This window comes from Paenibacillus haidiansis, from assembly GCF_036553665.1.
GTDB classification, from domain to species: Bacteria; Bacillota; Bacilli; order Paenibacillales; family Paenibacillaceae; genus Fontibacillus; species Fontibacillus haidiansis.
In genome coordinates this window covers 342,428-400,098 of sequence record NZ_JAZHPZ010000001.1, presented here as the reverse complement: position 1 = coordinate 400,098, position 57,671 = coordinate 342,428, and the positions used below count along the sequence as shown (strand labels likewise).

At 55.7% G+C, this 57,671-nt stretch carries 52 protein-coding genes; 44 read left to right on the top strand and 8 right to left on the bottom strand.

Features of this window, described 5'->3' with window-relative positions:
* Positions 1–60: 60 nt before the first annotated feature.
* On the bottom strand, positions 61–660 hold the full coding sequence (gene rpsD, locus V3851_RS01935) for a 30S ribosomal protein S4 (protein WP_331844798.1): 600 nt from the start codon (positions 658–660) through the stop codon (positions 61–63).
* A 438-nt stretch (positions 661–1,098) separates the two neighbouring features.
* Between rpsD and V3851_RS01930 the strand changes: the two genes are divergently transcribed.
* The 5 genes from V3851_RS01930 (at position 1,099) to V3851_RS01910 (ending at position 6,132) form a co-directional block, all read left to right on the top strand.
* On the top strand, positions 1,099–3,081 hold the full coding sequence (locus tag V3851_RS01930; protein WP_331844797.1) for a sensor domain-containing diguanylate cyclase: 1,983 nt from the start codon (positions 1,099–1,101) through the stop codon (positions 3,079–3,081).
* 156 nt (positions 3,082–3,237) lie between these two features.
* Complete coding sequence (locus V3851_RS01925) at positions 3,238–4,074, top strand: hypothetical protein (protein ID WP_331844796.1); 837 nt, start codon at positions 3,238–3,240, stop codon at positions 4,072–4,074.
* Positions 4,075–4,230: 156 nt separating this feature from the next.
* Positions 4,231–5,346, top strand: a complete 1,116-nt coding sequence (locus V3851_RS01920) for an aminopeptidase (RefSeq protein ID WP_331844795.1) — start codon at positions 4,231–4,233, stop codon at positions 5,344–5,346.
* An 80-nt stretch (positions 5,347–5,426) separates the two neighbouring features.
* Positions 5,427–5,672, top strand: coding sequence for an HPr family phosphocarrier protein (locus V3851_RS01915; protein WP_331844794.1), 246 nt, complete (start codon positions 5,427–5,429; stop codon positions 5,670–5,672).
* A gap of 169 nt (positions 5,673–5,841) precedes the next feature.
* Positions 5,842–6,132 (top strand): Fpa/YlaN family protein, encoded by a 291-nt coding sequence (locus V3851_RS01910; RefSeq protein ID WP_331844793.1) that lies wholly within the window; start codon positions 5,842–5,844, stop codon positions 6,130–6,132.
* Between the two features lie 118 nt (positions 6,133–6,250).
* Here the strand turns inward: V3851_RS01910 and cax are convergent, their stop codons facing one another.
* Positions 6,251–7,321, bottom strand: coding sequence for a calcium/proton exchanger (gene cax / locus V3851_RS01905; protein ID WP_331844792.1), 1,071 nt, complete (start codon positions 7,319–7,321; stop codon positions 6,251–6,253).
* Between the two features lie 132 nt (positions 7,322–7,453).
* Between cax and V3851_RS01900 the strand changes: the two genes are divergently transcribed.
* Positions 7,454–7,816 carry an Asp23/Gls24 family envelope stress response protein gene (locus V3851_RS01900; RefSeq protein WP_331844791.1) on the top strand — a complete coding sequence of 121 codons (363 nt, stop codon included), beginning with the start codon at positions 7,454–7,456 and terminating at the stop codon, positions 7,814–7,816.
* Positions 7,817–7,898: 82 nt separating this feature from the next.
* Here the strand turns inward: V3851_RS01900 and ftsW are convergent, their stop codons facing one another.
* Together ftsW and V3851_RS01890 are read right to left on the bottom strand one after the other, a co-directional pair.
* Positions 7,899–9,146 (bottom strand): putative lipid II flippase FtsW, encoded by a 1,248-nt coding sequence (ftsW, locus tag V3851_RS01895; RefSeq protein ID WP_331844790.1) that lies wholly within the window; start codon positions 9,144–9,146, stop codon positions 7,899–7,901.
* 11 nt (positions 9,147–9,157) lie between these two features.
* Entirely contained in the window at positions 9,158–9,499 is a 342-nt protein-coding gene (locus V3851_RS01890) for a YugN family protein (RefSeq protein ID WP_331844789.1), read from the bottom strand.
* 203 nt (positions 9,500–9,702) lie between these two features.
* On the opposite strand from V3851_RS01890, the gene V3851_RS01885 reads away from it, so the two are divergent.
* The 9 genes from V3851_RS01885 (at position 9,703) to V3851_RS01845 (ending at position 18,347) form a co-directional block, all read left to right on the top strand.
* Entirely contained in the window at positions 9,703–10,884 is a 1,182-nt protein-coding gene (locus V3851_RS01885; RefSeq protein WP_331844788.1) for a M20 family metallopeptidase, read from the top strand.
* A 75-nt stretch (positions 10,885–10,959) separates the two neighbouring features.
* Positions 10,960–11,385, top strand: a complete 426-nt coding sequence (locus V3851_RS01880) for a CBS domain-containing protein (RefSeq protein ID WP_331844787.1) — start codon at positions 10,960–10,962, stop codon at positions 11,383–11,385.
* A 115-nt stretch (positions 11,386–11,500) separates the two neighbouring features.
* On the top strand, positions 11,501–13,207 hold the full coding sequence (locus V3851_RS01875) for a DNA repair helicase XPB (protein WP_331844786.1): 1,707 nt from the start codon (positions 11,501–11,503) through the stop codon (positions 13,205–13,207).
* Positions 13,204–15,021 (top strand): helicase-associated domain-containing protein, encoded by a 1,818-nt coding sequence (locus V3851_RS01870; RefSeq protein WP_331844785.1) that lies wholly within the window; start codon positions 13,204–13,206, stop codon positions 15,019–15,021. Before V3851_RS01875 ends, V3851_RS01870 begins: the two co-directional genes overlap by 4 nt.
* Before the next feature lie 101 nt (positions 15,022–15,122).
* Entirely contained in the window at positions 15,123–15,563 is a 441-nt protein-coding gene (locus tag V3851_RS01865; protein WP_331845244.1) for a YlbF/YmcA family competence regulator, read from the top strand.
* A gap of 41 nt (positions 15,564–15,604) precedes the next feature.
* Positions 15,605–15,868 (top strand): YlbG family protein, encoded by a 264-nt coding sequence (locus V3851_RS01860; RefSeq protein WP_331844784.1) that lies wholly within the window; start codon positions 15,605–15,607, stop codon positions 15,866–15,868.
* A 182-nt stretch (positions 15,869–16,050) separates the two neighbouring features.
* Positions 16,051–16,488, top strand: coding sequence for a hypothetical protein (locus V3851_RS01855; protein ID WP_331844783.1), 438 nt, complete (start codon positions 16,051–16,053; stop codon positions 16,486–16,488).
* Between the two features lie 93 nt (positions 16,489–16,581).
* Complete coding sequence (locus V3851_RS01850; protein WP_331844782.1) at positions 16,582–17,484, top strand: selenium metabolism-associated LysR family transcriptional regulator; 903 nt, start codon at positions 16,582–16,584, stop codon at positions 17,482–17,484.
* Positions 17,481–18,347, top strand: coding sequence for a PHP domain-containing protein (locus V3851_RS01845; RefSeq protein WP_414859242.1), 867 nt, complete (start codon positions 17,481–17,483; stop codon positions 18,345–18,347). Before V3851_RS01850 ends, V3851_RS01845 begins: the two co-directional genes overlap by 4 nt.
* An 18-nt stretch (positions 18,348–18,365) precedes the next feature.
* Here V3851_RS01845 and V3851_RS01840 read toward each other — a convergent pair whose 3' ends face one another.
* Complete coding sequence (locus V3851_RS01840; protein WP_331844780.1) at positions 18,366–20,126, bottom strand: Rqc2 family fibronectin-binding protein; 1,761 nt, start codon at positions 20,124–20,126, stop codon at positions 18,366–18,368.
* Positions 20,127–20,392: 266 nt separating this feature from the next.
* Between V3851_RS01840 and V3851_RS01835 the strand changes: the two genes are divergently transcribed.
* The 18 genes from V3851_RS01835 to spoVM all read left to right on the top strand — a co-directional run bounded on the left by V3851_RS01835 (position 20,393) and on the right by spoVM (position 41,408).
* Positions 20,393–23,191: a calcium-translocating P-type ATPase, SERCA-type gene (locus V3851_RS01835; RefSeq protein ID WP_331844779.1), complete on the top strand. Its 2,799-nt coding sequence runs from the start codon at positions 20,393–20,395 to the stop codon at positions 23,189–23,191.
* A gap of 99 nt (positions 23,192–23,290) precedes the next feature.
* Positions 23,291–24,127: a diaminopimelate epimerase gene (gene dapF / locus V3851_RS01830; RefSeq protein WP_331844778.1), complete on the top strand. Its 837-nt coding sequence runs from the start codon at positions 23,291–23,293 to the stop codon at positions 24,125–24,127.
* 176 nt (positions 24,128–24,303) lie between these two features.
* On the top strand, positions 24,304–26,193 hold the full coding sequence (locus V3851_RS01825; RefSeq protein ID WP_331845243.1) for a bifunctional homocysteine S-methyltransferase/methylenetetrahydrofolate reductase: 1,890 nt from the start codon (positions 24,304–24,306) through the stop codon (positions 26,191–26,193).
* 35 nt (positions 26,194–26,228) lie between these two features.
* Positions 26,229–27,116: a YicC/YloC family endoribonuclease gene (locus V3851_RS01820; protein WP_331844777.1), complete on the top strand. Its 888-nt coding sequence runs from the start codon at positions 26,229–26,231 to the stop codon at positions 27,114–27,116.
* Positions 27,117–27,168: 52 nt separating this feature from the next.
* Positions 27,169–27,429 carry an extracellular matrix/biofilm regulator RemA gene (remA, locus tag V3851_RS01815; protein ID WP_331844776.1) on the top strand — a complete coding sequence of 87 codons (261 nt, stop codon included), beginning with the start codon at positions 27,169–27,171 and terminating at the stop codon, positions 27,427–27,429.
* 13 nt (positions 27,430–27,442) lie between these two features.
* The gene (gmk, locus tag V3851_RS01810) at positions 27,443–28,036 is read left to right on the top strand and encodes a guanylate kinase (protein WP_331844775.1); all 594 of its coding nucleotides are present in this window, start codon (positions 27,443–27,445) and stop codon (positions 28,034–28,036) included.
* A 24-nt stretch (positions 28,037–28,060) separates the two neighbouring features.
* Complete coding sequence (rpoZ, locus tag V3851_RS01805) at positions 28,061–28,288, top strand: DNA-directed RNA polymerase subunit omega (protein WP_331844774.1); 228 nt, start codon at positions 28,061–28,063, stop codon at positions 28,286–28,288.
* A 158-nt stretch (positions 28,289–28,446) separates the two neighbouring features.
* A complete protein-coding gene (gene coaBC, locus V3851_RS01800; RefSeq protein WP_331844773.1) occupies positions 28,447–29,667 on the top strand; it encodes a bifunctional phosphopantothenoylcysteine decarboxylase/phosphopantothenate--cysteine ligase CoaBC in 1,221 nt (406 codons plus the stop codon).
* Entirely contained in the window at positions 29,664–32,204 is a 2,541-nt protein-coding gene (gene priA, locus V3851_RS01795) for a primosomal protein N' (RefSeq protein WP_331844772.1), read from the top strand. Before coaBC ends, priA begins: the two co-directional genes overlap by 4 nt.
* A gap of 265 nt (positions 32,205–32,469) precedes the next feature.
* A complete protein-coding gene (gene def, locus V3851_RS01790) occupies positions 32,470–32,952 on the top strand; it encodes a peptide deformylase (protein WP_331844771.1) in 483 nt (160 codons plus the stop codon).
* Positions 32,953–32,960: 8 nt separating this feature from the next.
* Complete coding sequence (fmt, locus tag V3851_RS01785; protein ID WP_331844770.1) at positions 32,961–33,908, top strand: methionyl-tRNA formyltransferase; 948 nt, start codon at positions 32,961–32,963, stop codon at positions 33,906–33,908.
* Positions 33,905–35,320 carry a 16S rRNA (cytosine(967)-C(5))-methyltransferase RsmB gene (rsmB, locus tag V3851_RS01780; RefSeq protein WP_331844769.1) on the top strand — a complete coding sequence of 472 codons (1,416 nt, stop codon included), beginning with the start codon at positions 33,905–33,907 and terminating at the stop codon, positions 35,318–35,320. The genes fmt and rsmB overlap by 4 nt, the downstream gene beginning before the upstream one ends.
* Positions 35,321–35,542: 222 nt before the next feature.
* Positions 35,543–36,589 carry a dual-specificity RNA methyltransferase RlmN gene (gene rlmN / locus V3851_RS01775; RefSeq protein WP_331844768.1) on the top strand — a complete coding sequence of 349 codons (1,047 nt, stop codon included), beginning with the start codon at positions 35,543–35,545 and terminating at the stop codon, positions 36,587–36,589.
* Positions 36,590–36,595: 6 nt separating this feature from the next.
* Positions 36,596–37,369, top strand: coding sequence for a Stp1/IreP family PP2C-type Ser/Thr phosphatase (locus V3851_RS01770; RefSeq protein ID WP_331844767.1), 774 nt, complete (start codon positions 36,596–36,598; stop codon positions 37,367–37,369).
* Positions 37,366–39,537, top strand: a complete 2,172-nt coding sequence (gene pknB / locus V3851_RS01765) for a Stk1 family PASTA domain-containing Ser/Thr kinase (RefSeq protein ID WP_331844766.1) — start codon at positions 37,366–37,368, stop codon at positions 39,535–39,537. The genes V3851_RS01770 and pknB overlap by 4 nt, the downstream gene beginning before the upstream one ends.
* Before the next feature lie 33 nt (positions 39,538–39,570).
* Positions 39,571–40,479 carry a ribosome small subunit-dependent GTPase A gene (gene rsgA, locus V3851_RS01760; protein ID WP_331844765.1) on the top strand — a complete coding sequence of 303 codons (909 nt, stop codon included), beginning with the start codon at positions 39,571–39,573 and terminating at the stop codon, positions 40,477–40,479.
* Positions 40,480–40,483: 4 nt separating this feature from the next.
* Entirely contained in the window at positions 40,484–41,146 is a 663-nt protein-coding gene (rpe, locus tag V3851_RS01755; protein ID WP_331844764.1) for a ribulose-phosphate 3-epimerase, read from the top strand.
* 181 nt (positions 41,147–41,327) lie between these two features.
* Complete coding sequence (spoVM, locus tag V3851_RS01750) at positions 41,328–41,408, top strand: stage V sporulation protein SpoVM (RefSeq protein ID WP_036621610.1); 81 nt, start codon at positions 41,328–41,330, stop codon at positions 41,406–41,408.
* A 91-nt stretch (positions 41,409–41,499) separates the two neighbouring features.
* On the opposite strand, the gene rpmB is transcribed toward spoVM, so the two are convergent.
* Positions 41,500–41,688 carry a 50S ribosomal protein L28 gene (rpmB, locus tag V3851_RS01745; RefSeq protein WP_044479170.1) on the bottom strand — a complete coding sequence of 63 codons (189 nt, stop codon included), beginning with the start codon at positions 41,686–41,688 and terminating at the stop codon, positions 41,500–41,502.
* 237 nt (positions 41,689–41,925) lie between these two features.
* Between rpmB and V3851_RS01740 the strand changes: the two genes are divergently transcribed.
* The 4 genes from V3851_RS01740 to recG all read left to right on the top strand — a co-directional run bounded on the left by V3851_RS01740 (position 41,926) and on the right by recG (position 47,088).
* The gene (locus V3851_RS01740) at positions 41,926–42,285 is read left to right on the top strand and encodes an Asp23/Gls24 family envelope stress response protein (protein ID WP_331844763.1); all 360 of its coding nucleotides are present in this window, start codon (positions 41,926–41,928) and stop codon (positions 42,283–42,285) included.
* Positions 42,286–42,299: 14 nt separating this feature from the next.
* Complete coding sequence (locus V3851_RS01735; protein WP_331844762.1) at positions 42,300–44,072, top strand: DAK2 domain-containing protein; 1,773 nt, start codon at positions 42,300–42,302, stop codon at positions 44,070–44,072.
* Between the two features lie 27 nt (positions 44,073–44,099).
* On the top strand, positions 44,100–44,969 hold the full coding sequence (locus tag V3851_RS01730; RefSeq protein WP_331844761.1) for a DegV family protein: 870 nt from the start codon (positions 44,100–44,102) through the stop codon (positions 44,967–44,969).
* 73 nt (positions 44,970–45,042) lie between these two features.
* Positions 45,043–47,088, top strand: a complete 2,046-nt coding sequence (recG, locus tag V3851_RS01725; RefSeq protein WP_414859256.1) for an ATP-dependent DNA helicase RecG — start codon at positions 45,043–45,045, stop codon at positions 47,086–47,088.
* 521 nt (positions 47,089–47,609) lie between these two features.
* Here the strand turns inward: recG and V3851_RS01720 are convergent.
* On the bottom strand, positions 47,610–47,909 hold the full coding sequence (locus V3851_RS01720; RefSeq protein ID WP_331844759.1) for a hypothetical protein: 300 nt from the start codon (positions 47,907–47,909) through the stop codon (positions 47,610–47,612).
* A 168-nt stretch (positions 47,910–48,077) separates the two neighbouring features.
* On the opposite strand from V3851_RS01720, the gene V3851_RS01715 reads away from it, so the two are divergent.
* The 6 genes from V3851_RS01715 (at position 48,078) to V3851_RS01690 (ending at position 54,722) form a co-directional block, all read left to right on the top strand.
* Positions 48,078–50,390 (top strand): endo-1,4-beta-xylanase, encoded by a 2,313-nt coding sequence (locus V3851_RS01715; protein ID WP_331844758.1) that lies wholly within the window; start codon positions 48,078–48,080, stop codon positions 50,388–50,390.
* A 200-nt stretch (positions 50,391–50,590) separates the two neighbouring features.
* Entirely contained in the window at positions 50,591–50,881 is a 291-nt protein-coding gene (locus V3851_RS01710) for a stage VI sporulation protein F (RefSeq protein WP_331844757.1), read from the top strand.
* A gap of 240 nt (positions 50,882–51,121) precedes the next feature.
* Positions 51,122–51,739 (top strand): TetR/AcrR family transcriptional regulator, encoded by a 618-nt coding sequence (locus V3851_RS01705; protein WP_331844756.1) that lies wholly within the window; start codon positions 51,122–51,124, stop codon positions 51,737–51,739.
* 44 nt (positions 51,740–51,783) lie between these two features.
* Positions 51,784–52,530, top strand: a complete 747-nt coding sequence (gene map / locus V3851_RS01700; protein ID WP_331844755.1) for a type I methionyl aminopeptidase — start codon at positions 51,784–51,786, stop codon at positions 52,528–52,530.
* A gap of 459 nt (positions 52,531–52,989) precedes the next feature.
* Positions 52,990–54,243: a DNA polymerase IV gene (locus V3851_RS01695; protein WP_331844754.1), complete on the top strand. Its 1,254-nt coding sequence runs from the start codon at positions 52,990–52,992 to the stop codon at positions 54,241–54,243.
* A complete protein-coding gene (locus V3851_RS01690; protein WP_331844753.1) occupies positions 54,240–54,722 on the top strand; it encodes a hypothetical protein in 483 nt (160 codons plus the stop codon). The genes V3851_RS01695 and V3851_RS01690 overlap by 4 nt, the downstream gene beginning before the upstream one ends.
* A gap of 616 nt (positions 54,723–55,338) precedes the next feature.
* On the opposite strand, the gene V3851_RS01685 is transcribed toward V3851_RS01690, so the two are convergent.
* Positions 55,339–55,518, bottom strand: a complete 180-nt coding sequence (locus tag V3851_RS01685) for a hypothetical protein (protein ID WP_331845272.1) — start codon at positions 55,516–55,518, stop codon at positions 55,339–55,341.
* Here V3851_RS01685 and V3851_RS01680 point away from each other — a divergent pair.
* On the top strand, positions 55,436–57,664 hold the full coding sequence (locus V3851_RS01680; RefSeq protein ID WP_331845242.1) for a hypothetical protein: 2,229 nt from the start codon (positions 55,436–55,438) through the stop codon (positions 57,662–57,664). The two genes, V3851_RS01685 and V3851_RS01680, sit on opposite strands and share 83 nt — an antisense overlap.
* Positions 57,665–57,671: the final 7 nt, after the last annotated feature.

Sequence of the window (57,671 nt, the reverse complement as noted above, 5' to 3'; positions counted from 1 at the left end):
GAACCGGCGCATATAAAAACCGGCCAAACCCCAAAAGGTTTGACCGGTTTCTTGACATTTTTAACGGTTGTAGAATTCGACGATTTGTTTCTCGTCAATGTCTTGGGACAACTCGGAACGTTCAGGCAGGCGGATGTACTTGCCTTCCATTGCGTTGTCGTTGTACTCCAGGTAAGCCGGAAGATGCGTGCGGTTTTCCAAAGCTTCTTTAATGGAAGAAAGACCGCGGCTTCTTTCGCGAAGGCCGATCACATCGCCAATGCTAACACGGAAGGAAGCGATGTCCACTTTCTTGCCGTTCACAGTTACGTGACCGTGGGATACCAATTGACGGGCACCCGCGCGGGAGTTGGCGAAACCAAGACGGTATACCAGGTTGTCCAGGCGGCTTTCAAGCAATGCCATGAAGTTTTCGCCGGCGATACCAGGCATTTTTTGCGCTTTGGTAAACAAAGTGCGGAATTGCTTTTCGCCCAAGCCGTACATGTGGCGCAATTTTTGTTTCTCCAAAAGCTGTGCGCCGTAGTTGGATACTTTTCTCCGTTGGTTAGCACCATGTTGTCCCGGAGGGAAAGGGCGCTTCAAATCTTTGCCGGTGCCGCTCAAGGAAATGCCAAGGCGACGGCTGAGTTTAAATTTAGGACCAGTGTAACGTGCCATTGTATAGGTAGACTCCTTTTAAATTAAATTTTGCGTAGGGTTCTACTTGCGCGGGTTTTGTTTGGATGGGCGGAGGATAGATAAAATCCGCTCTCTGACAAGAAAGTTCAGCCGCTGTCTTGTCAGCAACAAAAGCCGAGAGGGTGCTCGCATGCGTTACGCCCTGTTTAAGACTCTATCCAGTCTTCATCAACAATATATATTATATGAACCATGGCAATAAAGTCAAGTGGAGGATTTTGTTTTATAAGTTGGAATTTTGTCGATAGGGCTTTTGTCCTAAATTTTTAATGCAAAACCACAAGGAAGATAGTAAAATAACGTATAAATAAGGAACGGCAACATAGTTTATATTAATTGCAAAAAACTTTGGAAGAGTCAAATGGCTTCGTTTACATTATGTCACCGCGGCCGGGTGCGGTGAAAAGGAGCTTTTTCATGACAAAACAATCCAGAGATGACCTGATGCAGCCGCTCAATGGGATTACCTACCTCGCTTCGCCGCCGGAGAACGAAGGAGAAGCGAGGAGTGAATGGACCCACTGGCTCGGGCTGCTCGACATCACCTCCCATGACTACCCTTATATATCTTCCCTGCTTCAATCCGCATACGACGATTGGTATGATGAAATGCAGGCTCATCCGGCAGCTTACCGGGCGGTGTGGTTTACTGCCGACCACCGGGGGGAGCTTTTGGATCGGCGTCAAGGACAACCGCAGAACGAACAGGCCGCCGCGTTGAAGGCGGTCCGGGACTGTTTGGTTCGCCGGGATTGGGTGGTTTCAAAGACCGAGGGTGGGTATTCCATCGCGGTTCCGGTATGGACCCGGCGTACCCGCGAGCTGATCGCGGTGCTCGGCTGTTCGATCGCAAACCTCACGGAGGATGGGATAGCCGGGGCCCGAGCTTGGACCGAGATGTCCGCGCTGCATTTTCGGACTTGCTTCTACAAGCGGTTCGAGGATATTTTCGTGACGGACATGCTGCGGGTCAACAAGCAAGCCAAGCGCGAAGAACATCGCCGGAGGATCTTGTTTCAAGTCGTCCAGAAGCTGCATACCCAGATCGATGTCGATTCGGTGTTGACCGAAGTTTTCGAACGGATTGCGGGAATGTATCCTGCGGCGACGGTCGAACTGCTGATGTCCCAGGATCACCTCAGCCGGGATCCCCGGGTGAAATCGCTTCAGCTTCAGGGAGACAGGGACCCGATGTGCGTGAGCGCGTTTATGGAAGGCCGGATGCTACGGGCCGAGAAACGGGGAGCGGACGGAGAATGCCTCGAGATCGCCGCCCCGTTGGTGGGCAAACAGGGGGTTTACGGCGTTTTCCATCTGCTGATTCCCCTCGGCGAGATCGATGAGGTGGATTTGCAGCTCATCGGCATGCTGGCGGATACGGCCGGCTCGGCCTTTGAGAATGCCAAATTGTACGAGCAATCGAATCTGCTCGTCAGCGAGCTGAGATTGATCAACGAACTGGCCCAGCGGCTGAACCAAAGCCTGCGGCCCAAAGAGGTTTTTAAATTTGCGACCGATGAATTGCTGTCGATCTTCAAGGCGGAATACTGCTGTATTTCCCAAATTGACAAGGACGGCGATTTCTTTGAGATTACCGCTTCCAACGTGCCGTCGTTGTCGAAAGAGAATTTCCCCAGAGATTACGGCTTCAGCGGGCTCGTATTCGCCACGAGGGAGCCGATTATTCTGTCCGATTACAAGGCTTACGGCAAAATTACGTCCAGACTGATGGAGGATACGGGGGCCCGTTCGCTCATCGTTGCCCCGCTGGTCGTCAGGGGCGAGGTCATCGGCGCGATCATGCTGGCCCATCGGGAGGAGCGGTTCTTCTCCTACGACAATTACAAATTGCTGCAGGTGCTGTCCTCCCATATCGGACTCGCGATCGCTAACGCTTCGCTGCACGCGGAAGTCCGGCGGATGGCCAACCATGATATGCTGACCGAGCTGTACGCGCGCCATTATTTGGACGACCGGATTCAGGAGCATCAGAAGCTCGACGAGGGAGGCTCCCTGATTATTGTGGATATCGACCTGTTCAAACAGGTCAACGATACGTACGGCCACCAGGCCGGGGATAAAATATTGAAGCAGGTCTGCTCCATCATCAAGAGCACGATCCGCAAGACGGACATCGCGGCCCGGTGGGGCGGCGAGGAGCTGGCCGTTTATTTGCCCGGAGCCGACGCGAAATGCGGCCAGCAAATCGCCGAAAGCATCCGGTACCGGGTGGCGATGGAGACGGAGCCGCAGGTGACGGTGTCGTGCGGGATCGCCGAATGGACCCGCGACGGCAGCGAGAAGATCAGTGTGGAGTCGCTGTTTTATCTGGCGGACATGGCGCTGTACAAAGCGAAGAAGAACGGCAGAAATCAAACCCGGATCGGCCTTGACGCGTAAAGGGATTTGGTCAGGCCGGCTCGGATGAGAGCGCTCCGAAAGGGCGCTCTTTTTGCGCTTTCGCATAGTTTTCCAGGGGAGGGAAAGGCTAGACATAACATACCATTCCCGGTTCATGCCCATACGGCGGCCGGAACAAAAAAGAGGCTGAATCACATGCAAAAAAGCAATTTCAAAGCAGGGGTTGCGCTGTGTCTCATATTGATTTTATCTGCCTGCGGCTTCGGCGACGCCAGAACGCCCGAACAATGGTTCAATGTGACCTGGTCGGGCCTTGCCGGCAGCGATCATCTCGCTTTTCGCGGGCAAGCGGCGATTATGCGAGGGGAAAATTCTAAAGTGGAAGAGTCCGTGAATTTTACGGGAGAACTGCAAGATCATCATCAGCTTGCACTGCAAACCGTGCTGCCCTCCGGCGAAAGCGGAGAGAATACCGGGGCGGTGGCGGCAGTGTCCGGTCCAAAAACCGCATATACGGCGGAACTGCAATGGCAAGGCGGAACATGGAACCTGAAATCGAATGAAAATGACGCCTTCACCCGCGGCATCGCCAGGCTCAATCCGCTGGATCAGCTGGAGGATATGCGCACGGTGAAGAAAACGATCCGGGCGGAGGCCGGAGCCCCGCGAGGCTTGAAAATACTGCGGATCGAGCTCGACCCGGAGGAGGCGAAACGGCGGTTAAAGGAGCGGCTGACGGAGGATATGGAAGCCGTTAAAGCCGGATGGCAGGAGAAGCTGGTCCAAGTTGCCTCGGACCGGCGGACCAAGGTGGAAAGCGAGCTTGAGAGCGAGTGGGAAACAGGCCGGAATCAGCTTGAAGCCATGCTGGAGCAGGCTAAGGTCAAGGCGGTTTATCATCTGACGATCAACCGCAAGACCGGCTTGCCGGTAAGACTGTCCTCGCAGACGGACCTCGATTATATAAGCGGGCGGGGAATCCGGGAGCACGAGGTGATGGTAACGGACAGCCGATTCGGCAGTTCCGGCTGAGTAAAGCGGGAAGGCGATGGCTGACTTCGGCTGAACACCGTGCTACAATAGATGGGGAGAATTATTAACCAATGTTCAACTGGCGGCGGGAAAAGATAGGACCCCGCCTGTTGTGGGGCCGTCAGGCCCGATATTTTTGAGGAGGCGAAAGCTGCAATGCGAGATCCAAGAATACAGAAGCTGGCGGAGAACCTGGTAGGTTACTCGGTTGATGTCCAGCCGGGAGAGAACGTACTGGTGGAGATGATCGGCGAGGAACGCGACCTGCTTAATGCCGTCATCGAAGAAATCGGCAAGAAAGGCGGCAATGCCTTTGTCGAGCTGACGGACAAGGCGATTCAGGCTACGCAATTGAAATACGCGACCGCGGAAGGCATCAAAGCATGGGCGGAATACGATCTGATCCGGATGCAAAAGATGGACTGCTACATCGGCATTCGCGCCGGAAGAAACGTCAACGATATGTCCGACGTGCCGGAAGACAAAATGAAGCTGTACAATTCCTTGTATAACCACCCGGTACATAGCGAGCAGCGCGTGAAGAAAACGAAGTGGGTCGTTCTCCGGTATCCGAATGCCAGCATGGCCCAATTGGCCAATATGAGCACGGAGGCGTTCGAGGACTTTTATTTTGACGTCTGCAACCTGGATTACGCGAAGATGGACCGGGCCCAGGACGCCCTTGCCGACCTGATGAAACGGACCGACAAAGTACGGATCGTCAGCCCGGGCACCGACCTTTCCTTCTCGATCAAAGGCATCGGCGCGGAAAAATGCTCCGGACAAAAGAATATTCCCGACGGGGAAGTTTACAGCGCGCCGGTACGGGATTCCGTCAACGGGACGATCAACTACAACGCTGCCACCCTGTACAACGGCGTGACTTTTGAAAACATCAAATTCCGCTTTGAGAACGGCAAAATTGTGGAAGCTACAAGCAATGACACGAAACGCCTGAACGATATTCTCGATTCCGACGAAGGCGCCAGATATATCGGGGAGTTTGCCATCGGCTTCAACCCGTATATTTTGCATCCGATGAAGGATATCCTTTTTGACGAAAAAATCGCCGGCAGCCTGCACTTTACGCCGGGCCAGGCCTATGACGAAACGGATAACGGCAACCGTTCCTCGATCCACTGGGATCTCGTACTGATCCAGCGTCCCGAGTACGGCGGCGGAGAAATTTATTTCGACGACGTATTGATCCGCAAAGACGGCATCTTCGTACTGCCGGAGCTGGAAGGGCTCAATCCCGAGAAGCTGAAATGAAGAAAATCCCTTGCCTGGAAAGCGGATTCAAGGTATCATAGTGATGTGATAATTTCAAAGTTTGACGCGGAGGGATCACTATGGCCAATAACAATCAAGCGATTGTGGAAATTGCCCAAACGGCAGGGAAGTTCACTTCTTCCATCGTGCTGCAGGCAGACAACAAGTATATCGATGTGAAAAGCATTCTTGGTCTTTTTACTACCCTCGTGAATACGAAGAGCTATGAACTGCATGTTCACGGACCGGATGCGGACGAAGCGAAGGCCGCGGTAACAGAAGTATTCAAGAAACACGGCTTGGACGTGAAGGTAGTGGCCGAATAAGCATTTTGCGGAAATACTCCTGCCCCCTTGGGGCAGGAGTATTTTTAATAATCAGGATTGATTATAGTCGTATTCGTTTGGCAAGGTTCTTGTATTGGCCCCCGATTTCGTCTAATATTAAGAATAGAGTAGATGTGTGGAGATTTAGGAGGACATAGGGGGGATAAACATGACTTCGTCTGATTTGCAGGAGCAATTGAATCACAAAGCGCTAAATCTTCTGAAAGAAGATGCAGATAAAATAGAAAAACTGATCGCAGTACAGATGGAGAATCTGGCTACGCGTTACTGCCCTCTCTATGAGGAAGTATTGGACACCCAGATGTACGGTTTCTCCAGACAGGTCGATTATGCGGTGCGTATCGGATTGGTTCAGGAACCTGTGGGGAAAGAGATTTTAAGCAGGCTGGAACGCAATCTTGCCGCGCTTTATGAAGCGATGAACAACAAGCAGCAATAGCGTCTCATTTCCTGTCGCTAAGTGCGAGCAAAGCATAGGCATATAAAACACAAAGCGTATGGTCCGGTTACCGAGGGCCATACGCTTTTTTTTGATGAGAGAGTATGTGAGGACGGCCTTACACCAGGTAAAAAGAAAAGCCGAGTATGCAGTAGACGGCGATGAGCAGCAGGCCTTCATACCAATTCGTTTTCCCGTCCTGGGTGATCGACTTGGCTATGAACACGGATACCCCGATCGCAGCCAGTTCGATGACCGTAAATACAATATCCATCGGCTTGCCGATCAGATGGCTGACGAAGATCAGCACGGGCGCGACGAACAGGGCGATCTGCAGGCTGCTGCCGACCGCGATTTCTACCGCGGCGCCGATTTTATTCTTCAAGGCGAGCATGATCGCCGCGCTGTGCTCGGCGGCATTGCCGACAATCGCCACGACGAAGGCGCCGACGAAAATTTCGCTCAGGCCGAATTTGGTGGTAAAGGTATCGAGACTATGTACAAGCCATTCGCTGACAAAAGCGACCATGACCGTGGCGACGACCAGAAGGAGGATCGACATTTTCTTGGACCATGCGGGCTCATGCTCATGCGGGAGCTGCTGCTCGGTACGGTCGGTAACATCGGCCAGATAGTTCTTGTGCGTAATCATGGAAAAGACCAGCCACAGCAGGTAGGCTACGATAAGCACACCGGCGACAACCAGGCTAAGCGTGTTGCGGTCTTCCTCGTGAAGCACATGCGTATTGAGGAATATCGCGGGCACGAACAGGGCGATAATGGCGACGATCATCAGGGAGCCGTTCATCCCGGCCAAGGTCACATTATATTTCTGAATCTTGTGCTTGAGGCCGCCGGCGAACAGGCTGAGCCCGAGAACCAGCAGCAGGTTGCCGATGATCGAGCCGGTGATGCTGGCCTTGACCATATCGAATTTCGCTTCGCGTAGAAGCATGACGGCGATGATCAGCTCCGCGGCGTTCCCGAAGGTGGCGTTCAAAAAGCCGCCCAGCCGTTGTCCGGCATAATGGGCCACGCTTTCCGTAGCTTTGCCGAGAAAACCGGCGACGAAGATGACCGCGACCGCGGAGATGATGAACTCCACCGTGGGCGACCAATGGGCATAGTGTCCGATTGCGCTGAGTACGAAGAATAGAATGAGCAGTACGGAAGATAAATATTTTTTCATTGTCACACCCCCAAAGTTCAATATAACCAATAACGTGATGATTATAAACGAAAGCGAAAAATTGGTCTATATTTGCTTAAAAGGAAAATTGCATTTACAATGAAGAATAATGAGGTTTAAGGAGGAATGACCATGGCCGAGCAATTGCAACTCGATAATGGGCTTATTCGTATATCAGATGACGTCGTTTCCAAAATCGCCGGAATGGCCGCCTTGGAAACTCCCGGTATAGCCGCGATGTCCGGAGGATTGTCCGAAGGATGGGCGAAGCGCCTAAGCGGTAAGAACGTGCAAAAGGGCGTCACCGTAGAAGTCGGTCAATTGGAAGCGGCCGTTGATCTGCGGATCATCGTGCTGTATGAGACTCCGATTCATGAAGTGTGCCGGATGCTGCAGCAAAATGTCCGGGAAGCGATCGAAAACATGACCGGACTTAAGGTCGTTGAAGTGAACGTCAAAGTGGAAGGCGTCGCTTTTAAGGACGATGAGATTTAATCGCCGACCGGCTTAAGTCAATAAGATTCGCCGTAAATCAAAAGACTTCAGGAGCAGGCTCCTGAAGTCTTTTTTGATCAATTCAGCTGTGGTAGCGTCTGCGGCTGTTCCAGTCGTAGGCGGCCGATTCCCTGACCACGACGGATTTCGTCCGTTCCTGTTTGGCCGGCATCGCGGATTCGCGTGAAATACTAAGGACGATGCCCATGGCCACCATCATCACAAGCAGGGAAGAGCCGCCGTAACTGATGAAAGGCAGCGTAACACCTGTTACCGGAATCGTTCTTGTCACCCCGCCGATATTGATGAAGGCCTGAATGGCGATCAAGCCCATAATGCCGACGCCCATCAAGGTGCCGAACGTGCTGTGAGAACGTAAGGACACGAGCAGGCCTCGCCAGATAAAATAAATGTAGAAGGCGAGAAAAATGATCGTTCCGATGAATCCGAATTCTTCTCCGATCACGGAAAAGATGAAATCGTTGTACGCGTTGGGCAGGTAATGCAGCTTCTGAATGCCCTGGCCGAAGCCGGTGCCGGTAACTCCGCCGTGACCGATGGCGGTCATCGATTGGATCAGATTGTAACCGGTATGCTGCGGGTCTTCCCACGGATCGAGAAAGGCCTGAATCCGGCCCATTTTATAATCGTTTTCCGCCGAAGGACTGTCACTGGGATTGATTTTGTCCCAGAGGGCTCCGACGCCCATGACGATGCTGGCGCCGAGGATCAACAGGCCGATCGAACCCATGATATGCTTCAGGTTGGCGCCGCCCGCAAAAATGATCAGTCCGGACGTGGCGATCAGAATAAGGCAGGAGCCAAGGTCCGGCTGAAGCATGATCAAGCCGGCGACGAAGCCGACGATGACCATGACCGGGATATAGCCTGTCCGCAAGTCGCGAAACCGCTCCCCTTTCTTGGAAATGAGAGCGGACAGATACATAATGGTCGTAATTTTGGCCAGCTCCGTCGGCTGGATGCCGAGCGTACCGATCGTGAGCCAACTGCTGGCGCCGTTGATGCTGGCGGAAAAGGGCACGATCATCAGCAGAATAATCGCCAGGATAAATACCGGAACGAACAGCTTCTTATACTTCTCATACGGGATATTCATGGCGATCAACATCCCGATGAGTCCGATTGCGCCGAAAGCGATCTGGCGTTTCGTGAAATACATCGGATCGTATCCGAATCTTTGATTGACCTGAGCGATACTGGAGCTGGAGCTGAACACCATGACAATCCCGAAGCCCACCATTAACAGGGTTAGAATGAGAAGCTGGAAATCGGGAGTGCCGCGCCGGGGCTCTTCTTTGTTGTCTTTCATAAAAGTCGGCCTTAAGCCTCCAGAAGTTGTTTCAACTCGGCGAGCTTACGGCTTGCCGTGCTCATGACCGCCGCCGGAATTTCGGATTCGTATTCCAGTCCGTGAGGGAAAGTGGCCCGCCCCATATAGACCGCTTCAATGGCCAGCACCGTGTCCGGACGCTCCAATTTGCCTTCCACGGCCCGCGTATTGATCCGCAGGTAATACTCGTCATTTCCCGATTCGATTTTATAGTCGTATGTAGCCCGGTAGTATTCCCATTGCCAACGGATAAAGCCAACCTTTTCCGCTGTTTCGTCCAAATAAGCCAAATCGCTTTTAAAACCGTCCAAACCCGTATTTTCAACAATCATGTTTCGGAAGGCCTCCTTCAAAAGTTCGTAAAAAAGACATGAAAGTTCTCTCCCCATGATATTATGTTTCCATCGGTTGTGCAAGCATGGCAAAGCCTTGAAAAAGGTGAATTTTTCGCTAGTTTGCGCCTCGGCGGCTTATATGCGATAACGCTTATCTGTTACAATGAAGGAAGGGAATTGTTGACAAGGAGTTGGCACACATGGAAAGAGAAGCGCTTCAGGCATTGTTTCCGCAAATGGTGGAGGACAGACGCTATCTGCACCGCCATCCGGAATTGTCTTTTATGGAACGGGAAACATCCGCCTTTGTCGAGAAAAGGCTGAGGAAGCTTGGCATCGATACGGCCGCCGGTATCGGCGGCTTCGGGGTCGTCGGCAAAATCCGCGGGACTAAGCCGGGGAAGACGGTAGCCCTGCGCGCCGATATGGACGCGCTGCCGATTCAGGACGAGAAAGCATGCGAATACGCTTCGCAAATCCCCGGGGTGATGCACGCCTGCGGCCACGACGGGCATACGGCGACGCTGCTGGCGGTAGCGGAATATTACGGTAAGCGCAAGCATGAACTGGCCGGTGAGATCCGCCTAATTTTCCAGCCTGCCGAAGAGGTTTGCCCCGGCGGGGCGGCGTCCATGATCGAAGCCGGAGCCTTGGACGGAGTCGACGTGATTTACGGCGTGCATTTGTGGACGCCGATTCCGGCAGGTACGGCGGGGAGCGCACCGGGACCGCTAATGGCCTCGACCGATGAGTTCTTCATCGATATCAAGGGCCGCGGCGGGCACGGAGGCATGCCGCACAAGACGATCGACAGCGTGCTGGCCGGTTCGGCGCTCGTGCTGCAATTGCAGAGCGTGGTCAGCCGCTCGGTGGACCCGCTGAACCCCGCCGTCCTGACGATCGGCTCGATTCAGGGAGGCACGGCGCAGAATGTGATCGCCGACCGCTGCCGACTGGCGGGGACGGTCCGCTGTTTTGACGAGGAGACGCGTGAACTGATCCGCGCCCGGATCCATGAGCTTGCCGCAGGAACGGCCGATGCCTATGGAGCTCAGGCGGAGATCGATTATACGGCCGGATATCCGTGCCTGGTGAACGATGCGGCGGAGTTCGAACGGTTTTACCGGACGGCGGCATCCGAAGCGGGCCTGATTCGGGAGCTTTCGGCGAAAATCATGCCGGCCGAGGATTTTGCCTATTATTTGCGGAAAGTCCCCGGTTGCTTTATGCTGGTTGGTGCCGGAAATCCCGGGAAAGGAATCGTGCATCCTCATCATCATCCGAAGTTCGATATCGACGAGAACGCCATGCTGCATGCGGCCGCGCTGCTGATCGCGATGGCGGATTCCTATTTCGCGGATGCCGAGGATTTGGCGGAGTAGGGCTGATATTTCAGGTTCAGGTGGCGCATAGAAAAGCTCCTTCCTTGGAATTCTATTTCCGAAGGAGGGTGAACAATGAAAAGAGTCAGCGAGATTATGACCGATAATGTCGTTACCGTAACGCCCGAGGACAATGTCTACGAGGCTGCGGTGAAAATGAAAGAGCATGGCACCGGCTTTATCCCCGTGGTCGAAAAAGGCGGGGACAAGCTGATCGGCGTCATCACCGACCGGGATTTGGTTATCCGCTGCATGGCCGAGAAGCATCCCGGCTCCACGGCGGTGGATGCCATCATGACCAAAGGCATCAAAACGGCTTCCCGGGACATGTCGGTGGATGAAGCCGCCGAGCTGATGGCCGAGCAGCAAATCCGCCGGCTGCCCGTGACCGAAGGCGACCGGCTGATCGGTATCGTCTCGATCGGCGATCTGGCGGTGCGGAACATTTTCGCGGACAATGCGGGCGAAGCCTTGTCGGAAATTTCCGAGCGTGTGCACTAAAACGGGGGAACCCGCTTGAATGGCACGGTGAAGAGAAGTTCGCGGCCGATGGCTGGCGGGCTTCTTTTTTAATATATAATTTATCATCTTTAATATATAAGGAGGGTGTCAGGCGGTGAACAGTGACGGAGCATGCATCGTACAGCGGGATTTCACGGTATTGCTGGAGAAGAATCATCCCGGATTTGAAGACGCCAGGGCGCGGCTTGCGCTATTTGCCGAGCTGGTCAAAAGCCCAGCTTATTACCATACATACCGGATCACCCCCTTGTCCTTGTGGAACGCGGCGGCCGCGGGGATGACCGCGGAGGAGATCGCCCGGGAGCTAAGCGGGATGTCGCGCTGGGAGGTCCCCGGCGGAGTCATTGAGGATATTATTATGTGGGTCTCCCGGTACGGCAGCCTGAAGCTGTGCCCGGACGGCGACGATCCTGGACGGCTATGTCTGGAATCCACTCCGGACGAGCCGGAGCTGCTTCCGCATTTGGTCAAGGAGAAAGGGCTATCCGGATTCGGCCTCGAGCTTGTCGCTCCCTGCAGGGCCGTTTTTCCCGCCCTGTGGCGCGGCGATTTGAAACAGGCTCTGGCCCGGCTCGGATACCCGGTTCTGGACGAGGCCGGATACCATCAAGGGCAAGCTCTATCTTTCCGGCTCAAAGATGAAACCGGCAGCGGACGGCGCTTTGCGCTCCGCCCGTATCAGCAGGAGAGCGTGGAGGCTTTCGCCGGCGGAAGCGGCAGCGGGGCGAGCGGAGGAGACGGAGGCAGCGGAGTGCTCGTCCTTCCGTGCGGCGCCGGGAAAACGGTGATCGGACTTGCGGCGATGAGCCGGTTCCAATGCGAGACCTTGATCCTGACTTCAAGCGTTACATCGGTACGGCAGTGGATATCCGAGATCGCGGACAAAACCACGCTTCCGGCGGATGCCGTCGGGGAATATACGGGAGAAACCAAGCAGGTGCGTCCGGTCACCGTATCGACCTATCAAATATTGACCCATCGGGGCAAGAATGAGGAGAAATTCAAGCATATGAGCCTGTTCAAGGAACGGGATTGGGGCCTCATCATTTATGATGAAGTCCATCTGCTTCCCGCCCCGGTGTTCCGCGCCACGGCCGACATTCAAGCGACCCGCCGCCTCGGTCTCACCGCCACGCTGGTACGCGAGGACGGCTGCGAGCGCGACGTGTTCTCGCTAATCGGCCCCAAGCGGTACGAAGTGCCGTGGAAGGCGCTGGAAGAGAGCGGGTTCATTGCCCAAGTGGAGTGCCGGGAAGTGCGGGTTGGCCTGCCGGAGACGCTGAAGGAGCGGTACCTCCTGGCGGAAGGCCGGGATAAGTACCGGATCGCTGCGGAAAATCCCCGCAAGAACGAGATCGTGAAACGGCTGGTGACCCTCCATGCGGGACGCCAGATCCTGATCATCGGGCAGTACCTGGACCAGCTTCGCGGGCTGGCCGCAGATCTGGGAATTCCGCTGATCACCGGGAGCATGCCCCAGGCGGAGCGGGAGCAATGGTTCGCCAAGTTCCGCAGCGGAGCAGTCCCGGTGCTGGCCGTGTCGAAGGTGGCCAACTTCGCGGTGGACTTGCCCGACGCTTCGGTCGCGATTCAAATTTCCGGAAGCTTCGGCTCGCGTCAGGAGGAAGCCCAGCGGCTCGGCCGCATCCTTCGCCCGAAGCGGGACGGCGGCGGCGCCTTATTCTACACGCTCGTCTCGGAGGAAACGCGCGAGCAGGAATTTGCCATGCGCCGACAGCTGTTCCTCATTGAACAAGGCTATGAATATGAAGTGAGCTTTGAACGGGGGGAAGGTGCATGATCGAGCCTATTTTTATCCGGTTCGCCGGTCAGCCGTTCAAGCTGGACAGACTCGACGACGCGGCGTCCGGCCGCGTAAGCGGCGCCGATTTGCGCGCGGCGCTTCCAGGGCTGCTGCGAAGCGGAGAATTGGCCGCGGTGAAGAAAGCCTGGGGCGAGAAGCTGTATTATATTCCGCAGTCCCGTTTGCCCATGCTCTGGGAACGGCTGACCTTCACTCCCCTGAAGCCGTACGAAGGCTCGGTTCAACTGCAAAAGGAGGCGGGTCCGGGGCTGCAAATCGATCTGTTCCGCGCCTTGACCTGGATTGCCCGGAACGGGCTGCCCATGACGGCGAAGGGAACGGTTCACCAGAAATCGATCGGCAAACTGACAGATCATTTATTTTTACGTGAGGAGGACGTAGCCGGTCTCGGGCTACAGTACCCGCATCGGGAGGCATACCCTCCGCAGCTAGCCGTCGTGCTTGATCTCCTGCAAGCGTTGGGAATGCTGGAGCGGGAGCGGACGGGATGGGCGCTGAACGCGCGGGAGCTTACGGCCTGGCTGGACCTGGCCCCGGAGACGATGGACGCGGTGCTGTTTCGCGAATTGCTCCATCGCTATGTCCCGGACGAGGCGGGGATCCAGCATTATGTGTACAGGCTTGCCCAAAGCGATCTTAGGGAGGGATCCTGGTATGCGGCCCCGGAAGTGCTCGCTTCCCTGCGGAGTTTGGGAATGCTCCCCGCAGGGGATTTACCGGAACAATCAAGGATGTGGTTCAAAAGCTGGCTGGACGCTTTACGCGGATTCGGCTGGCTGGATATCGGCACAGAAGGCGGCAGCGATACCGAACTGATCCGCTGGCGACGGAGGCCGGCGCTAAACCTGCCGGAGTCGGCGAAGGACGTTTACGGCGAAGAAGGGACGATATTCATTCAGCCGGATTTTGAAATTCTGGTGCCGCCGGAGGTATCCTTCCGCGTACGCTGGGAGCTCGAGGCTTGCTGCGACAACCAGACCACGGATATTATGTCCGTTTACCGGCTCAGCAGGGCAAGCGTTGCCCGGGCCGCCGAGCTTGGCCGCCCGCCGGAGACGGTTCTGGAGCTGCTCGAATCCCGTTCGGCCGGCGTGCCGGATAACGTCCGGCTCGCTCTGCTGCAATGGGCGGGCGAACTGGGCCGGACCTCGCTGCAAACGGTGCTGCTGCTGCGCTGTAAAGATGAAGCGGCCGCCGATACGGCCGCATCCTTACCTTTATTGGCCGGCCTGCTGGAGAGGATCGGACCGCGCGATTTCATCGTAGACGCGGAGCAGGAGGCCAAAGTCCGCAAGGTGCTGGAGGAGGCCAGGCTGGCTCCGCCTAAACCGCGGAATGCGGCTTCCGCCGCACCGGAATATCCCCGCCTCGTGGAGTCCGGCTCTATGCCGGAACCGGCCGGTTTATCCGGGGAATATTCGGAGCGGGCCTGGATATACAGCGGCCGGAATCTGGGGTTTTACGACCCTGCCGACGAACCGCCGGGGTTGGATGAGCTTTTTCCCGGCTGGCATGACATTCCCGGCATGTGGCGCGGCGAAATGAGAGATTATCACGATTCTACCAAGCGAAAAATCATGCAGCAGGCGGTCGACTGGAAGGCCAAGGTGCTGCTCCGGCTGGAGGGAAAGAACATGGAATTTATCCCGGCCGCCATTACGGGCGAAGCGGGCTGGAAGGCAAGCGGCGTTCTTTTTCCGCCCGATCAAGACGGGGGCGCGGGGACTGCCGCCGAGCTGGCCCCGGAATGTTGGAGCGCCATGCGGCTGCTGACGCCGGAAATCTCTTAGACCGTTCCAAACTCCCCCTCTTCTGCTAGCCGGGAGAATGTGGTATGATGAATTCGTCTACTTTCGGGTGGAATACTTTGAACAGAATCGAGTTGAAATTCATGAGCGTAACGGAGACCCATACGGTTGACATGGCCGCAGTGCTGACATACGCCTATGAATTAGGCGATATGATAAATAATTCCGCCGCCGTTTCCGATTATTTATATTGGAAGCGCCGCGTGGAGGAGGATGCGGAGATTCAGGCTCTGGTCAAGAAAATGGAGGCCCAAAAGGAACTGTTCGCAGAAACGGAGCGATTCGGCCATTTCCATCCCAACTACCATGAGGCCAAGGATAAAGTGGCCGAGGTGGAAAAGGAGCTGGAGCAATTTGAAGCCGTGCGCCGATTCAAGACCGCGGAGAAAGAATTGGACGATATCCTGCATCAGATGTCGGAGACGATCGCCTATGCTGTATCGGAGAGCATCAAAGTGCCGAGCAACGATCCCTTGCCTTCGGGCGGAGGATGCGGCAGCGGAGGCAAATGCAGCTGCGGCTGAACACACAAGGGCAGAGCAACTACCAGCAAAGGGGGGAAAGCATGTTTCCAGAGCGTACAGGCTATATCATTTGGGTCAGCGATTTGAAAGCGGCAAGAAATTTGGACAAATACGGGAGCGTGCATTATTTATCCCGCCGGATGCATTATGTCGTGATGTACGTCAATGCCGAGCGGGCGGAAGAAACGATGAAAAATGTCCGCAAGCTTCCGTATGTTCGCAAGATCGAACGCTCGTACCGGAATGAGATCAAAACGGAGTACAGCAAGGATATTCCGGACAAAACCCGTTATTACAGTTTATAAGGCGTTACTTAGACAATCAGCGGCCTGCGGGCCGCTTTTTTTTGTATAATGAATTTTTTTTGTCCCAACGTATGGAAAAATAGGTCGAAAGACATTTTTGTTATTGTCGAAACATAGGCAATGATGTAATATAATAGGTAATTATACATAGTAATAAAGACCTATTTGATGTGAGGTGCGGCATGAGAGACAAGGCTGCGGAGCGGTGGGGAACCTATGAAGCATTCCATGTTCTGTTGGGCGACAAGCGGGTCGCCGATATTGTCATAACCCATCATGCCAGGCTCCGATATCAGGACCGGATCGACCGGACCAACGGCGAAGTCGACAACATCGCCCGTTGGGCTTGGGAATGCTTGAAGCAGGGCAGAATTACTCCGTATTACCGCAATGAAGAAGATGTTTACCTGGTGGATGACGATCTTGTCATGGTGGCCGAATTTGCGGAGCTGCAAGGCGAATGTGATTTGCAGGGAAATCCGGTACACCGAATGATTATCGTTACCTTTCTGGGCCGGATGTCGGAAACGATCGAACTTCGCGATCTTAAATCGTATTATTCCTGGCTGCGCCATTCACGGCGCATGACACTTATGAAAAATAGCCGCAAACGGAGATAGCCGGGGCACCGGTAAGCATGTTCTCTTAGGAGAGCATGCTTTTTTTGTCGTTTGGGTCATGCTATTGTAAGGGGAGAAGGAGTTGGACTTTAGATGGCTTTAAACTACCATCAGCTTCATATTTTTTATACGGTTGCCGAGCGGGGCAGCTTCTCGGCGGCCGCCCAGGCGCTCCATATGACACAGCCTGCGGTCACGATGCAGATTCAAGCGTTGGAGGATTATTTCGGCAGCAAGCTGCTGATCCGCTCGACCAAGAAAATCGACTTGACGGAGGCCGGGCAAACGTTGCTTCCCTACGCCCGGCGCAGTCTGGAACTGATGCGGGAGACCGAAAGGGCGATGTCTCATTATACGTCCATGCTGGAGGGCAGGCTTCAACTCGGCGCGAGTCTGACGATCGGGGAGTATGTACTGCCGCGTGTTCTCGGCCCATTTGGCAAGAAATATCCCGATATTTCGATCGCGCTAAAAGTGATGAACACGACCCAGATCATCGAGGATATTTTGTCCCACCAGCTCAACTTCGGCCTTGTGGAAGCTCCGGTTCACCATCCGGACATGATCTCGGAACCTGTTATGGAGGACGAATTGAAGCTGATCGTCCCCGCGCATCATCCATTGACGGTCAAAGGGGCGATCCAGCTCAGCGATGTCGCGGAATATCCTTTTGTGCTCCGCGAGAAAGGGTCGGGGACGAGGCAGGTGATGGAAGCCGAGCTGGAACGCCGGGGGATTCGGCCGGAGCGGCTCGAGACGGTCATGGAGCTCGGCAGTACGGGAGCGGTTAAATCGGCGGTAGAGGCCGGCCTGGGCATAACGATCATTTCCCCGTCTTCGGTGAAGCACGAGCAGGCGCTCGGATTGCTGGCGGTGCTTGATATCGAAGACGCGGAGTTTAAACGGAAATTTTATTCGATTCACCTAAAATCGACGCTCCTGCCGATTTCGGCGGAGACGTTTTTGACCTTTCTAAGAGAGGAATGGACCCCATGACGATAAAATACGACGCAAGCCAACGGTTCGATCTTCACACGCATTCGCGGGCGTCCGACGGCATGAACACTCCGGCGGAGAATGTCAAACTCGCCCAGGAAAAGGGGGTGTCCGGCCTGGGAGTCACCGACCACGATACGGTAGCCGGAGTGAAGGAGGCCGTGGAAGAAGGAGCGCGGCGGGGAATCGCCGTTATTCCCGGCGTGGAAATCAGCACCCGGGCGGGCGGGAAGGATATCCACGTGCTCGGTTATTTTCTCGATGCGGAAGACCCGGTGCTGCTGCAAAGGTTGGCGGGCCTTCGCGAGACGCGGGAAGCGAGGAACGGCCAGATCATCCAAAAACTGCAGGGATTGGGGATTCCCATCTCGCTGGAGGAGGTCATCGCCGGGCTCGGCCGCCAACTACGTCCGGATGAAAGCCTGGGCCGCCCGCATATCGCTGATGCGCTGGTACGGAAAGGCTATGCCGCCGATATGCGCGACGCCTTTGACCGCTACCTCGCGGAGGGCAAGCCCGGCTATGCCTCGTTGCCCCGTATCGCCCCGGAGGAAGCGATGCTGTGGATCCGCGAGGCCGGCGGCGCTCCGGTGCTCGCCCATCCGGGGCTGTACGGCGACGATGCGCTGGTAAGCGAAATTCTGGAGCGCGGCCGGCCGGCGGGCATTGAAGTATATCACTCCGACCATGGGCCGGAGGAGGAACAGCGCTATTTGGCGCTGGCCGAACATTACGGCCTGATCCCCACCGGCGGATCGGATTATCATGGCGTCCGTCAGGGCGTCGTATTCCACGGCGATCTCGGCGGGCGCTGCGTTACCGGCGAAATCGTGGAGCGGCTGAGAAAAGCCGCGGGCAAATAAGTGCGCATAAGCCGGATGTCAGCCGTTCTTCACCGAACTCGGCAAGCTTTTGATCACCCGCTCGTCCGGCGTTACGAACAACGTACGCTGGTGGTCGTAAATCACGAAGCCCGGCTTCGCTCCGCTCGGCTTGCGGACATGGCGGATCAGGGTATAATCGACCGGCACGCTGCTCGATTCCTTGGCCTGGCTGAAATAAGCGGCAAGCTGGGCCGCTTCGTTCAAGGTGGATTCGCCGTAGCTTGAACTGCGGATGACGACATGCGAGCCGGGAATGTCCTTCGTATGCAGCCAAGTATCGTTCGGGCCCGCCAAACGGTTGGTCACATACTCGTTTTGCAAGTTGTTTTTGCCGACAACCAGCTCGATTCCTTCCGAGGACGTGTATACGTGCAGGGTAGGGTGCGGGCTCTTTTTCTTCTTTTTGCCCTTTTTGCCGCGGTCCCGCAAATAACCCTGCTGGATCAGCTCATCCCGGATTTCGTCGACATCGCTGAGCGTGGCATAGGATAATTGTTGGAGCAGCTCTTCAATATAAGCGATTTCCTCCCGCGTCTTGGCCATTTGCTCGTCGATGACCGCTAAGCTGTTTTTGAATTTATTGTATTTTTTAAAATAGCGCTGGGCGTTTTCCGACGGAGTGAGCAGCGGATCGAGCGGAACGGTTTCGGTCTTCTGCTCTTCGTCGTAATAATTGACGAGCTCCACCGACCGGTCGCCCTTTTTGATCGTATGAAGGGAAGGCAGCAGCAGCTCGCCCCAGATCCGGTAACGCTCCGCGTCCTCCGCTTCCTCCAGATCGTGTTCCAAATTCGATACTTTCTTGATGTTCTTGTTCCGCTCGTTTTGCAGAAACCGCAGCAGGTCGCTCGTTTTTTGCTTGACCGTATCGCGCAGCGCCTTTTCCCCGAAATATTCCTCCATGCATTCGCTGATCGAAGCGTAAGTTCTGGACTCGCCTTGAATCAGCGTTAGCGGAACTGCGGAGAAGACGCTCTTCCCCTTCGTGTTCTCGCCTGTAACCGGGGCATAATGATGCTTCCGCACTTCCTCCATTAAACCGTCAAAAGCGTTCCATACCTGCTCCGGATCAGGTTCAGGATCCCGAAGCCCCAAGTCCGATTCCCCAAAGGCACGGAAATAAACCTCCTCCGCAATCAGCGGGCTGAGGCCGCTGAACGTTCCGACCAACCAGCCGGGTTTGCGGCTTTCTTCTCCGGCGGCCGGGAAGGCTTCCGTAAACTGCGCCTGATCGGCATAGAGCGGATTCAGCTTATGCTGCTGCGGGGGTTCCGTATAAGTGAAGCCGGGCATCACGACGCGATAGCCGCTGATCGCCGGGGTTACGTGATGGATGCCGTCCAATTGAGCGCCCGTTGCCGGGTCCAGCAAAATAATGTTGCTGTGGCGGCCCATCAGCTCCACTACCAGCCGTTTCAGCGAGACATCGCCCAGTTCGTCGCGCTGGCGCACATCGAGATGGATGATCCGCTCCATCCCCACCTGGGCGACCGCTTCGATCACTCCACCCTCGCAATGCTTGCGCAGCAGCATGCAGAACATGGGCGCTTCCAGCGGATTCGGGAAGGACTCCTCCGTGAACTGTACGCGCGGATACGTCGGATTGGCCGACAGCAAAAGGCGCCGATTCCCGCCCGATGCGCGCGTATGGATGATGATGTCGTTCGGGGAAGGCTGATGTATTTTATTGATGCGTCCGCCGACGACCGCCTGCAATTCATGAACGATCGCCCGCGTTACGATTCCGTCAAGTGCCATTTTCCAGTTCTCCTGTCTGAATGCTTGCTCAAAACACCGGCTGTTCATCGCCGGGGAAAACGCGCTTTGAGCATCGCATCATTAAAATTGTTCTAAATTTCGAAAAACATGTTTATTTCCTCCTCTATGATACAAGACTTCCGGTATTCCGGCAAAAACTTGGAAGCCCAAGCTGTGATAATTTGGGACTGGCCGGAATACATTTAGCCTAGATGGAAAAGCCTCGCGCTATATACCGCATTAAACACGGGAGGGGAATTGGTAGGATGGATCAAAAAAACTGGCACCAGTGGAGTGGGAAAGAGCTTCTGGAAAAGTTCGGCGTAACGGCCGAACAGGGCTTGACCCAGGATGAAGCGGCCCGGAGGCGGGAGCAGTACGGATGGAACGAGTTATCGGAGGGGCAGCGTATTTCCCCGTGGCTGCTGTTTTTGAACCAGTTCAAAGACTTTATGATGCTCGTGCTGATGGGGGCAACACTTATCTCCGGCATTCTCGGCGAATATCTGGATGCCGTTACGATTATAGCGATCATCTTATTGAACGGCATACTTGGTTTTATTCAAGAATTCCGGGCCGAACGCTCCCTCCGTGCGCTTAAGGAATTGTCGGCCCCTCACGCCAATACGCTGCGGGACGGGACGGTCCGGCATATTCCCGCGCGTGAGCTGGTGCCCGGCGATATCGTCGTTCTGGAGAGCGGGGACCGGATTCCGGCGGATATCCGCTGGCTCGTAACGAACAGCCTCGATGTGGAGGAATCGGCACTCACCGGGGAATCCCATCCCGTCGGCAAGCACGCAGGTGTGCTCAAGGAAGCGGAGGTTCCGCTCGGCGATCAGAAAAACATCGGCTTCATGGGAACGATGGTAACGCGCGGCACCGGGCGCGGCGTCGTAATCCGGACGGGGATGGATACGGAGATGGGCAAAATCGCCGATCTGATCCAAAATACGGATACGCAGGAAACCCCGCTGCAAAGAAGACTGGATCAACTGGGAAAAATCCTGATATATATCGCGCTAGGCTTGACAGTGCTCGTGGTGCTGATCGGGATTTTACACGGACAGCCCGCGGGAGCGATGTTCTTTGCCGGGGTAAGCCTGGCCGTGGCCGCCATTCCGGAAGGATTGCCCGCGATCGTGACGATCGCGCTGGCGCTCGGCGTGCAGCGGATGATCAAGCGCAAGGCCATCGTGCGCAAGCTTCCTTCCGTGGAAACACTCGGTTGCGCTTCCGTCATTTGCTCGGACAAAACCGGGACCCTGACGCAAAACAAAATGACCGTAACCAGGCTGTGGCTGGAAGGGCGTTCGCTGGAAGTGACGGGCGAGGGATATGAGCCGGTCGGGCAGATTATGGAGAGTCAGCGGCCGGTCGATTTGAAGCAGGACCAGAGCCTGCGCCGCTTGCTCCAGGTCAGCGCCCTGTGCGGAAACGCCGCGATTTACGAGGCCGACGGCGATATGCGCGGCCGCAAGAAGGTGAAGGAGGAGCCGGAAGCCAAACAGTGGAAGCTGAAAGGCGATCCGACGGAAGGCGCGCTCGTGGTGCTTGCCGCGAAGATGGGGCTGTCGCCCGGAACGCTCGGCGCGTCGTACCGGCGGGAGCAGGAATTTCCTTTTGATTCCAAGCGCAAGATGATGTCGGTCGTCGTCACCCATCAAGGCGGGAAAATGGCGCTCGTCAAAGGCGCCCCGGATATGCTGCTCGATAAATGCTCGTATATTTTGTGGGAGGGCAAGGTCGTACCGTTTACGGGAACGCTGCGTAGCCGGGTGCAAGCGGAGAACGAGGCGATGGCCCGCAGCGCGCTGCGCGTGTTAGGGTTAGCCTACCGGGACGTGAAGCCGCATGAAAATTTAAGCGGCGAGGAGTCCGTGGAATCGCAGCTCATCTTCATCGGGCTGGCTGGGATGATCGATCCGCCGCGCCGCGAAGCGCGGGATGCGATCTCCGTCTGCCGGCGCGCCGGCATCAAGACGGTGATGATCACTGGAGACCACCGGCTCACGGCGGAAGCGATCGCCGCCGATCTCGGCATCCTGCCGCGCGGCGGGGCATCGCTTTCCGGCCGGGAGCTTGCCGGAATGAGCGACGAGGAGCTCGAACGCAAAGTCGATCAGATCTTCGTTTATTCCCGGGTCGCTCCGGAGCATAAACTGCGGATCGTCAAGGCGCTGCAGCGCAAAGGGCATGTCGTGGCGATGACGGGGGACGGTGTCAACGACGCCCCGGCGATCAAGGCGGCCGACATCGGCATCGCCATGGGCATCACGGGGACGGACGTATCCAAGGAAGCCTCGTCTCTCATTCTCAGCGATGACAATTTCTCTTCGATTGTGGCCGCGATCGAAGAGGGCAGAAACATCTACGAGAATATCCGTAAATTTATCCGCTATTTGCTGGCGTCCAATGTCGGCGAAATTTTGACGATGTTCTTCGCCATGCTGCTCGGCCTGCCGCTGCCGCTGTTGCCGATTCAAATCTTGTGGGTCAATCTCGTCACGGATGGGCTGCCGGCCATGGCGCTTGGCGTGGATCAGCCGGAGAAGGATCTTATGGAGCATAAGCCGAGAGGCGCGAACGAAAATATTTTCGCCCGCCGCCTCGGCTGGAAAATCCTGAGCCGCGGACTGCTGATCGGGCTCTGTACGCTCGGCGCGTTCTGGTTGACGCTGCGGATCGCTCCCGACAATCCGGACCAACTGGCCATGGCGCAATCGGTCGCTTTCGCCACGCTGGTCGTCGCCCAGCTGATCCACGTGTTCGATTGCCGCAGCTCGCGGTCGATATTCCACCGCAATATTTTGCAGAACCGCTTCCTCGTTCTTGCCGTTCTGTCCTCCGTACTGCTGCTGCTCGGGGTCATGTACATTGAAGCGCTGCAGCCGATCTTCAAAACCGTACCGCTGGGAACCCGCGAATGGGCGATCACCCTCGTTGCCGCCGGAATTCCGACCTTCCTGATGGGAGCCGGCAGCGTCTGGTCCGGCAACCGGCGCCGCAAATTCGGCGGTCCGCGGCCGATGGTGGCCGCGAAAAGTACAAATATTCGTGCATAGAATCAATACCATTCCGCCCCTTGAAAAGTTAGACTAACCCTATATTTCAAGCTTTGCGCGGCAAAGCTGAGGGTGAAGCGATCAAGGGGTGGAAGATCAATGGAATTTACAAAAATGCATGGACTCGGAAATGACTTTCTTATATTTTACGGAGAGCGGGAGCTGCCGGAGAACGTTTCGGAGCTGGCGGTCGCGTGGTGCAACCGCTACTTCGGCGTAGGCGGGGACGGTCTGGTATTCATTTTGCCGTCGGATGAGGCCGACTTCAAAATGCGGATTATCAATTCGGACGGAAGCGAAGCCGAACAATGCGGGAACGCGATCCGCTGCGTATCCAAATACGTCTACGACAACGGATACACCGACAAAACGGAGATCACGATCGAAACGCTCGGCGCCGGGGTACAGCAGGTCAGCCTGCAGATTGAAGACGGAAAGGCGAAAACGGTGCGCGTCGATATGGGCGAACCGATTCTCGACGGCCTGGCGGTGCCGACGACGCTCCCGGGCAATCCGGTGCTGTCCCGGCCGATTGAAACGGACGGCCGGAAGTTTGACTTTACGGCCGTGTCGATGGGGAATCCGCACTGCGTCATTTATGTGGAGGACGCGCCGAATTTCGATCTGAACACCTGGGGGCCTAAGCTGGAGGTTCATCCTTACTTCCCGCGGAAAATCAACGTGGAATTCGCCACCGTGACCTCGCGCGACCGGGTGGAGATGCGCGTCTGGGAACGCGGAGCCGGACCAACGCTGGCCTGCGGGACGGGAGCCTGCGCGACCCTTGTCTCCTCCGTGCTGAACGGTTATACGGACCGGGCCGCCTGGATCGGGCTAAAAGGCGGCGACCTGTTTATCGAATGGGATGAGCGCGACAACCACGTTTATATGACCGGGCCGGCGGAAGCCGTGTTTACGGGAAATACCGGGCTTTAAACCGGGCAAGCGGGCAGCCGACGGGCTGCCTTTATTTTTTGTTTTAGGACTTTTTCTTTCAAAGGTTCATCCTTATCAATCGGGACGATTTATGATACATTAGAATGAACTTATGACTGAAACGAGCAGTGATCGGCGTTTAATTAATACCAAATAAGTCTCCGGGGGTACTTATGATGAGACCTGATTTGCGCAAAAGATGGGAAAACGATGTCCTGATTGGCGACGGTGCGATGGGGACGTATCTTTATAAATTCGGATTTCCCGTCGGGATTTCCTATGAGGAGCTCAACTTGCTTCAGCCCGAAGTGATCGGCGACGTTCATCGCAATTATATCAAAGCGGGCGCGGAACTGATCGAGACCAACAGCTTTTCGGCCAATTTTTACAAATTGTCCAAATTCGGACTGGAATCGCAGGTCGAAGAAATTAACCGGGCCGCGGTCCGCATCGCAAGACAGGCCGCCGGAGACGACGTGTATGTCGCCGGCGCGGTCGGTTCGATCCGCGGCGGCAGACGCGCGAACGTGACCGAGCAGGAGCTCGGCGCTTACTATGAACAGCAGATTGCCGCGCTTTTGTCCGAGGGGGTGGACGCGCTCCTGTTCGAAACGTTTTACGATCTGGGCGAAATGCGGATCGCGCTGAGAGCTGCCCGAAGCTTAAGCAATATTCCGGCGATCTGCCAGTTTGCCGTCGACCAAATCGGACGCACGCTCGACGGCTATAAAATCGCCGACGCGTTCGGCATCCTGCGCGGCGAAGGAGCCGATGTGCTCGGCTTCAACTGTCACTCCGGCCCCAAAGGCATCATGAGCGTAATGTCCGGGCTTGGCGGACCGCTGGATACTCCGCTCTCCGTCTTCCCGAACGCGGGTTTGGCCGATTATGTGGATGGAGAATATGTATATGGGGCCACTCCCGATTACTTCGGCGAATGCGCCGTTTCGTTCGCGGATCTCGGCGCCCGCCTGATCGGCGGCTGCTGCGGCACTACACCGGAGCATATCGCCGCGACGGCCAAAGCCCTGCGGGGGTATGAAGCGGCGCCCCTCGGTCAAGGAAAGCCTTTGCCGGAGCCGCGGGAAGCGGTACTGGTTAAGGATACCGGCTTGGTAGCGGACGGTGGCCCGTCGCGTCCGGGGCACCCCCCGGACATTACGCAGCTGGTCAAGGAACGCCATACGGTGATCGTCGAGCTCGACCCGCCGCGCGACCTCGATATCGGCAAATTTATGGAGGGGGCCGCGGCGCTTAAGGCGGCCGGCGTCGACGCACTGACGCTGGCGGACAACTCTCTCGCCGTGACGCGGATGAGCAATATGGCGCTCGGCCATCTGGTTCAGCTCAAGCTCGGGCTTCGTCCGCTCGTCCATATCGCCTGCCGGGACCGCAATCTTATCGGCACGCAGTCGCATATGATGGGCTTCGACGCGCTCGGCATCGACCATGTGCTGGCCGTTACGGGCGATCCCGCTCGGTTCGGGGATCTGCCGGGGGCGAGCAGCGTCTATGATACGACCTCCTTCGAGATCATCCGCATGATCAAGCAATTGAACGAGGGCGTGGCCTTTTCGGGCAAACCGCTGAAACAAAAGGCCAAATTTGTGGTCGGCGCGGCTTTTAACCCGAATGTGAAGTACCTGCACAAAGCGGTGGAACGGCTGGAGAAAAAGATAGCCTCCGGCGCGGACTATATTATGACCCAGCCGGTGTATGACCCGGAGCTGATCGTGGCGATCAAACGGGCGACCGCCCATTTGGATATTCCGATCTTTATCGGGATAATGCCGCTCGCCAGCGGCAAAAACGCGGAATATCTCCATAACGAGGTGCCGGGCATCCAGCTTTCGGACGAGGTCCGCAAGCGGATGGAGGGCCTATCCGGGCCGGAGGGACGGGCGATGGGCGTGGAAATCGCCAAGGAGCTGCTCGATACGGCAATGGAGCATTTTAACGGAATTTACTTGATGACTCCGTTTATGTTCTACGAGATGAACGTCGCATTGACGAAATATGTTCACGAGAAATCGAAACCGTCGGCGGCCCACTTGTCTCGTTTTTAATTATCAATTACAATAGGGTAACGGATGTGATGCCTTTGTCTCACAGTATGACAGGATACGGCAGTTCCGCCAGAGTCTTCGGCGGGTACATTATTCAGTTTGAAATAAAATCCGTCAATCACCGTTATTCGGAAATCGTTCTGCGGATGCCGCGCGAATGGACATGCTACGAGGATGTGCTGCGGCGGCGGATTCAGCGGGACGTGAAGCGCGGACGGATTGATGTATATATCAGTAAAGAGCAGGATGACGCAAGTACCCTGCCTTTTGTTCTGAACAGCGGCGTCGTGGAGTCTTATTTGCGCGCAGCCGAAGAATTGGCGTCCAAGTACGGCCTGGAACCTTCGCTGAATGCCAAGGACGTCCTCTCCCTGCCGGATGCGCTGATCCCCCCGAACCCTTCGCCCGCGGACAACTCCGGCGGCGAAGATTGGGAGAAGGTGCTGATTGACGGGCTGGAAGAAGCGCTAGCCGGATTGCTGGATATGCGCCGCAAGGAAGGTCTTCATCTTGCAGCCGACCTGGAAGCGCGGATTTCCCGGCTGGAGGCGATCCACGCGGAGCTTGTCAACCTGGCGCCCAAAGTGGTTTCCGATTATCGGAACCGGCTCAAGGGACGGCTCGCGGAGCTGCTGGAAGGGACGTTCGATGAGCAGCGCTTTGCGATGGAGGTGGCCGTGTTTGCGGACCGTTCCAATATCGACGAGGAGCTGACCCGGCTCGCAAGCCATTTTGCGCAGTGCCGCGCTTTGCTGCAGGCTTCCGAACCGGTGGGGCGCAAGCTGGATTTTTTGATACAGGAAATGAACCGGGAAACGAATACGATTGGATCGAAAGCCAATCATTTGGCTCTTGTCAACCGTGTCGTAGAAATGAAAGCGGAACTGGAGAAAATTCGCGAGCAGGCGGCGAATCTCGAATAACGTCACATTTGACACTGACCGAGTCAAGTAAAATAGGGGGAACTACCTGAATATGGGAATTAAACTTATTAACATCGGCTTTGGAAATATCGTATCGGCCAATCGAATCATTTCAATCGTGAGCCCGGAATCCGCGCCGATCAAGCGGATCATTCAGGAGGCGAGAGACCGCCACATGTTGATCGACGCTACATACGGCCGCCGTACCCGTGCGGTAATCATTACGGACAGCGATCACGTTATTCTTTCGGCGGTGCAGCCGGAAACGGTCGCCCATCGTCTTTCCGCCAAAGATGACGACAACGACGAATAAAATGGAGAGAGTTATGGCTAAAGGGTTACTTATTGTATTATCGGGACCTTCAGGAGTAGGAAAAGGCACGGTTTGCAACGAGCTGCGGCGGCGCTTGCCGGAGCTCGTCTATTCCGTTTCGGCGACTACGCGGGGTCCGCGGCTTGGCGAAGAGAACGGAGTGAACTATTTCTTCAAAACCCGCGATCAGTTTCTGGATATGATCGAAAAGGATCAATTGCTGGAATATGCGGAATACGTGGGGAATTTTTACGGTACGCCCCGCGATTTCGTAGAGCAGACGATCAACAGCGGCCGCGACATTATCCTTGAGATCGAGGTTCAAGGCGCGCTGAAGGTCAAAGAGAAATTCCCGGAAGGGGTTTTCGTTTTCTTGCTGCCTCCTTCGCTCGACGAGCTGAAAGGCCGGATTCAAGGCCGGGGCACGGAGAACCAGGCGACGATCGATCACCGGATGTCCGTGGCCGCCCATGAGATCGGGCTGCTGGAGAATTACGATTATGCGGTCGTAAACGACGAAATCGATCTGGCTTGCCGCCGAATAGAATCGATTATCGTTGCCGAACATTGTAAGGTTAAGAACAAGGCCAAGGAATATTGCAAATGAGTCTGAAAGAAGAGGTGCTTTTCTATGCTGTATCCATCTATCGATAAAATGCTGGGCAAGGTCGGCAGCAAATACTCCCTCGTTGTGGCGGCTTCCCGCCGTGCTAGACAACTGAGAGAAGGGGAGAAGAGCGAACTGAAGCAGCCGAAATCACACAAGCAGGTCGGTATCGCCCTGGAGGAAATTTACGGGGACTTTGTAAAGATCAAACAAAATGTCCAAATCGTTCCCGAATCGGATGAAAACAAATAGATTTCTTTGACCTCGTGGGTCGCGAGATTTAAATAAACAACTTCCAATGACAACCGCGAGGTTGTTATTTTTTTCACCGGAACTAATGCGATTTGCTTCGTGATCTAATGGAAACTTGAGCGAATCATTTCTTTTGGGAGAAAGCGAGGGGAAAAGGTATGTTGAAAGGTAAAAAGATTCTGCTTGGCGTAACCGGAGGCATCGCCGCGTTTAAGGCCGCCGCCCTGTGCAGCAAGCTTGTCAAGGAAGGGGCCGAAGTGCGGGTTATTATGACCGAATCGGCCACTAAATTAATCACCGAGCTGACGATGCAGTCTTTGTCTAAAAATCCGGTTTATACCGATACTTTTGATGAAAAGAATCCGCAATATATCGCTCACATCAGCTTGGCCGACTGGGCCGATCTGGTGCTGGTCGCACCGGCGACCGCGAACATCATCGGCAAGATGGCGGCCGGAATCGCCGACGATATGCTGTCCACGACGCTGCTGGCCACACAGGCGCCGATCATGCTGGCACCGGCGATGAATGTGCATATGTATGTTCATCCGGCGGTACAGCGGAATTTGGCGGAGCTGGCGGCGCGCGGCGTGATGCTGATTGAGCCGGGTGAAGGGCTGCTTGCCTGCGGTTATACCGGCAAAGGCCGGATGGAGGAACCCGAGAGCATCGTGGCGGTGGTAAATTCGTTCTTCAGCCGCGAGGAACGGCGGGAGGGGCTTCCGCTGGCCGGCAAAAAGGTCGTCGTGACGGCCGGAGGCACGGTGGAACGCATCGATCCGGTGCGCTATATTTCCAACGATTCGTCGGGGAAAATGGGCTTCGCCCTGGCGAAGGCCGCTCAAGAACTCGGAGCGGAGGTTACGCTGCTGGCGGCAAATACGCAGCTTGCGCCTCCCGCCGGAGTCCGGGTCGTATCCGTGGAATCCGCGCAGGACATGTATGAGGCGGCATTGGCCGAATGGAGCGATACCGACATCCTGGTGAAGGCCGCCGCGGTCGCGGATTACCGGCCGAAGAGCGCCGAGACCCAAAAGATCAAAAAAACCGGCGATACGCTGACCTTGGAGTTGGTGAAGAATATCGATATTTTGGAGACGCTGGGTAAGCAAAAAACCAAGCAGTTTCTAATCGGCTTTGCCGCCGAAACGAACGATTTGGAGAAGAATGCGTTGGACAAGCTGAAGCGCAAAAACTGCGATCTCCTTGTCGCCAACGATGTCACCCGGGAAGGCGCCGGGTTTGGGACCGATACGAATCTCGTGAATATTTACGATCAGGCCGGGCTGGTGCAATCGCTGCCGCTGCTCTCCAAGGAAGAGCTCGGATTCGTGATCCTGGAGCTGGCGGCGCAGCGTTTGCCGGGAGCTTCTAAATGAAGTACAGCATGGCCAAAGTGATTGTCGATGTGCCGAGCCGGGAAACCGATCGGCCTTTTGATTATTTGATCCCGGACGGGATGCAGGGGTGGATCGAGGTCGGCAGCCGGGTCGGCGTCCCGTTCGGGCGGCGGACGGTCCAGGGCTTCGTATTGTCCCTGCACGAGCATACGGAACTGGACCCGCGGCGGATGAAGCCGATTCAGGAACTGCTGGATCTGGTGCCGCCGCTGCCGGCGGATCTTGTGAAGCTGGCGGAATGGATGAGCGGCAAATATGCCTGCAGCATGATTTCGGCGCTTCAGGCGATGATTCCCTCGGCGCTCAAAGGCAAGGCGGAACGGTATATTTCCTTGGCCGAGCCCGGGGAGGAAGAGAGTATCGGGGAAGCCGAAGCGGACGGCTTGTTTGCCGCTCCGCTGCTGTTGACCGGAGAGGAAGAGGAAATCGTCCGTTATGTCCAAGCGTCGGGCCAGGTGACGCTGGATCATTTGAGCGCCCATTTTCCGGGCCGGGCCGGAGAGATCAAAGGGCTGATTGCCCGCGGCATTTTGGCCGAAACTCAGATGATTAAGGACAAGGTGCGAAAAAAGACGGTGAAAACCGTTGCCGCCGCGGTGAGCGGGGAGGCCGCCGAAGCGGCGCTCGCCTCCTTCAGCGCTCAGGCCAAGCGGCAGAAGGAAGTGCTGGAATTCCTGTTGGAAGTGGGAGTTCCTCTTTCGCTGCAAGAGGTACTGTCAACGCTCGGCGTGACCGCGGGCACGGTCCACAAGCTGGCCGAGAAAGGCTTTGCGGCGATTACGGATGTCGAGGTATTTCGCGATCCGTACAAGGACCGCCGTTTTAAAGGCTCCGCCCCGCTGGTGCGGACGCCGGAGCAGGAAGTTGTGTACGGCAACGTAACCGAGGTTCTGGATGCGCGTCAGCATGGCGTGTTCCTGCTTCACGGGGTAACGGGCAGCGGCAAAACCGAGGTCTACCTGCAGACGATCGAGCGCTGTATCGAGCTCGGACGGCAGGCGATCGTGCTCGTGCCGGAAATTTCGCTTACCCCGCAGATGGTGGAGCGGTTCAAGGGCCGCTTCGGCGGCAAGGTGGCGGTGATGCACAGCCGCCTGTCCACCGGCGAGCGCTACGATGAATGGCGCAAAATCCGCGAAGGCCGGGTGCAGGTAGCGATCGGCGCGAGATCGGCGGTGTTTGCCCCGTTTGCGGATTTGGGCTTGATCGTGATGGATGAGGAGCATGAGACGAGCTACAAGCAGGAGGAGACGCCGAAATACCACGCGCGCGATGTGGCGGTGTTCCGGGCGCGGCAGCATGGAGCGGCCGTCATTCTCGGCTCCGCGACCCCGTCGCTGGAGAGCTATCATGCCGCCCGCTCGCAGGCGGACGACGATTTCGCGCCGCTGCTGCTGGAGATGAAGCAGCGGCCTTTGGGCAGCCGTCTGCCCGGCGTGCATATCGTCGATATGCGCGAGGAACTGCGGGACGGCAACCGCTCGATGTTCAGCCGCAAGCTGCACGAAGGGATCGCTTCCCGCCTTGAGCGGGGCGAGCAGACCGTGCTGTTCCTGAACCGCCGCGGCTATTCGACCTTCGTGATGTGCCGGACCTGCGGTTATGTGGCGGGCTGCCCCGAATGCGACATCTCGCTGACGTATCATCAGAAGTCGAACAATCTGCGCTGCCATTATTGCGGTTATGCGGTGCCCGCTCCCTCGGTATGCCCAGAATGCGGCAGCGAGCACATCCGCTATTTCGGCACCGGCACGCAGCGGGTGGAGGGCGAACTGGCCAAGCTGTTTCCCGGCATCCGGGTAATCCGGATGGATGTGGACACGACGACGGAGAAGGGGTCGCATGAGAAGCTGCTTCAGGCGTTCCGCGAGAAGAAAGGCGACGTGCTGCTCGGTACGCAAATGGTGGCGAAGGGGCTGGATTTCCCCGATGTCACCCTGGTCGGCGTAATCGCGGCGGACACGGCCCTCAATTTTCCGGACTTCCGGTCTGCGGAAAAAACGTTCCAGCTCCTCACCCAGGTAGCCGGACGGGCCGGACGCCATCAGCTGCCCGGCGAGGTGTTTATCCAGACTTACATGCCGGATCATTATTCGATCGTACATGCAAGCAGACATGATTATCTTTCGTTCGTCCGGGAGGAGCTGAACCACCGCAAAACGCTCCATTATCCGCCGTACAGCAAGCTCATTCTGGTGACCCTGTCACACGAGCAGTTGCCGCTATTGCTACGGATGGCGGAGAATTTCACCGGTGACCTGCGGGCCAAGGCGCAGCGGCTTGGCTGGTTCGGCAGCCTGGACCGTTTCGCGGCGGACGCGCTGGACATTCTCGGGCCGGTGGCTTCGCCGATCCCGCGCATCAAGAACCGCTACCGGTTCCAATGCATGGTGAAGTATCGCGGCACGCTGGACGCCGTGCGGCTTGTGCGCGAGACGGCCGCCGCAACGCTGGAGCAGCTTAAGGACGCTTCGCTGCAAATCAGCATCGATGTGGATCCGCAGATGCTGATGTAGGGGCGCAGTGTTGATGTAGCTGGCAGCTGCCCTAGTAATGTTGAGCGGCAGGAGATAGTACCCCGACCTTCGTCCAGCCAAAATATAATGATTTATTGGATTTTTCCAATCGGAATATCGGGTGTAACGAAAGTGATCATCCTTTAATGGATTTTTCCAATGGAGAGGTCGGGTTGGCGGAGAAATTGTACACGCCGAGGAACCAGTACGGCATTTTCCCAAATAATATATATCTAAGAATATCTCATCAAGGATGGTGGATCGCATGGCATTGAGAATTATTGTTATTGAACCGGATGAAGTGCTGCACCAGGTGGCCAAGGAAGTGAAGAAAATTACGCCGAACGTGCAGAAGCTTTTGACCGATATGGCCGAAACGATGTACGAGGCCGAGGGCGTCGGGCTGGCCGCGCCGCAAATCGGGATTTTGAAGCGCGCGATCGTCGTCGATGTCGGCGATGAGCACGGCTTGATCGAGCTGATCAATCCGGAGATCGTATCCAAGGAAGGCGAGCAGTTCGGGCCGGAAGGCTGCCTGAGCATTCCCGGATTCCGCGGGGACGTGCGGCGGGCGCAGGCGGTGACGGTGAAAGGTCTCGACCGGAACGGGAACGAGGTTACTTACACGGGATCGGATCTGCTCGCCAGAGCGTTCCAGCATGAAATCGATCATTTGAACGGCGTGCTGTATACCGATATCGCCGAAAGAGTCTACGAAATTCCTCCCGAGGAAGAAGAAACGGAGTGATTCCTTCCATGAATATCGTATTTATGGGAACCCCCGCGTTCGCGGTCCCTTCCCTGGAAGCTTTGCTGAAGGAAGGATACAACGTAGTTGGCGTCGTTACGCAGCCTGACCGTCCGCAAGGGCGGAAGAAATTGCTCACCCCGACGATGGTCAAGGAAGCCGCGCTGCGGCACGGGTTGCCCGTGCTGCAGCCGCAGCGTCTGCGGGCCCCGGAAGCGGTAGCCGAAGTTGCCGCGCTGCAGCCGGACCTTATTGTGACGGCGGCTTACGGGCAAATTTTGCCGAAGGCGGTCCTGGATCTGCCGCGGTACGGCTGCCTGAACGTGCACGGCTCGCTGCTGCCCAAATACCGCGGCGGCGCGCCGATTCAGCGCTCGATTATAAACGGGGAGAAAGAGACGGGCATCACGCTGATGTATATGGCGGAAGGTCTGGATACCGGCGATATGATCGCCAAGTCGGTCGTGCCGATCACCGACGAGGATACTGCCGGGACGATGTTCGAGAAATTGAGCAGCGCCGGCGCGGAGCTCCTGATCCGCCAACTACCGCTGATTCTGGACGGAAAGGCGGAGCGGATTCCGCAGAACGAGGAAGAATCCTCCTATGCCCCGAACCTGTCGCGCGCCGACGAAAGAATCGACTGGAGCGCTTCGTCGCGGGATATTTTCAACCGGGTGCGGGGGCTGGTTCCGTATTCCGGCGGGTTTACCACCTGGAACGGGGAAGTGTTTAAAGTCTGGGCGGTCGCCAATCCTGCCGCAAAAGGAGCCGCGGCCTCGTCTTCCGGACAAGCACCCGGCACGGTGCTGGATCTGTCCCCGGCCGGGATCGAAGTCAAAACCGGCGACGGTTCGGTGCTGCTGACCCGGGTTCAGCCTGCGGGCAAGAAAGCGATGGAGGCGTCCGAATTTATCCGCGGCGGCGTGATGAAGCCCGGGACGGTTCTGTCATGAGCGGGAGCAAAGGTCCGGACCGGGCGGCTCAAGGCAAAAAAGGCCGTGGAAAGTCTACGGCCAAGGCAACGGCGCGGGATGCGGCTCTGCAAGTATTGACGGCGGTGGAGCAAGAAGGCGCGTACAGCAACCTGCTGCTGAACGGAACGCTGCAGAAATCCGGCTTGTCCGGGCCGGATGCCGGCCTTGCGACCGAGATCGTGTACGGCACGATTTCCCGCTTGAACACGATCGATTATTTTCTGGAGCCGTTCATTGCCAAAGGGCTGGCCAAGCTTCAGCCGTGGGTGCGGAATTTGCTGCGGCTCAGCTTCTATCAGCTCTATTATTTGGACCGGATTCCCCCGCACGCGGCGGTCAATGAAGCGGTCAACATCGCCAAACGCCGCGGACACCAAGGCATTTCGGGGATGGTCAACGGCGTTTTGCGCAATGTGCTGCGCCGCAAGGAGGAGCTGTTTTTGCCGGCGGATCTGCCGCCGGTAAAACGGATCGCGCTGGAGCACTCCCATCCCGAATGGCTCGTCGCCCGGTGGGTGAAGCAGTACGGGGAAGAGACGGCGGAAGCGATCTGCCGGGCCAATAATGAGCCGCCTTCCGTCAGCGTCCGGGTCAACCGCTCGCGGATCGGCCGCGAGGAATTGTTGAAGGCGATGCGGGAGCAGGGGCTTGAAGCGGTTCCCTCCGAGATATCGCCGGACGGAATCGTGGTGACGAGCGGCGGGAACATGGCGCTGACCCCTTGGTACCGGGAAGGATTACTCTCCGTGCAGGATGAGAGCTCGATGCTGGTCGGCGAGGCGGTAGGTCCCGAGCCCGGTATGTCGGTGCTTGATTGCTGCGCGGCCCCCGGAGGGAAAACCTGCCATATGGCCGAGCTTATGGATGGCAGCGGTCTGGTGATTTCCAATGATATTTATCCGCATAAAGCGAAGTTGATCGCGGAGCATGCCGAGCGGCTGGGCCTCGGGAATGTGCGGGCGGAGTCCGGCGATGCGGCCAAACTGGGCGAGCGGTTTGCGCCGGAATCGTTCGACCGCGTGCTGCTTGATGCGCCTTGCTCGGGCTTTGGCGTCATCCGCCGCAAGCCGGATCTGAAATGGGCCAAAAAACCGGAGGATATCGCGGAGATATCCGCGATTCAGCGCGAACTGCTGGATGCCGTATGCGGCCTGCTCAAACCGGGCGGGGTGCTCGTGTACAGCACCTGTACGATCGAGAAATCGGAGAACGGCGATCTTGTCCGGGATTTTCTCGAACGCCATCCGGAATTCAAGCTCGCCGAGGGTACGCCGGGCGGCTGGGCCAATATCCCCGCCGCTGCGGCCAGGGAGACCGCGGGCTTGCAAATTTTACCGCAGGACGCCCATTCGGACGGGTTTTATATCGCCCGGCTCGTAAAACCTCAGTAACATATATTTGCAAAATACAGGAACGATTGTTGAAGCACACCTTTGTTATCGCCCTGCGATGGAGAAGGTGTGCTTTTGTTTGGATATGCCATTTTTACTAGCGGTCTGCCCGGGCCTTTACAGGCTGGAAGCGCCTGTACTTTAGTGTATCTGCGATTTATGCTAAAATAGGAAGAATGAGTGGGACATCTCTGTTAAATTACTACGAATAGGTGTGTGAAAATGAAGCCCTTTATATATGATTTTACTTTGGAGGAACTGCAGGATTGGGCGGTGGAGCAAGGGGAGCCCGCCTTTCGGGGGGACCAGATTTTTGATTGGCTGTATGTGAAGCGGGTTAATTCTTTTGACGAAATGACCAACCTGTCCAAAGCGTTGCGGCAAAAGCTGGACGAGCAATTCGCGTTTGTCACCCTGAATGAAATTACGAAGTATGAATCGAAAGACGGCACCGTGAAATTCCTGTTTGGTCTGCATGACGATCATGCGATCGAAACGGTCATTATGAAGCATAATTACGGCAACAGCATCTGCGTGACGACCCAGGTCGGCTGCAAGGTCGGCTGTACGTTCTGCGCCTCCACGCTGGGAGGGCTCAAACGGAATCTGACGCCGGGTGAAATCGTCGCCCAGGTCGTTCAGGCCCAGAAAATTCTCGATACCCGCGACGAACGGGTAAGCAGCATCGTCATCATGGGGACGGGCGAACCGTTTGAGAATTATGACGCCACGATGAAATTTTTGCGGATTATGATTCATGAAAAGGGCTTGAATATCGGACAACGGCATATTACTGTATCAACGAGCGGGATCGTCCCTAACATCTACAGATTCGCCGACGAGGATACGCAGATCAATCTGGCCATTTCCATCCATGCGCCGAATGATGCGCTGAGATCCAAGCTCATGCCGGTAAACCGGAGATTTCCGTTTGACGATGTGATGGAGGCGCTGCGTTACTACATCGCCAAAACAGGCCGGAGAATCACCTTTGAATACGCCTTGATCGGCGGTGTGAACGACCGCCCCGAGCATGCGGAGGAGCTGGCCGACGTATTGAAAAATATGCTGTGCCACGTGAATCTGATTCCGGTCAACCATGTGCCGGAACGCAAGTATGTCAGAACATCCAGAAACGACATCTTTCAGTTTCAGCGGATTTTGGCGGAGAAAGGCGTCAACGTGACGATCCGCCGGGAGCAAGGCCATGATATTGCGGCGGCCTGCGGGCAACTGCGGGCGAAACATATGGAGTCTGGTACGAGGTGATCGAATTTGATGAAGACGGTTTTTGTAAGTGATGTGGGGCGCGTCCGCGCGGTAAACGAGGACAGCTCCTGGGTAGCCCCGCTGGATGCGGGCTATACCCTCGGCATCGTTGCCGACGGCATGGGCGGCCATCAGGCCGGAGATACGGCAAGCCGGCTGGCGGTGGAGACGATCGTGCAGGATCTGCGCGGCCTGCCACCGGGTTTATCGGCCGAAGCTTGCGGAGACAAGCTGAAGACAGCGATACTGCATGCCAATAAAGTGATTTACCGGGAGGCTTCCGAGCACGAGGAATATCACAATATGGGCACAACCGTCGTCGCCGTTCTGCTGAGAGACCATGAAGGCATGATCGGCCATATCGGCGACAGCAGGGTCTACAAATTTCATCGTGGAGAGCTGGCCCAACTGACCGAGGATCATTCGCTGGTCAATGAGCTATTGAAAACGAAGCAGATCAGTCAAGACGAAGCGAATGTACACCCGCACCGCAATGTGGTGACCCGGGCTCTCGGGACGGATCCGCAGGTCGTTGTCGACCTGTACCCCGTAGCCCTGGAGGAAGGGGATATTCTGCTGCTTTGCAGCGACGGACTCAGCAATTACGTAACACCGGAACAGATGACCCAAACGCTCGGATCGGAGGCGCTTGAACTCGACGACCGCGCCGATCGTTTGCTTCGGCTCGCCTTATTGGCCGGCGGCGACGACAACATCACCGTCGCGCTGCTGGAGCGTTGCAAGGAAGACGGGTCTAGCGCAAAGGAGTGGGATTCATGATCGGACACGAATTGGGCGGTCGTTATCAAATTATCGAGCGCGTCGGGGGTGGCGGGATGGCCCTTGTGTACAAAGCGCAGGACATCCTGTTAAACCGGTTTGTGGCTATTAAGGTGCTTCGTCAACAATTTGTGAATGACGAGGAGTTCATCCGCCGTTTCCGGCGGGAAGCGCAGTCCGCGGCGTCGTTATCCCATCCGAACATCGTCAGCGTGTACGATGTCGGACAGGAAGAAGACATTCATTATATCGTCATGGAATTTGTGGAAGGCCAGAATCTGAATGAAATCATCAAGGAGCGCGCGCCTTTGCAGGTGGAGGAGGCCGTCCGCATCGCTTCGCAAATCGCGGACGCCTTGGACCATGCTCATCATAATCAGATCATTCACCGCGATATTAAACCGCATAACATTTTGATCGGACGCAACGGGCGGGTAAAGGTTACGGACTTCGGGATCGCCCGGGCCGTCACTTCGGCGACGATTACGCAAACGGGCTCGGTCGTGGGCTCGGTGCATTATTTCTCGCCGGAGCATGCCAAAGGCGTGACCACCGGGGAGAAATCGGACTTGTATTCCCTGGGTATCGTGCTGTACCAAATGCTGACGGGACAGCTGCCGTTCCTGGGCGAAAGCCCGATCAGCGTGGCGCTGAAGCATTTGCAGGAGCATTTTGAGGAACCGCGCGCGGTCAACCCGATGATTCCGCAAAGCGTGGAGAATATTATTTTAAAGTCGATGCGCAAAAATCCGTCCGAGCGCTATCAATCGGCCAAGGAGATGCTGCGCGATCTGGAAACCTGCCTCCTGCCCGAACGGAGGGCGGAATCGAAGTTGTCGTTTGACGACGAAGAAGACGAAGACAGCACGCGGATCGTTCCGGCGATCAAGCCTCAGGGGAAGGCCGCGACGGGCGGAGCGAAGCTCTCCCGGGATTCGCAGTCGTCCGTAGAGGAGAAGGATCCGAAAGATAAGTCAGGCAAAAAGAAAGCGGCGCTTTGGATCAGCCTTACGGTCATCGTGCTGCTGGCGATGCTCGGCGTTGCCTGGTACGTCAATAAGATGGTTACCGTGCCCGAGGTTCAGGTTCCTGGGATACTGAATATCACGGAGCAGGAAGCGATCGATAAGATCACCGAAGCCGGATTGGAAGTCGGCGACATCAAACGGGAATACAAAGAGGGCGTGAACGAAGGAATCGTTTACGATCAGAGCAAGCCGGAAGGGACGACGGTGAAAAAGGGCTCGATTCTCGACTTCACCGTCAGCGAGGCCAAGCCGCTGCCGAAGATGCCTTCGTTGATCGGCTCTACCTATGAGGATGCCGTCAAGATGCTGGAGCAGCAGGGCGTCGATGTGGCTCGGATCACGAAGTCGGAAGAATTCAACGACGAGGTGGAAGCCGGTAAAGTCATGGAACAAAGTCCTGACGCCAACGCGGAGTATAACCCCGAGACAGTAAATTTCGTCCTCAAGGTCAGCAAGGGCAAAGAGTCGGCGAAGATGCCGGATCTCAGAGGGAAAACGCTGGATGAAGCCGAAGCCATGTTGAAGGAAAGAGGAATCCCTATCGCACAGGATGGGATTAAAGAGAAGTCCAGTTATGAGGTTGAGGCCGGGGTGGTTATGGATCAATGGCCGTATGAACCGGATGAGGAAGTGTTGATGGATACGAACGGAGTTACTCTGACGGTCAGCTCGGGATATCCGGCGGAGGCGCTGGAGTATACGTATGAAGTTCCGGTAGCGCCTGCGGTCGACGGTCAAAAGAGCAAGATCCAAATTATCTACGGAGATGCCCGCGGTGAAAACCGAGACTGGGGCACGAAAACGATCGGCAAACCGCAGTATTTATCGGTCGATCTGATCCTGGCCCCGGGCAATGACGGTTATGTTTCGATCATTCGCGACGGCGTACCGCTTGAGACGTACGGGGTTTCCTATATCGATGCCAAGCAGGGAACCGTACCGGAGCTGTCGCTTCCGCAAATCGAGCAGAACGAGGAAACGTTCAATCCGGAAAACGGTGAAGACATTCCCGATACGGGGATGACCCATTCGGGGATCATTTCCGCTTCCAGCGTCAATTCAGGAGCTGTCGCCAAAGCGGATAAAAATAACGCAAAAAGCAACAAAGGCAACAAAGGACACGGGAAAAACAACCAATGAGCAAGACAGACGCGAAAGTGAGGCCAAACAGGTATGCCTGAAGGCTTAATTGTCAAAGCGTTAAGCGGATATTATTATGTAAAACCCGACGCAGCGGCACCGGGTGAAAGCATCCAGTGCCGCGGGCGCGGCATTTTCAAAAAGAAAGGCCAGACCCCGCTCGTAGGCGACCGGGTGATTTATACGCCTACCGAGAATGGCGAGGGCATGGTGGACGAGATTTTGCCACGGGAAACGGAGCTCGTCCGTCCGCCGGTCGCCAACGCGAAGCTCGCCGTGCTGCTGTTTTCCTTAAAGGAACCGGATCTGAATCTGCAGCTGCTGGACAAATTCCTCGTCCATATCGAGCACGCCGGGCTTCGTACGCTGATCTGCCTGACCAAAGAAGATTTGCTGGATGAAGCGGCCGGCGGGCAGGAGCGGGATTTGACCGGGCGAGCCAAGGAGCTGTACGAAAAGATCGGCTACGAAGTGATTATTACCAGCTCGCGGACAGGCATGGGGACCGATGAGGTTAAATCGCGTTTGGCGGGGGAAATCAGCGTTTTCTCCGGCCAATCGGGCGTAGGCAAATCATCTCTGCTGAACGCCATGCTGCCGGGGCTGTCGCTGGAGACGAGCGAAATCAGCATGAAGCTGGGCCGCGGCCGCCATACGACGCGGCATGTCGAGCTGATCGAGCTGGAGAACGGCGGCTATGTGGCCGACACGCCTGGATTCAGCCAGCTCGATTTCCTCGAACTCGGCGTTGAGGAGCTGTCCTCCTGCTTCCGGGAGTTCGGCGAGTTTGCGGAAGGCTGCAAATTCCGCGGCTGCAGCCATCTTCACGAGCCGGGCTGTAAAGTAAGACAAGCGGCCGAGGACGGAGATATCGCGCAAAGCCGCTATGAACACTACGTTCAGTTCCATCAAGAGATGAAAGAGAAAAAACGGAGGTATTAGCACCATGTCGAATATCTATATTGCGCCTTCAATTTTATCGGCGAATTTTGCAAAGCTCGGCGAGGAAGTCGCCGAGGTGGAACGCGGCGGGGCCGACTGGCTGCATGTGGATGTGATGGACGGCCATTTCGTGCCGAATCTGACGTTCGGGCCGCTGGTGATGGGTGCGATCGCTCCGCTGACCAAGCTCCCGCTGGACGTGCATCTGATGGTCGAGAAGCCGGAGGATTATATTCCGGCATTCGCCCAGGCGGGAGCGCACGTCATTACCGTGCATGCCGAAGCCTGCGTACATTTGCATCGCGTGATTCACATGATCAAGGAGCATGGCGTCAAGGCCGGGGTGGCCATTAATCCGGGCACACCGGTGTCCGCGATCCGCGAAGTGGTGGAAGACGCGGATCTGGTGCTGATTATGACGGTGAATCCCGGTTTTGGCGGGCAAGCGTTCATTCCGGGGACGCTGCGCAAAATTCGCGAAGTAAGGGAATGGAAGCGGGAGCTCGGGCTGGAAGGGCTGCGCATCGAGGTCGACGGAGGAATTGCGGCCGCAACCGCTCCGCTCGTCACGGAAGCGGGCGCCGATGTGCTGGTTGCCGGAAACGCGGTGTTCGGACGTCAAGACCGCGCCGCCGCCATGGCCGAAATCAGAAGCAGCATCTCCTGAATTTGCAATCGGCTGGGCGATTTCGTTTCTTGTCCGGTGGCATAGGGAATCGCCGCAGTGCATACAATGGGTTACATGAGCGCAAGTTCTCATGTGACCTTTTTTTTGCGCGGAAATCACGGGTAACAGGCTCGGAACATAGAATAGGGTAGAGGCATGAGAATGATGGGGAGGGTGAACGATGAAATTTTACACATTCAAGCTACCTAAATTTCTGGGAGGGTTTGTTAAGGCCGTTTTGAACACATTTCACAAAAACTAGGGCGGGCAATGCCTGATCAAACAAGTCCAGAAACGCCAAAAAAGCACCTCTATCAAGAAAGGTGCTTTTTGTCTATATGCTTATTTCAAGCTTATACACGAGTCACTTTGCCGGATTTCAAAGCCCGGGTGCTGACGTATACGCGCTTCGGTTTGCCATCGACCAAGATCCGAACTTTCTGCACATTTACGCCCCAAGAACGGCGGTTGCGATTGTTGGCATGGGATACATGGTTACCGCTGCTCGGTTTTTTGCCTGTTACATAGCATTTGCGAGACATTCATTACACCTCCTGTTCCAATACACCTGTCTTGAAAATAACAGCTTATTGACATGATCACAGTTATTGTTCGATCAAAACAATACTTAAATATAATATCATAGTGAAAAAAGCCCCGTCAACTGATCGTCAAACATTATTTCTAGCTCCTTGACCATCTTTTATTTATTTCTCTTTATTCTTATAGTACAATATTGATTAGTCCATAATAATTTCAGGGGAGGAGTGGGTGCAGGCGTGGCTATTCAATTGGATACTCAATATGGACACATCGATATCTCGGATGAAGCGATAGCGGTGATCGCCGGATCGGCCGCCATGGAATGTTATGGACTGGTAGGAATGGCAAGCCGAAAGCAGTTTAAAGACGGCATTGCCGAATTGCTCGGGCGCGAAAATCTGGCCAGAGGCGTGGAAGTCCGGCTGGTGGATAACCGCTTGGCGATTCATCTTTATATTATAGTCAGTTATGGCACCAAAATTTCCGAGGTCGCACACAACATACAGCAAAAAGTAAAATACGTGTTGAATGAAGTCGTTGGACTGGAAGTGGCCGAGGTCGGCATCGTAGTTCAAGGCGTACGTGTATCAAGCTAGGAAGGGGAATTCTCTTGAGTAAGCGTTCTTTAAATGGAACAGATTTTACCGCCATGGTACTTGCCGGGGCGCAGCGGCTCGCGCAGCATGCCGAGCATGTCAACTCGCTGAACGTATTTCCGGTCCCCGACGGGGACACCGGAACAAACATGAATTTGACGATGACGGCCGGGGTGACCGAGCTGAAAAATAACGGGACCGGCGGCCTCGGCAGCCGGGCGGGCGTTCTGTCCAAGGGCCTCCTGATGGGCGCCCGGGGGAATTCGGGAGTCATTTTGTCCCAGTTGTTCCGCGGATTCGGCCGCTACGCCGCTTCATACGAGGAACTGAATACGGTTCATTTCGCTGCCGCATTGCAAAGCGGTGTGGATACGGCTTATAAGGCGGTCGTTAAACCCGTTGAGGGGACGATCCTTACGGTGGCCAAGGAAGCCGCCAAGCATGCCGTTTTTTATGCCAGACGGACAACGGATGTCACGGAGCTGATGACCGAAGTGCTGGCCAAAGCCAAAGAAGCGCTTGCCGGTACGCCGGAGCTCCTGCCCGTATTGAAGCAGGTCGGCGTGGTAGACTCCGGCGGCCAGGGACTTGTATACATTTATGAAGGATTTTTGGAGTATTTGACTGGCAAGATGCAGCCCCACGAGCCTGTTCAAGGACAAGCTTCCGTACCTGCGGCATCTGTTCATCCTCAAGGAAACCAATCCGCGGCAGAACCGGCGCATTCCGTATCCGCTCAAGCCAAGCTGGAGACCGAAGACATCGAGTTCTTATATGATATGGAATTTTTCATCAATCGCAAGCTGGGCGAAGGCCCGAACTCCAGCTTTGATGAGGATGTATTCAGGAAAGCGCTGTCACAAAACGGCGACTCTATCATTGTGATTGCCGACGATGAAATTATAAAAGTACATGTCCACTCCAAGGCGCCTGGAGAGGTGCTGAATCTTGCGCTGCGTTTTGGCGAAATTACGCAAATTCATATTTTAAATATGCGCGAACAACATCGCGATTTGCTGACGGCCGGTATGGACGGGGCTCCGATGCCGGAGCTGTTTGCCGATATCCCGGCCGAACCGGAACGTCCGGCCGATCCTGCCCAGCTTCCGGCCGATGAGCTGGCTCCTTACGGCTTTATCGCGGTGGCGTCGGGCCAAGGAATTTCCGACATTTTCAAGAGCCTCGGCGTCGATGTCGTCTTGTCCGGGGGACAAACGATGAATCCGAGCACCGAGGATTTCGTAAAGGCGATCCATTCGATTTCGGCCCAGCATATTTTCGTGCTGCCGAACAATTCGAACATCGTGCTTGCGGCCCAGCAAGCACGCGATCTTCTCGAAGGCGAACGCAGTGTGACGGTCATTCCGAGCAAGAGCATCCCGCAGGGAATCGCGGCGGCCTTTGCCTTCCAGGAGGAGGAGAGCGTCGAGAGCAATGAGGCGAGTATGGTGAACGCCGTCCAGCATGTGAGAACGGGACAAGTCACTTATGCCGTCCGGGATACGGTATTTGACGATTTGGAGATTACCGCCGGCAATTATATCGGAATCGCGGACTCCAAAATCGTCAGCACGGAAGAAGGACTGCTGGAAACGAGCAAAGGGCTGCTGGCCAAAATGCTCGCCGGCGGCGATGAAATCGTGACGATCCTGGAAGGCGAAGAGGCTTCCGCGCAAATTACCGAATCGCTCGCAGCCTGGATTCGTGAGGTATATCCCGACGCCGAAGTGGAAATTCACAGCGGCGGACAGCCGATCTATTATTATTTGTTTTCGGTCGAATCCTAAGCGGCCCGAGAAAGGATGGGATCTCATTTGAAGCAGGTTGTTATCGTCGCCGACAGTACGGCGGATGTCCCGAAGGCGATGGTCGAGGAGTACGGAATTCATATCGTACCGATGCGGCTAGCCTTCGGAGACGATTCCTTTCTGGAAGGGATCGACATCACCGCCACCGAGTTTTACGATAAACTGGTCAAATCCCGGGATTTGCCGACGACTTCGCAAACCTCGCCATCCCAGTATGTTGAGGTATATCGTAACTTAATGCAGCAATATCCCGGAGCTTCAATCGTTTCCATTCATCTTTCCTCCGGGATGAGCGGCACATACCAATCCGCCGTGCTTGCCAAAAGCGTGCTGGAGGAAGAGACCGGTGAGGCTGCCGATATTACGGTCATCGACTCCCTGTGCGCCACTTACGGATTCGGTCTGCAGGTGGTATTGGCCGCCCGCATGGCGAAGCAGGGGGCGTCCGCGGAGGAAATCAGGGCCGAGGTCGACCGGGTCGGCAAAGGGCGCCGGCTTTATTTTCTGGTCGATGTGCTGGAATATTTGCAAAAGGGCGGCCGGATCGGGAAGGCGGCGGCGATCTTGGGCACACTGCTCAATATCAAGCCGATTCTGTCGGTAGATCAGGAGGGCATCATCTACGCGGTAGACAAAGTGAGAGGCCAGAAGAAGGCGATGTCCCGCGTGGTCGATCTGTTTGTAAAAGATTTTGGCGATCGGAAGGATATCAATATCGCGGTATGCGATGCGGTCAATCCGGATGCCGCCGAGGAATTTATAAAATTAATGTCCGAACATTTCACTCTGCATGAAGTGGTCCGCACCAGCATCGGCGCCGTAGTGGGAGCCCATGTGGGACCCGGCACGGTAGCCGTGTTTGCTTGGCCTGCCTGAGTCGGTTCGAATAGCCCGGCTTTGGTCGCGAGGAGCAAGGCTTTCGGACATGTACGGACAGCGAGGGATCGATATGGATTTGCATGAAATTCCGGTAAGGCAGGTCAGCGGCGTGAGCGCTCTCAAAGCAGGAGAGCTTCACGCCTTTGGCATCTTTACGGTCAATGATTTAATCGAATATTATCCGTTCCGGTACGAGGATTACCGGCTGCGTTCTCTGACCGAGGTCAAGGACGGCGACAAAATTACCGTTCAGGCCAAAATTATCGGCGTCCCGGTGCTCCAAAGATACGGCAAGAAATCGAGGATGACCTGCAAAATGGTCGCGGAGGACTGGATGTTTACGGCGACCTGGTTTAACCGCCATTTCTTGCGCGAGGAATTGACGGCCGGGCGGGAGATCATCTTAACCGGCAAATGGGATTTGCGGCGCAGCCAGCTCACGGTGTCGGAATCGGAGTTTCCCGACAAAGGGGTCATGCGCAGCGGCAGCTTGCAGCCGGTTTATTCGGTCGGAGGAAAGATCACGCAGTCCTGGATCCGCAAGACGGTCGGACAGGCCTTGACACAGTACGGGGAAATGATTCCCGAGAATTTGCCGCTTGAATTGCTGCGGAAATACGATCTGATGCCGCGCCGCCGGGCGATCCAGCGGATTCATCAGCCGCAGGACAGCGAGGAGGGGCAGCTTGCCCGCCGCCGGGTGGTGTATGAGGAGCTGTTCTTGTTCCAGCTCAAGCTTCAGGCGTACCGGGCGATGAACCATGAACGGATGGACGGTGTGCGCCATGAGGTGGAGAACCGGGAGGTCCGCGAATTCGTGCGCAGCCTGCCGTTCGAGCTTACGGACGCACAGAAGAAGGTGGAGCTGGAAATTTTGCAGGACATGCGCTCTCCGTACTGCATGAACCGGCTGCTGCAGGGCGATGTCGGCTCCGGCAAGACGGTGATCGCGGCCATCGCGCTGTTCACCGCGGTGAAATCGGGCCACCAGGGCGCGTTCATGGTTCCGACGGAAATATTGGCGGAGCAGCATGTCCGTTCGCTGACGGCGCTATTCGAGCCGTTCGGCATTACCGTCGGCCTGCTGACGGGCAGCGTCACGGGGCGGAAGCGCAAGGATCTCGTCGCTTCGCTGCAGATGGGGCTGACCGATATTGTGGTAGGGACGCATGCGCTGATTCAGGAGGACGTATTTTTCCGTTCGCTGAGCCTTGTCGTCACGGACGAGCAGCACCGTTTCGGGGTCAACCAGCGCAGCATATTGCGGCGCAAGGGTTTTAATCCCGACGTGCTGACGATGACGGCGACGCCGATTCCGCGGACGCTGGCGATCACCGCGTTCGGCGATATGGACGTGTCGACGATCTCCGAGCGGCCCAAAGGGCGGAAGCCGATTCAGACCTACTGGGTCAAGCACGGGATGATGGACCGGGTACTCGGCTTTATTTCCCGCGAAATCTCGCAAGGGCGGCAGGCGTACCTGATCTGCCCGTTGATCGAAGAGTCGGACAAGCTCGATGTGCAGAACGCGATCGATCTGCATGTGGCGATGCAGCAGGCTTTTCCGCATTACAACATCGGCCTGCTGCACGGGCGGATGACGGCGGCGGAGAAGGACGAGGTGATGCGCGCGTTCTACGAGAACGAGGTGCAGCTGCTCGTCTCGACGACGGTCGTCGAGGTCGGGGTCGACGTGCCGAACGCGACGCTGATGATCGTCATGGACGCCGACCGGTTCGGTTTGTCGCAGCTGCATCAGCTGCGCGGCCGGGTCGGCCGGGGGGAGCACGCGTCGTTCTGCGTGCTCATCGCCGATCCGAAGTCGGAGGTCGGTCAGGAGCGGATGCGGGTCATGACCGAAACGGACGACGGCTTCGAGGTCGCCCGCCGGGACCTGGAGCTTCGCGGTCCCGGGGATTTCTTCGGCACCAAGCAGAGCGGGGTGCCTGAATTCCGAATCGCCGACATGGTCAGCGATTTCAAGGTGCTGGAGGCGGCGCGGGACGACGCCGCCCGCTTGGTGGGCGACCCGTCCTTCTGGACGTCGCCGGAATACTTGCCGCTGCGGGGCTATTTGCAGCGGGAGCAGATTTTGCAGGGCGAGCTGATTGACTAAGCCAGGCGAAGAACCGCCATTGCCGGAACGGCATGCGGTGAGTTTGGCTCGGCGCCGCCCGTGCATTTGAAAGAAATGACGGTCCGCTCGGGATGAAATATCCCGGGCACCGTCATTTCTTTTTGTCCGCGGCCCTGTCCTTCGGCAAAATGTTCGTTGGATAATTTCCAAGGAATATCGGACAGGCCAGGAAGGAGTTGGCTCTTTATTGGATGAAATCCAATAAATCATCGGATTCTTATCGATTTTGGGTGTAATCTATTCGCTTGATTGGATATCATCCAAACAAGCGATGATTTATCGCCTTTTCCCCGGGGCTTGGTTGTATTTTATCCAACGAGCCGGCTTCGGCAATACTTGTCCAAAAATAATGCTTGTCAAATAAATTCCAATTATATTATAATTTTGCTGTAAAGACCAATATATGCCAATTTGGTTTTCGGCCAAGTGAACCGACTGCTAAACCTGTCGACCAGTCAATCTAACCAGTCAATCTAACCAATCAATCTAAACCAATAAATCTAATCAACCCAACCAACCAATCCAACGAATCCAACGAATCCAACGAATCCAACGAATCCAACGAATCCAACGAATCCAACGAATCCAACGAATCCAACGAATCCAACGAATCCAACGAATCCAACGAATCCAACGAATCCAACGAATCTAACCAATCTATCCAAGCTAATTAACCTATCCGCCACTAAATCATCCGCCCAACTATCCGGGGGTTCTGCAGCCATTTGGCTGCTCTGTTTCGATTTATTTAAACTTTGAATCTCATCTTCCGGCGGCTTACCGTACAAAACTCCGTCCATTAGACAATTCCTCCTCTTCGATATGAATACCGTCGTTCTACCGCTATTCTTACTTTTTAAGCCAAGCAATCCAATCGATTCCGAAAGGCGGTGATGGCCCGGAAATGAATGTGAACGAAAGGCTTGCTCCACCGAATTTGTTTATTCATTTTAGAAGGGAGAATGAAAATGAACGGCAAGAGACGAAACAGGATTTTTATGAAAGCGCTTAATCCACTGGTAATCTTATGTTTATTGTTCTCCGCCTTTTCGGCTGCGCCCGCCCGGGCCGACAATACACCGCTGGTGCGGAGCGATTTTGAAGACGGTACGGCGCAAGGTTGGACAGGCCGCGGCGGCGAGGAAGTGTTGACCCCGGTTGCCGCTGCGGCACGAAGCGGCGCGTATGGACTCGAAGTCGGCGGCCGTACCAAAACCTGGCATGGACCGACGCTCGATGTAACGGCGGAAATGGAGGAGGGACACACTTATTTATTCACCGGGTATGTCAAACTGCCTTCCGGTTCGTCCACTACCAGCGTCACCATGTCGATGCAGCGCACTACCACGGCGAGAACCTATTACGAAAACCTCGTCAGCGCGAACGCATCGGCCGGCGGTTGGGTCAAGCTTGAAGCGGAATACGAGTTCTTTGAGACGGCGGACAACATGTCGGTATATTTTGAAATTCCAAGCAACGCCACATTGAGCTTTTACCTTGATGATTTCAGCCTGGAGCGGTTGCCGGACGCCGATCCGATCGAAATTGAAAAGGATATTCCATCGCTGCAGGATGTCTTCGCCGACGATTTTCTGGTGGGTACCGCTTTCTCGAATAGCGAGCTGTACAAGGATCCCGATAAAGAGCTTATGATCAAGCATTTCAACAGCGTAACCCCCGGCAATGTCCTGAAATGGGACAGCACGGAGCCGGAGGAAGGGGTCTTCGATTTTGTCGAGTCGGATAAAGCCGTCCAGTTCGCGGTCGATAACGGCATGCAATTGCGCGGACATACGCTGGTTTGGCATAATCAGACGCCGAATTGGGTGTTTTATGACGACAACGGCAATCTGGCCAGCAAGGAACTGCTTTATCAGCGCATGAAGACCCATATCGATACCGTAATGAAGCGGTACAAAGGGAAGATCTATGCCTGGGATGTCGTCAATGAGGTCATCGATACTTCACAGTCCGACGGGCTGCGTCGCAGCCTGTGGTATCAGATCGCCGGGGAAGAATACATCGAGAAGGCGTTCGAATACGCTCATGAGGCGGACCCCGACGCAAAGCTGTTTATCAATGACTACAATACCCATGAATCGGCCAAAAGCCAGGCGCTGTACAATCTGATCCAACGGCTTCAGGCCAAAGGCGTGCCGATCGACGGCGTGGGCCATCAGACACATATCAGTCTTTATTATCCGACGATGACGGAGATCGAAAATTCCATTATCAAATTTAAGCAGCTCGGTCTCGAGACGCACATTACCGAGCTCGATATCAGCGTGTATCAGAACGATTCACAAAAATACGATACCTTCCCGGAAGATTTGAAGCAAAAACAGGCCACCTTGTACAAGCAACTGTTCGACATCTTCAAGCGGCACAAGGATACCGTCACCAATGTGACGGTGTGGGGCAAGGACGACGGGAACACCTGGCTTCGCACCTTCCCGGTTACCCGCAACAACTGGCCGCTGCTGTTCGATGAAAATTTGCAATCCAAACCGGCCTATTGGGCGATTATAGATCAGCCGGCGATCCCTTCGGCGCCGTCCAATCTGATCGCAAGCGGTGGCAGCGGGGTAGTTTCCTTAACCTGGGGAGCGTCCACGGGTGCCGATTCCTATCAGGTCAAACGGTCTTTGACAAGCGGCGGGCCTTATACGGCGATCGCGACGGTCACGGGCACCAGTTATTTCGATTCGACCGTGACGAATGACACGACTTATTATTATGTGGTAAGCGCGGCCAACGCTGCCGGAGAAAGCGCGAATTCCGCCCAGGTCAGCGCAACGCCAAAGGAAGGCACTACGCCTGTTGGAGATTTGGTGCTGCAATACAAAGCGGGCGACACCAATACCTCGGATAATCAGATGAAGCCGTTCTTTAACATTAAAAATAACGGCGGCTCCGCCGTCAATTTGAGCGAGCTGACGATTCGCTACTGGTACAGCATCGACGGCGAGAAGCCGCTGTCCTTCTATTGCGATTATGCCGCGGTCGGCTCGTCCAATGTCAACGGCCGGCATGTGAAGATGGCCGAGGGCAAGACGGGCGCCGATTACTATCTGGAAGTCAGCTTCGGCCCGTCGGCCGGAAGCATCGCCGCGGGCGGATCGACCGGGGATATTCAAACCCGCAGCCACAAGGGCGACTGGTCCAATTTCAACGAAGCGAACGATTATTCGTTTGATGCGACCAAAACATCCTATACCGCCTGGGACCGGGTGACGCTTTACCGGAACGGACAGTTGATCTGGGGGACGGAACCGCAATAACTTAGCATAAACCGATAAGCCGGCGCCGGGCCTTCCCGGCTCCGGCTTATTTTGCCGATCGCGGCTCCCCGGTTCATGCCGATTGCCGGCATTCCTCGGGGGAGGGGATCCGGCCCGGATGCGGCATTCTTTTTGGCACAATGTACTGGCTCCCCTTCATATATTAGAGAGAAGGCCTAAAACGGGAGGTGAAAGCGCCTTTGAGCAGCTATCATCAATACGGAATCAGCCCGCAGCTCGTGGAGCGGATCAAGCTCAAAATGAAAAATCCGGCGACAAAGGAGCGCGTAAAAAAACTGGTCGAGGGATTGACCAGATCCGACCTGCAGGATCGTCCAAAGGTACGGCGGCTCGTCAAATCGGCTGCCACTTTGCTGAATGAACGGTTGACCGCAGCGCAGGAGGAGCAAATCGTTCAGTTCGTGATCGCCCAGAAAATCGATCCCAATAACACGCTGCATTTGATTAAGCTGTGGGGAATGTTCCGGTAGGGAAGCGACGACGGGAGCCGGACCGGGGCGAAGCAGTCAGCCGGAGAATTCCGGCTGATTTTTTGGAATATCCGAAAAATTTATTTTCTGCAAATAAGGCCGATCCTATCGGAGGCTCCCGGGGATATTTGAGTTAAATCAAATTTACTAATGTCCGGGCTTGCTTTTGCAGTGGCGGTATAGTATTGTGATTTTATATTGACATGACAGTAGGTCAAAAATAAAAACTGGAGGCAAGCGATGACTCCGCGAACGAAAGAGCAAAATGAGCAAATCCGCAGCCGGCGGATGGCTCAAATCTTAAAGGCCGCCGCCGATGTTTATTTGGATAAAGGCATGCTGATGGAAATTCGCGATGTGGCGGCCGAAGCGGGATTGGGTTACGGAACGGTATATCACTACTATAAAAATAAAACCGATTTACTGTACGATATGCTGTCGCAGGCGATGGAGCGGGCGGCGGAGCTTTTGAGGCTTCCCGCAGCCGTGGCTTCGGCGGACTTGCGGACGCTGGCCGGAAGGCTGCTGTCGGCCTGGGATGGCGACCACGCCTTCTATTTGGCCTGCCAGTTGGGCGGCACCGAGTTCCGCCCGCTGCCCGAGGAGCAGGCCGTCCGGCTGAACGCGGCCTACCGCGCGCAGGTGCTGTTCCCGCTGGCCGGGCTGTTGGGCCCGCCGGGCGGAAGCTTCGCGGCCGCTCAAGCCGTAAGCGGCACGCTCTCCGGAGCGCCGCCGGGCCCGGAGGCCGAGCGGCGGGCGGAATGGCTGCTCGCCGCTTTGGCCGGTTGTGCATTGCCGGCCCTTCGGCGAGGAACACTGCATACAGAAGCAAAGCAAATCACGCAATTTTTATTTTGACCGGCTTGCCGGGATCATACTAATGGAAGTGGAGCGAAGCATAAATGATTATCCTGAAATCGCCAAGAGAAATTGAGGAAATGAAGTCGGCGAACCAGATCGTCGCCGATTGCCACCGCGAGGTCGCCAAGCTGATCCGGCCGGGCGTCACCACGGCGGAAATTAACGATTTCGTCGCCAAACATATTACCAAATTGGGCGGAAAACAATTTACCAAGGGCTATAAAGGATTCCCCGCCGAAACCTGCGCTTCGGTCAACGATGTGGTGGCCCACGGGTTCCCGTCGTCCCGGCCGCTGCAGGAAGGCGACCTGCTGAAGCTGGATATCGTGGCCGAATATGGCGGCTGGTTCGGCGATTCCTGCTGGACTTACCGGATAGGCCAGGTCAGCCCGGAGGCCGAAAGATTGATTCAGGTGACAAAGGAATGCCTGGACATCGGCATCGCCCAAGCGATTCCCGGCAATCGGCTCGGCGATGTGACGTCGGCGATCCAGCAGCATGCGGAATCGCACGGTTATTCCGTCGTCCGCGATCTGCTTGCCCACGGCATCGGCAGAACCCTTCACGAAGACCCGAGCTATGAGCATATCGGAGTCGCCGGGAAGGGGGTCCGGCTCAAGGAAGGCATGGTGTTCACGATCGAGCCGATGATTAATGAAGGCACGTACCGCATCACGATCGACGACGACGGCTGGACCGCCAGAACGGCGGACGGCAAGCTGTCGGCCCAGTTTGAGCATACGGTGGCGCTGACAGCCGACGGGCCGCTTGTTCTGACGGCGCAGTAAGCGTAGCATAGTGAAGAAGACGCGAGTCCAGGGTGATATTATCCCGGAATTCGCGTCTTTTTGCTTTTTTGCGAAGGCAGCCCAGCCGCCGCCCCCTTTTTTAAAATTCCTGCAAATGTGCAACAATTTCGGCCGGACCGGCGGCCATACGCTTAAATTCCTGCGATTGTACAGTTATTTTCCGCGATTTCGGTTCATATCCGAGATTTACAGAAAAAAGATGCATTTTAGCAGGAATCCGCATCCCGAAATCATGGCTCGGAGAAAGATGCACTTTTGCAGGTTTTTTATCTTTTCGTCCGCATATGGGAGAACTAAGGGCGATCTTCCCGATTCAATCCGTTCCCTCAATATCCAGCAAAAACCTGTTGTCAACGGGAATATTTGTTCGTATTATGAATATAATAAGAACAAACGTTCTTGTCTGAGGCGGAAGTTGGGTCATGGAGGAATGCATCGATGTCCAGACAGATTTTTTTGATTGACGGCCAATCCTTTTATGCCTCCGTGGAGAAAGCCGCTCACCCCGAATACCGCGACAAGCCGGTGGCGGTCGGCGATCCCGCACGGATGAACGGCATTGTGCTGGCCGCATGCCCCATCGCCAAGTCCCGTGGCGTTACGACGGCCTCAAGGGTGGGGGAGGCGCTGGCCAAATGCCCCGACCTCGTTGTCATCCGGCCGAGAATGCGAACGTACATTCAAATCTCGCTCCTGATTACGGAAATTTTCGAATCTTATACCGATCTTGTCGAGCCGTTCAGCATTGACGAGCAATTTTTGGATGTCACCGGCTCGCTGTCTTATTTCGGTCCCCCGCATCAGCTGGCCCAAAGGATTCAGCAGCATGTTCTTTTATCCACCGGGGTCTGGACGAGGGTCGGCATCGGTCCCACCAAAATATTGGCCAAGATGGCGACCGACAACTATGCCAAGAAAAATGCGGAGGGCATTTTTGAGCTTTCGTTCGACAACCTGGAATCGACTTTATGGAAGCTGCCCGTACACCATATGTTCATGGTCGCGTCCAGGATGACCCGCCATTTTACCCGCATGGGCTTAACGCTCATCGGGGATATCGCGCGCATGGAACTTCATGAATTTAAGCGGCGGATGCGGCGGGAAATGGGCAAACAAAGCGATATCCAGGCGGAGTATTATTGGCAAACGGCCCGGGGCATCGATCCCAGCCCCGTCGTCTCCGATATCCGCCATCAATTGAAATCGGTCAGCCACGGCAAGGCGCTGCGCTGGCGGCTGTACCAAAGGCTGCAGGACATTGAGATCGTCCTGCTGGAGCTGGTGGTCGAGGTATGCCGGCGGACCCGGCGCCATCATCTCATGGGTACGGTGGTTTCGGTCTCCGCGGCGGAAACGGACGGACAGCGCTCCAATTATTTCAGCCGCCAAATAACCTTGCAGGAGCCGACCGCCCTGACCCATGAAGTGGCCAACGCGGCACGCCAGCTGTTCGTGAAATACTGGAGCGGGCTGCCGATCAGCCGTTTGAGCGTGGCCTTGTCCGGGCTGACGGACGACAAGATCATGCAATTGACTTTATTCGAGGACCGCTCCCTTGCCTACAACAAGGAACAGGCCATCGACCGGATCAAAGACAGATACGGGAGCGATGCCATTATACGCGCTTCATCGCTGACGGAAGCCGGTGTCGCGCGGGAAAGAGCAGGACAAATTGGGGGGCACTACAAATGAGCAAGCTTGACGAAAATGAGCGTTGGAAATCAAAAATGCTGCTGACCGAGCATGCCGAACGGTACGACGATCAGCATCATCCCCATGAGAGCAAGATCATTACCACCGAGGAGCTGACAATGCTCAGAGACTATATTTTGCTTCCGCATATGATGACCATGGTGCAAAAAAGCCTGGCGGATGTGGAATACTCGACCAATATTTTGAAGCGTTCTTATTACATGGCGGGGCGGTACGTTTTGGACAGTATCACGAAAGATCTATACCGGTTGCGGCGGGAGTTGAAGCAAAGAAACATCAAAATAGTGAACGAGGAGCAAGCGGATCTCGTCGTTTATTATCGTTATTATTGCCGCGGGTACGAGGAACGGTTCGGCATGACCCGCGACGTAATGCGCTCGGAAATCAGCCTGCGGCTGACAAAATACACCGCGGAGCTGGGGGCGCTCTTAAAAGAGCATTCCCGGGAAGCAAAATGAACGAATACGAATAATAATGGAAACATCATTTTCGGACAGCCTGAGAGGGCTGTTCTTTTTTTTTCAAAAAAAGGACTATATAACCTGTAAAATCTAGGATATTGGTCGCCGATTTTCGGGCGGACGGGACTGTCCCGAAAAGAATAAAAAGTCAAGAAAGTAACCAATGGGCCTATTCTGGGACCAAGGCATCTTTTTTGTTACAACGGATGTAAATTCCAAATCCGCGAAAACCTGCGCCGCTGTGCGATTTTACCACATGACTTTGGTATCAATTTTGTAACCTTTATGGAAAAGGGTGTAAAAAAAGAGCGAAACTTCGAATTATTTTGCGCGTCTAATATGGGCAAAAGCTCCGGAGGCCGCATTCCTGCATAACGAACCACGGGGAACCTTTTCATGAAATGTTAAGGATTTCGCTTTTCATTTCAGGGTTAAGAAGCAGAGAGATGGGGCTAAGGCGCATTTCCTGATCCCGGGAATATGGTGCCAGAATGAGGAGCCGGTTCCTGGGAGGACCCAAAAATTAAAACACTCCTATTAGCCTAGTTACACGATAGGTTCACTTGGTTAATGATAAGAGTAATCTGCGGAGTGGAGATGCGAAGAAGCCATACTAAACCATCGCCTGCATACAAAAAGATAGCGAGGTGAAATCAAAAGAGGAACTTCGAAAGCCGCAAGGCTTTTTTGAATGGCCTCTTAACGAACCGATGACAACATTAGCGCGAAAAAAAATGGCGATCTGGATCGGAATCGGCGCGGTTCTGATCGCCGGAGGAATATTCGTGGCCATTTTGCTCCTGCCTCCCTCTCATGTCAGCTTCGCGACTTCCGACGGCGCAGAGATCAAATTTCAGACCTCGGGCGACCGGTTCATGGAATACGCGGGCGACGGAACGTGGAACGAGATGTTCGTCAAAGGCGTCAATTTGGGCGCCACGGTGCCGGGGCATTTCCCCGGGGAGCTCCCGATCACCGAGGACGACTACCTGCGCTGGTTCAAACAGATCGACGAGATGGGAGCGAACGTAATTCGGATTTATACGGTGCACAATCCGGTATTCTATAAGTCGCTGGTTAAATATAACCGGGACAAGGGCGAGGATCCGCTGTATTTCATCCAGGGAATCTGGTCGCCGGAGGAGCAGCTGATCGAGCTGAAGGACGCGTACAATCCGGGGATCAAAGAGCAATTCCACGCGGAGATCGAAAAAGCGGTCAAAGCGGTGTACGGCGATTTGAAGACCGATGCCGGTCAAGGCCAGGCGGGAGGAAAATACACCGCCAACGCGGGGCCGTATTTGATGGCCTGGCATATCGGCACCGAATGGGACCCTGAAATGGTCGACAACACGAACAAGGTGCATGCCGGTACGGAGCCTTACCAGGGCAAATATTTCGCGGCGACTTCCGAAGCGAGCCCCTTTGAGAGCTGGCTGGCGGAATTGGTCGACAAAACGGCGCAGCAGGAAAAGGGGTACGGATGGGAGCATCCGATCACATTCACGAACTGGGTGACGACCGATGTGCTGGAGCATCCCGGCGAGCCGCTGTTTGAAGAGGATTTGGCCAGCGTCGACGCGACCCATATCGGTCCGGTGGATTGGGAGGCCGGTTATTTTGCGGCGTATCACGTATACCCGTATTACCCGGATTTCTTCCACCTGGACGAAACGCTGGAAACGATACCGGACGGAAACGGCGATTACAACACCTACAAGGCTTACCTGAAGCAATTGAAGGCCTATTACAAAGATATTCCGGTAATGGTGACGGAATACGGGGTTCCGTCCTCGGTGGGCGTGTCCCATCTGGGCCGCGGCGGACGCGACCAGGGCGGGCACAGCGAGGACGAGCAGGGAGAAATCGACGTATCCCTGACGAAGGACATTTATGACGAGGGATACGCGGGCGCGATTCTGTTCATGTGGCAGGACGAATGGTTCAAGAAGACCTGGAACACGATGCGCTTCGAAATTCCGGAGGACCACCGCTCTTACTGGCTGAACGTTCTGACGAACGAGAAGCAGTTCGGCCTGCTGGCGATGACGCCGGGCAAGGAGGATCTGATTACGATCGACGGGACGCTGGACGATTGGGATGCCTTGCCTGAAGGGGAAGTCATGTCATGGGACAATCCTTCCCCCGGGATGAAGCAAATGCGCGTCACTCATGACGAAGCCTATGTTTATGTGGGCTTGACGCTGGAGGAGCCTTTCGATCCGGCTGCCCGGAAGATCTATCTTGGAACCGATACGCTGTCCGGCGGGAACCAGCCGGTGACCGAGCTTCCCGGCAAGACGCTGAGCGACGGATTGGAGAATCTGATCGCGATCGGAAATGACGAGGAGACCGAGGTCAAAGTGGCGCCTACTTACGATTTCCACCGCCGGCTTTACGGGCAGTACGGCTATTGGATGCTGGACGAGCAGACCGAGGAGGAAAAAATAGCGTTTCAGCCGTGGAAGCTGGCCGTGAGTCTGACGATGACGCCGCCGGATACCCGGTTTGCCCAGCCGTTTAAGGATATGACGGTCGGAAAATTGGTGCGCGGGACATCGGACCGCGAAAGCAGTGATTACAACTCGCTGACTTCATGGCAATACAGCGGGAACGAGGTAGAGCTGCGCATCCCATGGATGCTGCTCGGCTTCGCCGATCCGAGCTCGCTGCAAGTCATCGACTACGGTCCGCTGAAGAAGGACCGGACCTTCACTACGGCCAAAACGTCCGGGATCACGTTCGTTCCATGGATTGTCGACCGCGGGAGCGGCGCCGTATCCTGGCCCGGAGAGGAGGGCGGCACTCTGGATTTGGCCGCCCAGCCGAAGTATACCTGGTCCCCCTGGGAGACGGTGAAATATAGCGAACATCTGAAATCGGGCTATTATGCGATGCAGGAATTTTATGCAAGCCTGCCGGACCACAGATCACAGTAAAAGGAGG

Excerpts from the sequence above, each read along its gene's own strand:
- rpsD (WP_331844798.1), bottom strand. The coding sequence starts at position 660 with ATGGCACGTTACACTGGTCCTAAATTTAAACTCAGCCGTCGCCTTGGC.
- V3851_RS01930 (WP_331844797.1), top strand. The coding sequence starts at position 1,099 with ATGACAAAACAATCCAGAGATGACCTGATGCAGCCGCTCAATGGGATT.
- V3851_RS01925 (WP_331844796.1), top strand. The coding sequence starts at position 3,238 with ATGCAAAAAAGCAATTTCAAAGCAGGGGTTGCGCTGTGTCTCATATTG.
- V3851_RS01920 (WP_331844795.1), top strand. The coding sequence starts at position 4,231 with ATGCGAGATCCAAGAATACAGAAGCTGGCGGAGAACCTGGTAGGTTAC.
- V3851_RS01915 (WP_331844794.1), top strand. The coding sequence starts at position 5,427 with ATGGCCAATAACAATCAAGCGATTGTGGAAATTGCCCAAACGGCAGGG.
- V3851_RS01910 (WP_331844793.1), top strand. The coding sequence starts at position 5,842 with ATGACTTCGTCTGATTTGCAGGAGCAATTGAATCACAAAGCGCTAAAT.
- cax (WP_331844792.1), bottom strand. The coding sequence starts at position 7,321 with ATGAAAAAATATTTATCTTCCGTACTGCTCATTCTATTCTTCGTACTC.
- V3851_RS01900 (WP_331844791.1), top strand. The coding sequence starts at position 7,454 with ATGGCCGAGCAATTGCAACTCGATAATGGGCTTATTCGTATATCAGAT.
- ftsW (WP_331844790.1), bottom strand. The coding sequence starts at position 9,146 with ATGAAAGACAACAAAGAAGAGCCCCGGCGCGGCACTCCCGATTTCCAG.
- V3851_RS01890 (WP_331844789.1), bottom strand. The coding sequence starts at position 9,499 with ATGATTGTTGAAAATACGGGTTTGGACGGTTTTAAAAGCGATTTGGCT.
- V3851_RS01885 (WP_331844788.1), top strand. The coding sequence starts at position 9,703 with ATGGAAAGAGAAGCGCTTCAGGCATTGTTTCCGCAAATGGTGGAGGAC.
- V3851_RS01880 (WP_331844787.1), top strand. The coding sequence starts at position 10,960 with ATGAAAAGAGTCAGCGAGATTATGACCGATAATGTCGTTACCGTAACG.
- V3851_RS01870 (WP_331844785.1), top strand. The coding sequence starts at position 13,204 with ATGATCGAGCCTATTTTTATCCGGTTCGCCGGTCAGCCGTTCAAGCTG.
- V3851_RS01865 (WP_331845244.1), top strand. The coding sequence starts at position 15,123 with ATGAGCGTAACGGAGACCCATACGGTTGACATGGCCGCAGTGCTGACA.
- V3851_RS01860 (WP_331844784.1), top strand. The coding sequence starts at position 15,605 with ATGTTTCCAGAGCGTACAGGCTATATCATTTGGGTCAGCGATTTGAAA.
- V3851_RS01855 (WP_331844783.1), top strand. The coding sequence starts at position 16,051 with ATGAGAGACAAGGCTGCGGAGCGGTGGGGAACCTATGAAGCATTCCAT.
- V3851_RS01850 (WP_331844782.1), top strand. The coding sequence starts at position 16,582 with ATGGCTTTAAACTACCATCAGCTTCATATTTTTTATACGGTTGCCGAG.
- V3851_RS01845 (WP_414859242.1), top strand. The coding sequence starts at position 17,481 with ATGACGATAAAATACGACGCAAGCCAACGGTTCGATCTTCACACGCAT.
- V3851_RS01840 (WP_331844780.1), bottom strand. The coding sequence starts at position 20,126 with ATGGCACTTGACGGAATCGTAACGCGGGCGATCGTTCATGAATTGCAG.
- V3851_RS01835 (WP_331844779.1), top strand. The coding sequence starts at position 20,393 with ATGGATCAAAAAAACTGGCACCAGTGGAGTGGGAAAGAGCTTCTGGAA.
- dapF (WP_331844778.1), top strand. The coding sequence starts at position 23,291 with ATGGAATTTACAAAAATGCATGGACTCGGAAATGACTTTCTTATATTT.
- V3851_RS01825 (WP_331845243.1), top strand. The coding sequence starts at position 24,304 with ATGAGACCTGATTTGCGCAAAAGATGGGAAAACGATGTCCTGATTGGC.
- remA (WP_331844776.1), top strand. The coding sequence starts at position 27,169 with ATGGGAATTAAACTTATTAACATCGGCTTTGGAAATATCGTATCGGCC.
- gmk (WP_331844775.1), top strand. The coding sequence starts at position 27,443 with ATGGCTAAAGGGTTACTTATTGTATTATCGGGACCTTCAGGAGTAGGA.
- rpoZ (WP_331844774.1), top strand. The coding sequence starts at position 28,061 with ATGCTGTATCCATCTATCGATAAAATGCTGGGCAAGGTCGGCAGCAAA.
- coaBC (WP_331844773.1), top strand. The coding sequence starts at position 28,447 with ATGTTGAAAGGTAAAAAGATTCTGCTTGGCGTAACCGGAGGCATCGCC.
- priA (WP_331844772.1), top strand. The coding sequence starts at position 29,664 with ATGAAGTACAGCATGGCCAAAGTGATTGTCGATGTGCCGAGCCGGGAA.
- def (WP_331844771.1), top strand. The coding sequence starts at position 32,470 with ATGGCATTGAGAATTATTGTTATTGAACCGGATGAAGTGCTGCACCAG.
- fmt (WP_331844770.1), top strand. The coding sequence starts at position 32,961 with ATGAATATCGTATTTATGGGAACCCCCGCGTTCGCGGTCCCTTCCCTG.
- rsmB (WP_331844769.1), top strand. The coding sequence starts at position 33,905 with ATGAGCGGGAGCAAAGGTCCGGACCGGGCGGCTCAAGGCAAAAAAGGC.
- rlmN (WP_331844768.1), top strand. The coding sequence starts at position 35,543 with ATGAAGCCCTTTATATATGATTTTACTTTGGAGGAACTGCAGGATTGG.
- pknB (WP_331844766.1), top strand. The coding sequence starts at position 37,366 with ATGATCGGACACGAATTGGGCGGTCGTTATCAAATTATCGAGCGCGTC.
- rsgA (WP_331844765.1), top strand. The coding sequence starts at position 39,571 with ATGCCTGAAGGCTTAATTGTCAAAGCGTTAAGCGGATATTATTATGTA.
- rpe (WP_331844764.1), top strand. The coding sequence starts at position 40,484 with ATGTCGAATATCTATATTGCGCCTTCAATTTTATCGGCGAATTTTGCA.
- spoVM (WP_036621610.1), top strand. The coding sequence starts at position 41,328 with ATGAAATTTTACACATTCAAGCTACCTAAATTTCTGGGAGGGTTTGTT.
- rpmB (WP_044479170.1), bottom strand. The coding sequence starts at position 41,688 with ATGTCTCGCAAATGCTATGTAACAGGCAAAAAACCGAGCAGCGGTAAC.
- recG (WP_414859256.1), top strand. The coding sequence starts at position 45,043 with ATGGATTTGCATGAAATTCCGGTAAGGCAGGTCAGCGGCGTGAGCGCT.
- V3851_RS01720 (WP_331844759.1), bottom strand. The coding sequence starts at position 47,909 with ATGGACGGAGTTTTGTACGGTAAGCCGCCGGAAGATGAGATTCAAAGT.
- V3851_RS01715 (WP_331844758.1), top strand. The coding sequence starts at position 48,078 with ATGAACGGCAAGAGACGAAACAGGATTTTTATGAAAGCGCTTAATCCA.
- V3851_RS01705 (WP_331844756.1), top strand. The coding sequence starts at position 51,122 with ATGACTCCGCGAACGAAAGAGCAAAATGAGCAAATCCGCAGCCGGCGG.
- map (WP_331844755.1), top strand. The coding sequence starts at position 51,784 with ATGATTATCCTGAAATCGCCAAGAGAAATTGAGGAAATGAAGTCGGCG.
- V3851_RS01695 (WP_331844754.1), top strand. The coding sequence starts at position 52,990 with ATGTCCAGACAGATTTTTTTGATTGACGGCCAATCCTTTTATGCCTCC.
- V3851_RS01690 (WP_331844753.1), top strand. The coding sequence starts at position 54,240 with ATGAGCAAGCTTGACGAAAATGAGCGTTGGAAATCAAAAATGCTGCTG.
- V3851_RS01680 (WP_331845242.1), top strand. The coding sequence starts at position 55,436 with ATGACAACATTAGCGCGAAAAAAAATGGCGATCTGGATCGGAATCGGC.
- V3851_RS01685 (WP_331845272.1), bottom strand. The coding sequence starts at position 55,518 with ATGGCCACGAATATTCCTCCGGCGATCAGAACCGCGCCGATTCCGATC.